This is a genomic window from Flavobacterium aquidurense, from assembly GCF_031458035.1.
In the GTDB taxonomy this organism is placed as follows: domain Bacteria; phylum Bacteroidota; class Bacteroidia; order Flavobacteriales; family Flavobacteriaceae; genus Flavobacterium; species Flavobacterium aquidurense_C.
Map to the genome: position 1 here is coordinate 1 of NZ_JAVDXR010000005.1, position 57671 is coordinate 57671.

55 protein-coding genes and 1 tRNA gene are annotated in these 57671 nt (G+C 34.3%); 27 read left to right on the forward strand and 29 right to left on the reverse strand.

Features of this window, described 5'->3' with window-relative positions; genetic code table 11:
* Nucleotides 1-228: 228 nt before the first annotated feature.
* Entirely contained in the window at nucleotides 229-1866 is a 1638-nt protein-coding gene (pafA, locus tag J2X17_RS09250) for an alkaline phosphatase PafA (RefSeq protein ID WP_310296794.1), read from the forward strand.
* Between the two features lie 143 nt (nucleotides 1867-2009).
* On the opposite strand, the gene ald is transcribed toward pafA, so the two are convergent.
* Nucleotides 2010-3128 carry an alanine dehydrogenase gene (ald, locus tag J2X17_RS09255; RefSeq protein WP_310296795.1) on the reverse strand — a complete coding sequence of 373 codons (1119 nt, stop codon included), beginning with the start codon at nucleotides 3126-3128 and terminating at the stop codon, nucleotides 2010-2012.
* A 199-nt stretch (nucleotides 3129-3327) separates the two neighbouring features.
* On the opposite strand from ald, the gene J2X17_RS09260 reads away from it, so the two are divergent.
* Nucleotides 3328-3786, forward strand: a complete 459-nt coding sequence (locus J2X17_RS09260) for an Lrp/AsnC family transcriptional regulator (protein WP_041516998.1) — start codon at nucleotides 3328-3330, stop codon at nucleotides 3784-3786.
* Nucleotides 3787-3847: 61 nt separating this feature from the next.
* Here the strand turns inward: J2X17_RS09260 and J2X17_RS09265 are convergent, their stop codons facing one another.
* On the reverse strand, nucleotides 3848-5296 hold the full coding sequence (locus tag J2X17_RS09265; RefSeq protein ID WP_310296799.1) for a glyceraldehyde-3-phosphate dehydrogenase: 1449 nt from the start codon (nucleotides 5294-5296) through the stop codon (nucleotides 3848-3850).
* A 230-nt stretch (nucleotides 5297-5526) separates the two neighbouring features.
* Nucleotides 5527-6927, reverse strand: a complete 1401-nt coding sequence (locus J2X17_RS09270; protein ID WP_310296800.1) for a S1C family serine protease — start codon at nucleotides 6925-6927, stop codon at nucleotides 5527-5529.
* 139 nt (nucleotides 6928-7066) lie between these two features.
* Here J2X17_RS09270 and dapF point away from each other — a divergent pair, with 139 nt between their 5' ends.
* The 4 genes from dapF to J2X17_RS09290 all read left to right on the forward strand — a co-directional run bounded on the left by dapF (nucleotide 7067) and on the right by J2X17_RS09290 (nucleotide 10663).
* A complete protein-coding gene (gene dapF, locus J2X17_RS09275) occupies nucleotides 7067-7849 on the forward strand; it encodes a diaminopimelate epimerase (protein WP_310296802.1) in 783 nt (260 codons plus the stop codon).
* A gap of 100 nt (nucleotides 7850-7949) precedes the next feature.
* Nucleotides 7950-8483 carry a GNAT family N-acetyltransferase gene (locus J2X17_RS09280; protein WP_310296804.1) on the forward strand — a complete coding sequence of 178 codons (534 nt, stop codon included), beginning with the start codon at nucleotides 7950-7952 and terminating at the stop codon, nucleotides 8481-8483.
* Between the two features lie 10 nt (nucleotides 8484-8493).
* Nucleotides 8494-9534: an endolytic transglycosylase MltG gene (gene mltG, locus J2X17_RS09285; protein WP_310296807.1), complete on the forward strand. Its 1041-nt coding sequence runs from the start codon at nucleotides 8494-8496 to the stop codon at nucleotides 9532-9534.
* Nucleotides 9535-10015: 481 nt separating this feature from the next.
* Nucleotides 10016-10663, forward strand: coding sequence for a peptidoglycan-binding protein LysM (locus tag J2X17_RS09290; RefSeq protein ID WP_310296809.1), 648 nt, complete (start codon nucleotides 10016-10018; stop codon nucleotides 10661-10663).
* Nucleotides 10664-10719: 56 nt separating this feature from the next.
* On the opposite strand, the gene scpA is transcribed toward J2X17_RS09290, so the two are convergent.
* The 11 genes from scpA to dnaA all read right to left on the reverse strand — a co-directional run bounded on the left by scpA (nucleotide 10720) and on the right by dnaA (nucleotide 21436).
* Nucleotides 10720-12852: a methylmalonyl-CoA mutase gene (gene scpA / locus J2X17_RS09295; RefSeq protein WP_310296811.1), complete on the reverse strand. Its 2133-nt coding sequence runs from the start codon at nucleotides 12850-12852 to the stop codon at nucleotides 10720-10722.
* 296 nt (nucleotides 12853-13148) lie between these two features.
* Nucleotides 13149-13385, reverse strand: a complete 237-nt coding sequence (locus J2X17_RS09300; RefSeq protein ID WP_310296812.1) for a hypothetical protein — start codon at nucleotides 13383-13385, stop codon at nucleotides 13149-13151.
* A 45-nt stretch (nucleotides 13386-13430) separates the two neighbouring features.
* Nucleotides 13431-14795 (reverse strand): methylmalonyl-CoA mutase subunit beta, encoded by a 1365-nt coding sequence (locus tag J2X17_RS09305; RefSeq protein WP_310296814.1) that lies wholly within the window; start codon nucleotides 14793-14795, stop codon nucleotides 13431-13433.
* Between the two features lie 17 nt (nucleotides 14796-14812).
* Nucleotides 14813-15139, reverse strand: coding sequence for an FtsB family cell division protein (locus tag J2X17_RS09310; RefSeq protein ID WP_310296815.1), 327 nt, complete (start codon nucleotides 15137-15139; stop codon nucleotides 14813-14815).
* Between the two features lie 158 nt (nucleotides 15140-15297).
* Nucleotides 15298-15906 (reverse strand): uridine kinase, encoded by a 609-nt coding sequence (udk, locus tag J2X17_RS09315; RefSeq protein ID WP_310296817.1) that lies wholly within the window; start codon nucleotides 15904-15906, stop codon nucleotides 15298-15300.
* 254 nt (nucleotides 15907-16160) lie between these two features.
* Nucleotides 16161-17042: an SDR family oxidoreductase gene (locus J2X17_RS09320; RefSeq protein ID WP_310296819.1), complete on the reverse strand. Its 882-nt coding sequence runs from the start codon at nucleotides 17040-17042 to the stop codon at nucleotides 16161-16163.
* A gap of 74 nt (nucleotides 17043-17116) precedes the next feature.
* Nucleotides 17117-18244, reverse strand: coding sequence for a methionine aminotransferase (locus J2X17_RS09325; protein ID WP_310296821.1), 1128 nt, complete (start codon nucleotides 18242-18244; stop codon nucleotides 17117-17119).
* A gap of 51 nt (nucleotides 18245-18295) precedes the next feature.
* Nucleotides 18296-18700 (reverse strand): energy transducer TonB, encoded by a 405-nt coding sequence (locus J2X17_RS09330; protein ID WP_310296822.1) that lies wholly within the window; start codon nucleotides 18698-18700, stop codon nucleotides 18296-18298.
* A gap of 21 nt (nucleotides 18701-18721) precedes the next feature.
* Nucleotides 18722-19435, reverse strand: a complete 714-nt coding sequence (locus tag J2X17_RS09335) for an SAM-dependent methyltransferase (RefSeq protein ID WP_072973224.1) — start codon at nucleotides 19433-19435, stop codon at nucleotides 18722-18724.
* A gap of 96 nt (nucleotides 19436-19531) precedes the next feature.
* Entirely contained in the window at nucleotides 19532-19999 is a 468-nt protein-coding gene (locus J2X17_RS09340) for a low molecular weight protein-tyrosine-phosphatase (RefSeq protein WP_310296825.1), read from the reverse strand.
* A gap of 9 nt (nucleotides 20000-20008) precedes the next feature.
* Complete coding sequence (gene dnaA, locus J2X17_RS09345) at nucleotides 20009-21436, reverse strand: chromosomal replication initiator protein DnaA (protein ID WP_072973220.1); 1428 nt, start codon at nucleotides 21434-21436, stop codon at nucleotides 20009-20011.
* 186 nt (nucleotides 21437-21622) lie between these two features.
* Between dnaA and J2X17_RS09350 the strand changes: the two genes are divergently transcribed.
* Complete coding sequence (locus J2X17_RS09350; protein WP_310296827.1) at nucleotides 21623-22027, forward strand: acyl-CoA thioesterase; 405 nt, start codon at nucleotides 21623-21625, stop codon at nucleotides 22025-22027.
* A gap of 31 nt (nucleotides 22028-22058) precedes the next feature.
* On the opposite strand, the gene J2X17_RS09355 is transcribed toward J2X17_RS09350, so the two are convergent.
* The 3 genes from J2X17_RS09355 to ribD form a co-directional block, all read right to left on the reverse strand.
* The gene (locus J2X17_RS09355) at nucleotides 22059-22691 is read right to left on the reverse strand and encodes an IMPACT family protein (RefSeq protein ID WP_310296829.1); all 633 of its coding nucleotides are present in this window, start codon (nucleotides 22689-22691) and stop codon (nucleotides 22059-22061) included.
* Between the two features lie 203 nt (nucleotides 22692-22894).
* Nucleotides 22895-23497: an HAD family hydrolase gene (locus tag J2X17_RS09360; RefSeq protein ID WP_310296831.1), complete on the reverse strand. Its 603-nt coding sequence runs from the start codon at nucleotides 23495-23497 to the stop codon at nucleotides 22895-22897.
* A complete protein-coding gene (gene ribD / locus J2X17_RS09365; RefSeq protein WP_310296832.1) occupies nucleotides 23490-24539 on the reverse strand; it encodes a bifunctional diaminohydroxyphosphoribosylaminopyrimidine deaminase/5-amino-6-(5-phosphoribosylamino)uracil reductase RibD in 1050 nt (349 codons plus the stop codon). Before ribD ends, J2X17_RS09360 begins: the two co-directional genes overlap by 8 nt.
* A 108-nt stretch (nucleotides 24540-24647) precedes the next feature.
* On the opposite strand from ribD, the gene J2X17_RS09370 reads away from it, so the two are divergent.
* Entirely contained in the window at nucleotides 24648-25133 is a 486-nt protein-coding gene (locus J2X17_RS09370; protein WP_310296834.1) for a GNAT family N-acetyltransferase, read from the forward strand.
* Nucleotides 25134-25222: 89 nt separating this feature from the next.
* Nucleotides 25223-26077: a peptide chain release factor N(5)-glutamine methyltransferase gene (prmC, locus tag J2X17_RS09375; RefSeq protein ID WP_310296836.1), complete on the forward strand. Its 855-nt coding sequence runs from the start codon at nucleotides 25223-25225 to the stop codon at nucleotides 26075-26077.
* A gap of 124 nt (nucleotides 26078-26201) precedes the next feature.
* On the opposite strand, the gene J2X17_RS09380 is transcribed toward prmC, so the two are convergent.
* Entirely contained in the window at nucleotides 26202-27446 is a 1245-nt protein-coding gene (locus tag J2X17_RS09380) for an ABC transporter permease (RefSeq protein WP_310296839.1), read from the reverse strand.
* 239 nt (nucleotides 27447-27685) lie between these two features.
* Here J2X17_RS09380 and hisS point away from each other — a divergent pair, with 239 nt between their 5' ends.
* The 11 genes from hisS (at nucleotide 27686) to J2X17_RS09435 (ending at nucleotide 38183) form a co-directional block, all read left to right on the forward strand.
* Nucleotides 27686-29113: a histidine--tRNA ligase gene (gene hisS / locus J2X17_RS09385; protein ID WP_310296841.1), complete on the forward strand. Its 1428-nt coding sequence runs from the start codon at nucleotides 27686-27688 to the stop codon at nucleotides 29111-29113.
* A 288-nt stretch (nucleotides 29114-29401) separates the two neighbouring features.
* Nucleotides 29402-29472 (forward strand) — tRNA-Trp (locus tag J2X17_RS09390).
* Nucleotides 29473-29941: 469 nt separating this feature from the next.
* Nucleotides 29942-30520: a nucleotide exchange factor GrpE gene (locus tag J2X17_RS09395; RefSeq protein ID WP_310296843.1), complete on the forward strand. Its 579-nt coding sequence runs from the start codon at nucleotides 29942-29944 to the stop codon at nucleotides 30518-30520.
* 78 nt (nucleotides 30521-30598) lie between these two features.
* The gene (gene dnaJ, locus J2X17_RS09400; RefSeq protein ID WP_310296845.1) at nucleotides 30599-31708 is read left to right on the forward strand and encodes a molecular chaperone DnaJ; all 1110 of its coding nucleotides are present in this window, start codon (nucleotides 30599-30601) and stop codon (nucleotides 31706-31708) included.
* A gap of 162 nt (nucleotides 31709-31870) precedes the next feature.
* Complete coding sequence (locus J2X17_RS09405) at nucleotides 31871-32800, forward strand: ABC transporter ATP-binding protein (protein WP_310296847.1); 930 nt, start codon at nucleotides 31871-31873, stop codon at nucleotides 32798-32800.
* Between the two features lie 78 nt (nucleotides 32801-32878).
* Nucleotides 32879-34195: an ABC transporter permease gene (locus J2X17_RS09410; protein ID WP_310296849.1), complete on the forward strand. Its 1317-nt coding sequence runs from the start codon at nucleotides 32879-32881 to the stop codon at nucleotides 34193-34195.
* A 269-nt stretch (nucleotides 34196-34464) separates the two neighbouring features.
* Nucleotides 34465-35628 carry a sigma-54-dependent transcriptional regulator gene (locus J2X17_RS09415; RefSeq protein ID WP_310296851.1) on the forward strand — a complete coding sequence of 388 codons (1164 nt, stop codon included), beginning with the start codon at nucleotides 34465-34467 and terminating at the stop codon, nucleotides 35626-35628.
* Between the two features lie 155 nt (nucleotides 35629-35783).
* Nucleotides 35784-36446 carry a DEAD/DEAH box helicase gene (locus J2X17_RS09420; RefSeq protein ID WP_310296853.1) on the forward strand — a complete coding sequence of 221 codons (663 nt, stop codon included), beginning with the start codon at nucleotides 35784-35786 and terminating at the stop codon, nucleotides 36444-36446.
* Between the two features lie 97 nt (nucleotides 36447-36543).
* On the forward strand, nucleotides 36544-36762 hold the full coding sequence (locus tag J2X17_RS09425; RefSeq protein ID WP_053474039.1) for a putative signal transducing protein: 219 nt from the start codon (nucleotides 36544-36546) through the stop codon (nucleotides 36760-36762).
* Nucleotides 36763-36844: 82 nt separating this feature from the next.
* A complete protein-coding gene (locus J2X17_RS09430; RefSeq protein WP_310296854.1) occupies nucleotides 36845-37672 on the forward strand; it encodes a Cof-type HAD-IIB family hydrolase in 828 nt (275 codons plus the stop codon).
* On the forward strand, nucleotides 37656-38183 hold the full coding sequence (locus tag J2X17_RS09435) for a GNAT family N-acetyltransferase (RefSeq protein WP_310296856.1): 528 nt from the start codon (nucleotides 37656-37658) through the stop codon (nucleotides 38181-38183). Before J2X17_RS09430 ends, J2X17_RS09435 begins: the two co-directional genes overlap by 17 nt.
* A 106-nt stretch (nucleotides 38184-38289) precedes the next feature.
* Here J2X17_RS09435 and J2X17_RS09440 read toward each other — a convergent pair whose 3' ends face one another.
* On the reverse strand, nucleotides 38290-38808 hold the full coding sequence (locus tag J2X17_RS09440; protein WP_310296858.1) for a hypothetical protein: 519 nt from the start codon (nucleotides 38806-38808) through the stop codon (nucleotides 38290-38292).
* A 490-nt stretch (nucleotides 38809-39298) separates the two neighbouring features.
* Here J2X17_RS09440 and mtaB point away from each other — a divergent pair, with 490 nt between their 5' ends.
* Nucleotides 39299-40633 carry a tRNA (N(6)-L-threonylcarbamoyladenosine(37)-C(2))-methylthiotransferase MtaB gene (gene mtaB / locus J2X17_RS09445; RefSeq protein WP_310296860.1) on the forward strand — a complete coding sequence of 445 codons (1335 nt, stop codon included), beginning with the start codon at nucleotides 39299-39301 and terminating at the stop codon, nucleotides 40631-40633.
* A 103-nt stretch (nucleotides 40634-40736) separates the two neighbouring features.
* Here mtaB and J2X17_RS09450 read toward each other — a convergent pair whose 3' ends face one another.
* From J2X17_RS09450 to J2X17_RS09475, 6 genes are all read right to left on the reverse strand, one after another.
* Nucleotides 40737-41246, reverse strand: coding sequence for a hypothetical protein (locus tag J2X17_RS09450; RefSeq protein WP_310297589.1), 510 nt, complete (start codon nucleotides 41244-41246; stop codon nucleotides 40737-40739).
* A gap of 106 nt (nucleotides 41247-41352) precedes the next feature.
* Nucleotides 41353-42069, reverse strand: a complete 717-nt coding sequence (locus tag J2X17_RS09455; protein WP_310296862.1) for a 3-ketoacyl-ACP reductase — start codon at nucleotides 42067-42069, stop codon at nucleotides 41353-41355.
* Between the two features lie 129 nt (nucleotides 42070-42198).
* The gene (locus tag J2X17_RS09460) at nucleotides 42199-42579 is read right to left on the reverse strand and encodes a TonB-dependent receptor (protein ID WP_310296864.1); all 381 of its coding nucleotides are present in this window, start codon (nucleotides 42577-42579) and stop codon (nucleotides 42199-42201) included.
* Between the two features lie 78 nt (nucleotides 42580-42657).
* Nucleotides 42658-43614: a hypothetical protein gene (locus J2X17_RS09465; RefSeq protein WP_310296865.1), complete on the reverse strand. Its 957-nt coding sequence runs from the start codon at nucleotides 43612-43614 to the stop codon at nucleotides 42658-42660.
* A 2-nt stretch (nucleotides 43615-43616) separates the two neighbouring features.
* The gene (locus J2X17_RS09470; protein WP_310296867.1) at nucleotides 43617-44117 is read right to left on the reverse strand and encodes an RNA polymerase sigma factor; all 501 of its coding nucleotides are present in this window, start codon (nucleotides 44115-44117) and stop codon (nucleotides 43617-43619) included.
* 351 nt (nucleotides 44118-44468) lie between these two features.
* Nucleotides 44469-45305, reverse strand: coding sequence for a DUF6929 family protein (locus J2X17_RS09475; protein WP_310296869.1), 837 nt, complete (start codon nucleotides 45303-45305; stop codon nucleotides 44469-44471).
* A gap of 238 nt (nucleotides 45306-45543) precedes the next feature.
* Here J2X17_RS09475 and J2X17_RS09480 point away from each other — a divergent pair, with 238 nt between their 5' ends.
* The 3 genes from J2X17_RS09480 to J2X17_RS09490 all read left to right on the forward strand — a co-directional run bounded on the left by J2X17_RS09480 (nucleotide 45544) and on the right by J2X17_RS09490 (nucleotide 49940).
* Entirely contained in the window at nucleotides 45544-46425 is an 882-nt protein-coding gene (locus J2X17_RS09480; protein ID WP_310296871.1) for a PPK2 family polyphosphate kinase, read from the forward strand.
* Between the two features lie 195 nt (nucleotides 46426-46620).
* Nucleotides 46621-48072 carry a PhoX family protein gene (locus tag J2X17_RS09485; RefSeq protein ID WP_310296873.1) on the forward strand — a complete coding sequence of 484 codons (1452 nt, stop codon included), beginning with the start codon at nucleotides 46621-46623 and terminating at the stop codon, nucleotides 48070-48072.
* A gap of 95 nt (nucleotides 48073-48167) precedes the next feature.
* Nucleotides 48168-49940: a cytochrome-c peroxidase gene (locus J2X17_RS09490; protein ID WP_310296875.1), complete on the forward strand. Its 1773-nt coding sequence runs from the start codon at nucleotides 48168-48170 to the stop codon at nucleotides 49938-49940.
* Between the two features lie 157 nt (nucleotides 49941-50097).
* On the opposite strand, the gene J2X17_RS09495 is transcribed toward J2X17_RS09490, so the two are convergent.
* A complete protein-coding gene (locus J2X17_RS09495; RefSeq protein WP_310296877.1) occupies nucleotides 50098-50643 on the reverse strand; it encodes a hypothetical protein in 546 nt (181 codons plus the stop codon).
* 260 nt (nucleotides 50644-50903) lie between these two features.
* On the opposite strand from J2X17_RS09495, the gene J2X17_RS09500 reads away from it, so the two are divergent.
* From J2X17_RS09500 to J2X17_RS09510, 3 genes are all read left to right on the forward strand, one after another.
* Complete coding sequence (locus tag J2X17_RS09500) at nucleotides 50904-52289, forward strand: MATE family efflux transporter (protein ID WP_310297591.1); 1386 nt, start codon at nucleotides 50904-50906, stop codon at nucleotides 52287-52289.
* A 115-nt stretch (nucleotides 52290-52404) separates the two neighbouring features.
* Entirely contained in the window at nucleotides 52405-52632 is a 228-nt protein-coding gene (locus J2X17_RS09505) for a hypothetical protein (protein WP_072973177.1), read from the forward strand.
* A 67-nt stretch (nucleotides 52633-52699) separates the two neighbouring features.
* Nucleotides 52700-54637, forward strand: coding sequence for an LTA synthase family protein (locus J2X17_RS09510; RefSeq protein WP_310296879.1), 1938 nt, complete (start codon nucleotides 52700-52702; stop codon nucleotides 54635-54637).
* Nucleotides 54638-55298: 661 nt separating this feature from the next.
* Here the strand turns inward: J2X17_RS09510 and meaB are convergent.
* The 3 genes from meaB to J2X17_RS09525 all read right to left on the reverse strand — a co-directional run bounded on the left by meaB (nucleotide 55299) and on the right by J2X17_RS09525 (nucleotide 57658).
* Entirely contained in the window at nucleotides 55299-56396 is a 1098-nt protein-coding gene (gene meaB, locus J2X17_RS09515; RefSeq protein ID WP_310296881.1) for a methylmalonyl Co-A mutase-associated GTPase MeaB, read from the reverse strand.
* A gap of 155 nt (nucleotides 56397-56551) precedes the next feature.
* The gene (locus tag J2X17_RS09520) at nucleotides 56552-57193 is read right to left on the reverse strand and encodes an NAD(P)-dependent oxidoreductase (protein WP_310296883.1); all 642 of its coding nucleotides are present in this window, start codon (nucleotides 57191-57193) and stop codon (nucleotides 56552-56554) included.
* A gap of 57 nt (nucleotides 57194-57250) precedes the next feature.
* Nucleotides 57251-57658: an Rrf2 family transcriptional regulator gene (locus tag J2X17_RS09525; protein WP_310296886.1), complete on the reverse strand. Its 408-nt coding sequence runs from the start codon at nucleotides 57656-57658 to the stop codon at nucleotides 57251-57253.
* Nucleotides 57659-57671: the final 13 nt, after the last annotated feature.

A 57671-nucleotide genomic window follows, 5' to 3' on the forward strand; every position in this document is an offset into this window, starting at 1 on the left:
GGCATCCTTTTGCGATACCTAAAAACCTTCATTTAAACTCAAAACCACAATCGCAAAAGATATAGCGGACAGCCCGGCCCGGAGGGAAACGCCCAGATTATATGTATTCTATCAACAATATATCATCTTGTTTTTGTTAAATAAAAATCAATTTTGGGTTTTAATTTAGCCTTGGTTAGCCATTTTAAATGCGAATCAGTATTTTTGTGTAAATATTATAATTTAAGTATGAAAAAAAGTATTGTATTGTTGACATTGTTTGTTATCTCAAATTTAAGTGCTCAACAACGCCCTAAGTTGGTTGTAGGTATTGTAGTGGATCAAATGAAAATGGAATATTTGTATCGATTTTCAGATGATTTTTCTCCGAATGGTTTTAAGAGATTAATGAATAATGGATATACTTTTCAAAATATGCATTATAATTATATGCCAACTTACACTGCTCCGGGGCATGCTTCAATTTATACCGGTACGACTCCAGCAACACACGGAATTGTTGGTAATGAGTGGTATAGTAGAACAGCTGGTAAAGAAATGTATTGTACAGATGATGCAGGTGTGAAAACTGTTGGTGATGGTACACCTGAAGAAGGTGCAATGTCTCCTAAAAATCTTCAAAGTACTACTATTACCGATGAAGTAAGAATGGCTACCAACTTTGAAGGTAAAGTTATCGGAATTAGTCTTAAAGACCGTGGTGCAATTTTGCCTGCGGGTCATTTTGCAAATTGGGCATTTTGGTACAGTAAAACAGGCTCTTTTATTTCTAGTACTTTTTATGGTGAAAAATTACCGGAATGGGTGACTCAGTTTAATAATGAGAAGCATTATATGTCGTATATTAATAAAGGTTGGGATTTGTATAAACCAGCTTCGACTTATAATGAAAGTTTGCCAGACAATAATCCTTATGAGGGTAAACTATATGGTAGTGCCGCACCTGTTTTTCCGTATGATTTGAAAACTATGTACGAAAAAAATGATGCAGGAATTCTAAGAGCTACTCCTTTTGGAAATGATTTACTGGCAGAATTTGCAAAGAAAGCTATTGAAAAAGAGGATTTAGGAAAAGATAATATTACTGACTTTTTAACGGTTAGTTTCTCATCTACAGATTATGTTGGACATTTACTTGGGCCACGTTCAATGGAACTTCAAGACACTTATTTAAGATTGGATGAAACTATAGCTGACTTCTTGGCTTATTTGGATAAAACAGTTGGGAAAGGAAATTACTTGCTTTTCTTAACTGCCGATCATGCTGGTGCTGAAAATGTTATCTATCTAAAAGATCGTAAATATAATGTAGACAATTATCCATCCAAAGATGTTAAAAAAAGTTTACAAGATTTTTCAGTTAAGACTTTCGGTGTGGACTTAATTCTGAATTACTCTAATTTTAATATTTTCTTCAATAAGCAAGTTATGAAAGATAAAGGTTTGGAATTAGCGAATGTAAAAAAAGCATTTAAAGAATTTTTGATTTCACAGCCTCAAGTTAAAAGAGTTTATACTGAAGAAGAAATTCTGGCTAATTCCGGAAATGATTATTATTTAAACTTTGTAGCAAAAGGATATGATGTTACTCAGGATGGTGATATGGTTGTCATTGATAAACCTGGTGATATTGAATATTCGGCTACAGGAACTTCACATGGTACACCTTACAGTTATGATACTCATGTGCCGGCTATATTTTACGGATGGCATATTAAAAAGGGAGAATCATACGATAAAAAAGCTATCACAGAAATTGCTCCAACTATAGCGCAAAAGATTAAGGTTGCTTTTCCTAATGGAACTGAGGCAAAAGTACTGCAGGAAGTTTTAGATGAGAAAATCGAGAAGGGTGAGAAAAAATAAGAAAAAATAATTTTTTCTATTTCTACATAAAGTTAAACCTGTCATTATTTTATGACAGGTTTTTTTATGCTCAAAAAAAAGGCTTTTCAATTAAGAAAAACCTTTTAATAGTGTTTTAGTAAGCACTTATTATGATGTTAGCACTATGCGTTTGCTAACACTAATTCTTCGTTGTAAGGAAGATTCCAAGCTTCAGCAACTCCTTTGTAAAGGATTTTTCCATTAGCAATGTTTAGTCCTTTTTTCAATTCTTCGTTTTCGTTACAAGCTTTTTCCCATCCTTTATTTGCTAATTGAACAGCGTAAGGTAAAGTAGCATTTGTTAAAGCTAAAGTTGATGTGTAAGGAACAGCTCCTGGCATATTAGCTACGCAGTAGTGAACAATATCATCAATGATAAAAGTTGGGTTTTCGTGAGTTGTTGGTGTACAAGTTTCGATGCAACCTCCCTGGTCAACAGCAACGTCAACTACAACAGTTCCCGGACGCATTAATTTAAGCATGTCACGAGTAATTAAGTGAGGTGCTTTTGCACCTGGAATTAAAACCGCGCCAACAATTAAATCGGCATCAGCAATTGCTCTTGTAATGTTATAATGGTTAGACATTTCTGTATTTACGTTTGCCGGCATGATATCGTCAAGTTGACGTAAACGTGGCAAACTTAAATCCATAATAGTTACTTGTGCTCCTAAACCAGCAGCCATTTTTGCAGCCTGAGTTCCTACGATTCCTCCACCTAAAACTAATACTTTAGCTGGCGGTACACCTGGAACACCACCTAAAAGGATTCCTCTTCCTTTTAATGGTTTTTCAAGATATTTTGCTCCTTGCTGAATAGCCATACGACCAGCAACTTCAGACATTGGCACTAATAATGGTAAACTACGATCTGCTTTTTCAACTGTTTCGTAAGCTAAACATACAGCACCTTTTTCAAGCATTGCATGAGTTAATGGTTCTGATGAAGCAAAGTGAAAGTAAGTGAAAAGTAACTGATCTTTTTTGATTAAAGGATATTCAGAAGCAATAGGCTCTTTTACTTTAATGATCATTTCAGCAATAGCATATACCTCTTCAATAGTTCCTAAAACTACAGCGCCGGCACTTGCATATTCATCATCGCTAAATCCACTTCCTAAACCTGCAGTCGCTTGAACATAAACTGTATGCCCATGTTTTTTCATTTCAGAAACTCCAGCTGGAGTTAATGCTACACGATTTTCGTTGTTTTTTATTTCTTTTGGAACACCTATTATCATATCGTTATATTTTTAAATTTTATTGAATTTATTTTACAAAGCTACAGATAGAGAATATATTAATGATATTGGTCTTATAAATAAGAAAATATTATTTTATTTTATACTTTTACAGAAAAATATTCTTTTTGAATCGATTTTAGATTCTCAAAAAAGAAAAAATGACTAAATTTTACTAATTAAAGAAAACGTTTTCGTTATGGCTTTAGATGAAATTGACAAAAAAATCTTACGACTTTTGCAGGAAAATGCCCATTATACTTTAAAGGACATTGCAAATAAAATAAATCTGTCCCTTACACCGGTTCATGATAGGGTTAAACGTCTTGAGAAAGAGGGGGTTATAGAGAAATATGTTTCAATTTTAAACAAGAAAAAACTCGGAAATAACCTTACTGTTTATTGTCAGGTTACCTTAACAAAACAGACTTATGATACTTCTGAAGGATTTAATCAATCGATTTTGAATTTACCAGAAGTAGTGGAATGCAATTATGTGTCCGGAAATTTTGATTATATGCTTAAAATTATCATTCCGGATATGGAAAGTTATCACCATTTTCATCAAAAGAAACTATCAATTTTACCAGAAGTTTCTCTTATTAATACGGTTTTTGTAATCTCTGAAGTTAAAAGTACAACGGTTTTGCCGATTTAATTCAAACAAAAAACCATCAAGAAACTTGATGGTTTTAAGCAATAGTGGTTTTGGTTTTATATTAATAGTAGGTAAAACGTCTTACTTTGGCAATATATTTTGCTAAACGAATTACTTGATGACTATAGCCATATTCGTTGTCATACCAAATATAAAGCACAATATTTTTTCCATCTTTAGATACAATTGTTGCATTGCTATCATAGATTGATGGAGCAGAAGTTCCTACTATATCAGAAGAAACCAATTCATTATTCAAAGAGTATTTAATTTGCTCTACAAGCTCACCTTCCAGAGCATATTTTTTCATGATTTTATTAATAGCGGGAATTGACGTTGCTTTTTTAACTTCTAAATTTAGAACTACCAAAGAACCGTTTGGAACCGGAACACGAATAGCATTTGAAGTCAGTTTTCCTTCAAGCGAAGGTATTGCTTTTGCCACTGCACTTCCTGCGCCAGTTTCGGTAATAACCATATTTAGCGCTGCTGCTCTGCCGCGTCGGTATTTTTTATGCATATTATCAACCAGATTCTGGTCATTTGTATACGCATGAATGGTTTCTAAATGACCTTTTGTAACACCTAAAGTATCTTCAATTACTTTTAAAATTGGAGTAATAGCATTTGTTGTGCATGAAGCCGCCGAAAAAATATTTGTATCGTCTGGATTGTATTCATTGTGATTAACACCATGAACGATATTCGGAATTCCTTTTCCTGGTGCTGTCAATAATACTTTGCCAACCCCTTTTGAAATTAAATGCCTTTTTAAAGTTTCTTCTGATGTAAAAGCCCCGGTATTATCAATAACTAAAGCATCATTTATTCCGTATTGTGTATAGTCTATTTCTTCCGGAGTATTGGCACTTATAATGTGAACGGTGGTTCCGTTAATGATTAAAGCATTATTCTTTGGATCAGCAATTACTGAACCCTGAAAATCTCCATGTATTGAATCATATCTTAAAAGAGAAGCTCTTTTCTCTAAAATTGATGCATCATTTTTGTCGCGGGTTACAATTGCTCTCAAACGCAATTGGTTTCCTTTGCCCGTTTTTGACATTAACTCTCTGGCTAACAAACGTCCAATTCTTCCAAAGCCGTATAAAACAACATCTTTTGGTTGAATTTCTTTGGTTGATTTGGCTTTTTTCAATTTTTCCATTACAAAATATCTTGCATCTGGATATTTATCTTCTTCTAAAAGATATTCGTAGGTAAGTTTTCCTAGATCTAATTTTGCAGGTGGAAAATCTAATGTCAAAATTACTTTTGCAATTTCAACAGAATCAAAAACGCTGATAGGTTTGCCTACGAATTCGCCTGCATATTGATGCAAATTGATTATGTCACTGACATTTTTATCCAACAATTGGTTTTTAAATAAAACCATTTCAATGGATTTGTCATACCATAAATCACTTATGACTTTTATTAATTCGACTCCAGCTCTTCTTCGGTCGACTTGTAACGATACCTCTTTTTGGTACAAAGATTTTTTACTCATAATTGATTAAATTGAAAAAAATAAAATGCTCACTATTTTAAAATTTGGCGCAAAAGTATCCATTTCAATCGATTTCGTAAACTATTTTGTGATTTATTTTTAAAAATAAAAAAGCCACCTTATTTCTTCAGGTGACTTTTTATGATAGGGTTTTTAACTAGTTTTCGGTCTCAGTCCCAGTATTCATTCTTTAGGAAACTGAAAACTGTGACTGAAAACTGCGACTATAATTAAATAATTATTCTGAAGATTTCTCCATTTTTATTTATCATTTCGATTCGAACACTTTGTCCTTCATCTTTTTTGCTTAAAAGTTTCGAAACGGTTTCAACATTTGTTGCTTTTACATTGTCGATGCTCAAAATGATATTGCCTTGCAGTTCATTTTGATATTGCATTAAATTGTCATTGGTTATGTTTTTAATTTTTACACCATAATCAATTCTGAATTTCTTCTTATCAGCGGCATCAATATTTTCTAATTCAATACCTTTAAACTCGGTGCTGAAAAATTCATTTTTACTTAAAGTTACCGGAACTGTTTTCGTTTGTCCATCTTTCATATAAGTAACTTTGACAACATCGTTTGGTCGTTTCGTGTTAATATAACCTGAAAGATCAGCATAAGTTGCGATGTTTTGATCATCTAATTTTACGATAATATCTCCTTTTGAAAGGCCAGCTTTTTCGGCTCCGGAATTTTTAGAAACTTTACTAATATAAAATCCTTGTGTTTGAGAAACTCCTAATTCTTTTGATGCAGTACTATTTAATTCACCACCTTCAACACCTAAAATACCTCTTTGAACATTGCCGAATTCCATAATGTCTTCGATAATTTTTCTGGCGATATTAGACGGGACTGCAAATGAATATCCAACATAAGAGCCCGTCATCGATGAAATCATAGTGTTGATTCCAATTAATTCTCCTCTTGTATTTACTAACGCTCCACCGCTATTTCCAGGATTTACAGCGGCATCAGTCTGAATGAATGACTGAATTCCGCTAGTATCTAAGTTTCTGGCTTTCGCCGAAACAATTCCGGCAGTTACGGTTGAAGTTAAGTTGTAAGGATTGCCAACTGCCAAAACCCATTCGCCAATTTTTACATTGTCAGAATTTGCAAAAGCAGTATATGGGAGTTTTTCATCGGCATTGATTTTTAATAGAGCGATGTCCATTTTTGAGTCGGTACCAATCAATTTCGCCGTGTATGATTTTTTGTTGTTTAAGGTAATTTCAATTTCAGAAGCATCTTTAATTACGTGATTGTTGGTCACAATGTATCCATCTTCAGAAATAATAACACCAGAACCAGTTCCTACTTGTTCCTGTTGTTGTTGACCGCCATATCCGTAGAAAAATTCCATCATCGGATTGCTGACTGTTCTTCTCGAAACATTTTTTACGTGAACTACAGTATGAATTGTCTTGTCTGCGGCTGCAGTAAAATCTACCGTTTCAGCAGATAGCGCTACATTCCTGCCGAATGAATTTGGGGCGAGAGTAACAACAGAATTTTCTCTTCCAAAAAAAGAATTGTTGCCATCAAATAATAATTTGTAAGCACCAAGTGTAGTAGCACCACTCAGTAATGACACTAAAAATAAGGTTGAAAATCTTTTCATAATTACAATTTATGTTTAAGTTACTAACGTAAAATTAAAGCAAAAAATTATTTGATAAAACGGTTTAACGCTCTTTAACAATCATTAACATTTCATTAATTAATAGTTCGTACTTTTGTAGTTATTTAATAGACTAAAAATGCAACTAGAATTTTATAAATATCAGGGTACCGGGAACGATTTTGTGATGATAGACAATCGTGCAAATTTCTTTCCAAAAGAAGATATTCAACTGATTGAACGTTTATGCGACCGAAGATTTGGTATTGGCGCAGACGGACTTATTTTACTGGAAAATGATTCGGATACAGATTTCAGAATGGTGTATTACAATTCTGACGGAAACGAAAGTTCGATGTGTGGTAATGGTGGTCGTTGTTTAGTAGCTTTTGCTAATCAATTAGGCGTTATCAACAGTCAGGCAATTTTTATGGCAACCGATGGTTTGCATCACGCTTCTGTTGGAGATGATGCCATTGTTTCGCTGCAAATGATTGATGTTGATGAAATACAAAAGAAAGATTCTTATACTTTTTTGAATACTGGTTCACCACATCACGTGCAGATTGTTGAAGATTTGAAAAATTATAATGTAAAAGATAACGGAGCATCGATTCGCTACGGTGAACTATATGGCGAAAAAGGAAGCAATGTTAATTTTGTGAAGAAAATTGATGAGGATACTTTTTCAGTTCGTACTTATGAAAGAGGTGTTGAAGATGAAACTTTAGCCTGTGGAACAGGAGTAACTGCGGTTGCAATTGCAATGAATGCAATTGGAGAAACGGATAAAACATCTATCAATTTAAATGTTGAAGGTGGAAAATTGGTTGTTTCTTTTGATAAAATTGGAGATCATTTTTCAAATGTTTTCTTAACTGGACCAGCAAAATTTGTTTTTAAAGGAACAATAGAGATATAAATTCCAATTTTTTAAATTTCAAATTCCAATTCCAAAGTTTGCAATCTAGAATCTGCATTCTACATTCTAAAATTTAAAATCTAAAATCTAAAATATTGAAATGATAACACTCAAAGGCAAAACTATTTATCTTCGTGCATTAGAACCAAATGATTTGGAGTTTGTGTATGCCATGGAAAATGATCAGAGCATTTGGGAAGTTAGTAATACCTATACACCTTATAGCCGTTTTTTAGTTCGTCAATATCTGGAAAATGCACAGCAGGACATTTATGAGGCTAAACAATTGCGATTGGCTATTTGTCAGGATGAAGATTTTCCTGCGATTGGATTAATAGATTTATTTGAATTTGATCCTAAAAATAATAGGGCGGGTGTGGGTATTGTGATACAAAATATAGAAAACAGAAACCAAAATATTGGTTCTGAAGCATTAGAGTTGCTGATTAACTATTCCTTTTATAATTTAAATCTGCATCAGCTTTATGCAAATATTAGTGTAGAAAATGCAGCAAGTATAGCTCTTTTTACTAAATTTGGTTTTGAGAAAATTGGAATAAAAAAAGATTGGATTTTGCTGAATAACCACTATCAAGACGAAGCAATTTTTCAGTTAATTAACAAACAAATTTAAAATATAAACTTTGAGCTTAAAAAAAATTATTACGATAACTGCCGTAGCCGTAATTTCGGTTTTAATGGTTTACGGATTCATTTTAATCAGCAGAATTTTTAGTTCCAACACTAAATTCGAAGAAAAAGAACTTTACGTTTATGTTCCTACCGGAGCAAATTATACTGACGTAAAAAAGATATTAGAACCTTACATCAAAAATTTCGACAATTTCGAAATGGTAGCCAATAAAAGAAACTATCCTGACAATGTAAAATCGGGTCGTTTTTTACTTAAAAAAGATATGAATAATATCGATTTGGTTCGTGCAATGCGTGCAAATGTTCCGGTAAAATTAGCTTTTAACAATCAGGAACGTTTAGAGAATTTTGCGGGAAGAGTTGGTTCTGAAATCGAGGCTGACAGTTTATCTTTAATGAAAGCTATTAAAGATTCAACTTTCATGGCAGCTAACGGTTTTAATGAAGACAATGTATTCGCCATGTTTATTCCAAATACTTACGAGGTTTATTGGAATACTTCTGCTGAGAAATTCCGTGATAAAATGATCAAAGAATATCACAATTTCTGGACGGATAAAAGAATTGCTGAAGCAAAAGCACAAGGCTTAACCCCGGTTCAGGCTACTATTTTGGCTTCAATTGTTCATAAAGAATCAGTTAAAAAAGACGAAAGACCAAGAATTGCCGGTGTTTATTTAAACCGTTTGCGTTTAGCAATGCCGCTGCAAGCAGATCCGACAGTAATTTATGCTTTAAAATTAAGAGATAATAATTTTGATCAGGTTATCAAAAGAGTGTTTTACAATGACTTAGTTATGAAATCTCCATATAACACTTACGTGAACATTGGACTTCCTCCGGGACCAATCGCAATGCCGGATATTACGGCTCTTGAAGCAGTTTTAAATCCGGAAAAAAACGACTACATCTATTTTTGTGCTAGTGTAGAACGTTTTGGATACCACGAATTTGCGGCAACTTTAGCAGAACACAACGTAAATGCAAAAAAATATTCAGACTGGATCGCAAGTCAGGGAGTAACCAGATAGTTTATTCTCTATTGATTCACTATAAACCGAAGCTTAAAAACTTCGGTTTTTTTGTGTTTACAATCGGCTAAAAAAAGATCTAGATTTATTGGCTTCGCATTCTATGAGTCAATTTTAAAAATTATAATCAAAAATAAGGAACGAATTATTCTTTTTTTTGAAATAAAAGTAAAAAATGAAGTTAAATCACACTGAATTAACCATAAAAAAAGTGTAAATATTGTAAGTTTAATAGTGTTATTTTAACAAATTTGCTAAAAAATTGGTAAAAATGACATTTTTCAAATTTATTTTCAGGTGGTTTTAGCGGGTGATAAATAGTTTGCATTAATCCTCGTAAACTGTATCAATAAAGGGATTACAGTATAATTTTAAATTGGTTGAAATGGTTAAGTTGTTGATTAACAGTATTATTTGTTTTTACTTATCTTTGCACCGTAGAAATTTCAGAGGGTGACAGCGTCTTGAAGAAAAACAATTTATGATAAAGAAATGGTATTTTTATGCGAGTTTAATCGTTATTATTACATTTTTAACTTTGGGGTTTAAACCCTTTAATATAGAAACAAAACCTTGGTTTCTAATAGAAAAAACAGATGGATCAGAATACATATTTCCATCGCAAGACAAGGATGACTATCCTGAATCAAACAATCTAAACGTTCCTTACACCGGAAATCATCTCGTAGGTTTTAAAGAAGCAGTTGCTTTTAAAGAGTCGCAGGGAAAATACCGAAAAGTAAATTCTCTTGGTTACATGGGAAAATACCAGTTTGGTTCTGAAGCCTTAAGAGCTATCGGTGTTCGCAATGACAAAGCCTTTTTAAAGAATCCCGCATTACAGGAAAAAGCATTTATTGCGTTATTATCCAAAAACAAATGGATTTTGCGTAATGAAATCGAAAAGTATGAAGGAAAGATTATTAATGGCGTTGCAATTACCGAATCCGGAATTTTAGCTGCAGCACATTTAGGCGGAGCAGGATCAGTTAAAAGTTTCTTCAAAAATCGAGGAACGAGGTATTTTAGAGATGCCTACGGAACTTCGTTAAGAAGCTACATGAAAGCCTTTGGTGGTTATGATTTATCTCATATTGAAGCAGATAGTAATGCTACAATAAACGATTAAAAGAATTAAAAAGCATAAAAAATCCCGAATTATCGGGATTTTTTTATGCTCTAAATTTAGTCAATTAATATTTCTAATATTTTGATCGCCGCTTCACTAATTTTAGTTCCTGGTCCAAAAATGGCAACAGCGCCGGCATCAAATAAGTATTGATAGTCCTGCACCGGAATTACTCCTCCAACAATAACCATAATATCTTCACGTCCATATTTTTTAAGTTCGTCAATAACTTGCGGAACCAATGTTTTATGTCCGGCTGCTAATGATGAAACACCTAAAATATGTACGTCGTTTTCGATAGCTTGTTTGGCAGCTTCAGCAGGAGTTTGAAATAGTGGACCTATGTCAACATCAAAACCTACATCGGCATAACCTGTGGCGACAACTTTTGCACCGCGATCATGTCCATCTTGTCCCATTTTTGCAATCATAATTCTGGGACGTCTTCCTTCTTGTTTGGCAAAGGCATCTGCTAATTGTTTTGCCTTTTCAAAATTCTCGTCGTTTTTTATTGCTGCACTATACACACCGCTAAAAGATTTGATTTGCGCTTTGAATCTACCAAAAACACTTTCCAGAGCATCGCTGATTTCACCCAAAGTTGCTCTTTCACGGGCAGCCTCAGTCGCAATTTCTAATAAGTTTCCTTGGCCGGTTTTGGCACAATGAATTAATTTTTCCAGTGATTGATTTACTTTTTCAGTATTTCTTTTTGCTTTTATTTCGTCAAGACGTTCAATTTGCTGCTTGCGAACCATTTGATTGTCTACATCCAAAATATGCAACGGATCTTCTTTTTCTAATCTAAATTGATTTACGCCCACAATAATATCTTCTCCGCTGTCAATTTTTGCTTGTTTTCTGGCGGCGGCTTCCTCAATTCGAAGTTTCGGAATTCCGGCTTCAATGGCTTTTGTCATTCCGCCTAATGCTTCTACCTCTTCAATTAATTTCCATGTCGCTTCTGCAACTTCATTCGTTAGGCTTTCAACATAATAACTTCCTGCCCAAGGATCAACAGTTTTGGTAATTTTAGTTTCTTCCTGTAAAAAAATCTGTGTATTACGGGCAATTCTCGCCGAAAAATCAGTTGGCAAAGCAATTGCTTCGTCAAGCGCATTCGTATGTAAAGATTGTGTCCCTCCAAAAGCAGCAGCAGTTGCTTCAATACAAGTTCTGGCTACATTATTAAAAGGATCTTGTTCTGTTAAACTCCATCCACTTGTCTGGCAATGGGTTCTTAATGCTAATGATTTATCACTTTTAGGATTAAATTGCTGAATTAATTTTGCCCAAATCATTCGGCCTGCTCTCATCTTGGCAATCTCCATAAAATGATTCATGCCAATGGCCCAAAAGAAAGAAAGGCGAGGAGCAAACTCATCAATTGTCATGCCGGTTGATAATCCCGTTCTGATGTATTCTAAACCATCGGCTAAAGTGTATGCTAATTCAATATCTGCAGTTGCACCGGCTTCCTGCATGTGGTAACCTGAAATTGAGATTGAATTGAATTTGGGCATTTTTTTACTCGTAAATTCAAAAATATCGGCAATGATTTTCATTGAAGGAGTTGGCGGATAAATATAAGTATTACGTACCATGAACTCTTTCAAAATATCATTTTGGATAGTTCCCGAAAGTTTTTCAATCGCGACGCCTTGTTCTTCTGCTGCCACGATATAGAAAGCCATAATGGGTAAAACAGCTCCATTCATCGTCATTGAAACCGACATTTCATCCAAAGGAATCTGATCGAACAATACTTTCATATCTTCAACAGAATCAATTGCGACACCTGCTTTTCCCACATCACCAACCACTCTTTCGTGATCTGAATCGTAACCACGATGTGTTGGCAAATCAAAAGCAATTGAAAGTCCTTTTTGTCCGGCAGCTAAGTTTCTTCTGTAAAAAGCATTACTTTCTTCGGCGGTTGAAAATCCTGCATATTGGCGAATAGTCCACGGGCGTCTCACATACATGGTTGCGTAAGGCCCGCGTAAATTAGGCGCATAACCAGCTCCGAAATCAAGAAATTCTAAATTCTCAATGTCTTTTTCAGAGTAGTTTTTTTTAAGCTCGATTCCTTCTGCCGTTAAAAAGCTGTTCGTCAAATCTTCCGACTTTTGACTTTCTGCTTTTAACTTTTGACTGTTCAGATTAATATGTTTAAGGTCTTTTCTCAATGGTAAAAAATATTATTTAGAATACGTTTAATTCACTATCTCTTGATGTGTGAAAAATGGATTTAATAACGACACAATTTTCATAAATCGAATAATGTATCGCGTAGGGAAAAGTTTTCAAAAATATGATTCGAATATTGTCATATCTTATTTGAATTGACAAGGGATCTTTTTTAAGGATTGCTATACTTTTTTGAAATGAATCATTAAATTTAATGGCTAATTTTGGATGTATGTCTTTATACCAAAGCAAAGATTTTTTATAATCTATTTTAGCTTCTTCAATAATTACTATTTTATAAATCATCTTCAATTTCTTTTAAAAAATCATCAATGTCAGTAACATTCTTAGGATTTTTTAAATAGTTTTCTGTTCGTTCCCTAACTTGATCAATTTGCCATTGCGGAATTTTGTAATGGTCATTTTGTACAGGTAAAATAATTACTTCTACTTCCTCTGCTATAAAATCATCTGGGAGAATAACGGTTACAGAATGATTTTTAACCGATAGTATTTGTCTAAATGCTTCCATAATTATTTTGGTTTATATTGAAATATAACGATTTGAAAATTATTTTTATTCTAGCTCAAGTCTTTCCTGTTCCAGTTTTTCGGCCAATCTTTTTTCTATAATGGGTGTAATTAATGTCTTTCTTGGTTTTATTTTTACAAAAGGAAACAATTCTAAATCGTGTTTCATTTTGTCGTCTTTATTTGGATATTTATTCGTCCCCAATAAAACTTCTTTTCTTGAATCGAATAATTCCTGCTCTTTGGCGGCACTTTCCTGAATTTTCTTTTTGATACTTCCGTCGTTCAGCAATTTTAAAAAACCTCCGTTTGCTTCAATATCTTTAAAAAGTGTCAAAGATTTTTCGGCCAATTGCATCGTTAAACTTTCAATATAATAACTTCCATCTGCGGGATTATCAACTTTATCGAAATAACTTTCGTGTTTTAAAACCAGCAATTGATTTCTGGCAATACGATCGCCAAATTCATTGTCTTTGTGGTATAAAGCGTCATATGGCAAATTTGCAACCGCATCGGCTCCACCTAAAATGGCCGACATACATTCGGTTGTGGTACGAAGCATGTTCACGTTATAATCGTAAATCGTTTTGTTACGTTTGGTTGGTGTAACCAATAAGTGGCAATCTAAATCGGAGTTATATTCATCGGCAATTAATTTGAAAAGCATTCGCAGAGCACGAAGTTTGGCAATTTCAAAGAAATAATTCGTTCCCACCGAAACCTGAAAAACAATTTGTTTTGGAATATTAGTCAGTCGATTTAAATATTCGTTGGCGTGCGCCAGACTATACGCAATTTGCTGGGTTATATTTGCACCGGCATTTTGATACAAACCAAGATCTATACTTACTAAAGAAAGATTTTTGGTGATTTTTGAAATGTTTTCAATCGTTTCAAAATTATTTTTGTCCGTTGTTGCCAGCCAGTTTCCTTCTCTTGCGAAATAACCAATCGGGTCGAGATTACAGTAAAAATGTGCTTTCTTTTGTAAAGAAATAGCGTCCAGTTTTTTTACGAAATCGATTGAAATAAAATTTAAATTGAAGTAAACGTTTCTGTTTTCTAAAGGAAGATTTTCTAACAATTTTTCAATGTCGATTTTTTCGTTGTGAATTGTAAAACGAAGACTTTCGGCACCTCTTTGAATAGTGTCAATGGCTCTTTGAATCGATTTCTCGATATCGTAAACAAATATATTTTGACAGATTTTAAAATCACCTGCTTTTGTTTGTACCGGAGCTGCTTTAGAGAATTCGTCTCTGTGATAAAATGGTTTTACCTGAATGTCTTCGGGAGAGTTCCAAATTACAGTTTGGTTGTAATCTGCTCCATCTAATTCAAACTGAATTTTTTGTTTCCATTGTTTGGATGAAATCGGACTAAAATCGTCGAATAGGGTAGTAGCCATCGGGTGGTTTTTTCTGATTATTCTTTATCTTGAATGGTGTCTCCTTCAAAATGAATGATGTATATGTCTTCGCTGTCTTTTTTCATAAAGTACTTTTCGCGCGCATATTTTTCTATCTGTTCAGGATTTTTAAGTTGTTTTATTTGTTCCTGATCTTTTTTGATTTCCTCTTTATAATAGGCTTTATTATCTTCGAGTTCATTAATTTGATTGTCTAAAAAACGATGATCAAAATAAGAGTAGTTGTCTAAAAATAACATCCAAACGACAAAAAACAGTAACACCCAAACATATTTATTGCCCAGGAATTTGAACCATGATTTGTCTTTGTAAGGGTTTGTCATTTTTATTTTTAATTTAACCGATTGTGTCTTAGAATCTTGAGTGGTTTTCTAGCCCCGATGGAGCCGATATCCTTTTTGTGGCTTTTTCTGCCATAAAAAGATAAAGGCGAGAGCGGGAAATAGCTCCTGATTTTTATGGAATAAATTTACAATAAAAATTATAAAATTCGCTGATTAATTACAGCACGAACTACATCAATTGCAACGGTATTGTATTTGTCATTTGGAATAATGATGTCTGCAAATGCTTTTGATGGTTCGATAAATTGCTCATGCATAGGTTTTAATGTGTTTTGATAACGGTTTAAAACCTCGTCAATATCACGACCACGCTCTGAAATATCTCTTTTTAAACGGCGCACTAATCTTTCGTCAGAATCGGCATGAACGAAAATCTTGATGTCAAAAAGTTCTCTTAATTCCGGATTTGTAAGGATTAAAATACCTTCAACAATCATTACTTTTCTTGGATGTGTAGCTACAGTATCGTCTGTTCTGTTATGCTGAATAAAAGAATAAACGGGCTGATCAATGGTTTCGCCTGCTTTTAAAGCTTTAAGATGCTTAACCAGTAAATCAAAATCAATAGATCGTGGGTGATCAAAATTAATTAATGCTCTTTCGTCAAAAGACAAATTGGTTGTTTCTTTGTAATAAGAATCCTGAGAAATTACACCAACTTCAGTGTCGGGTAATTCGGTCATGATTTGATGTACTACTGTTGTTTTTCCACTTCCTGTTCCTCCTGCAAGTCCAATAATGAGCATAAAATTGATGTTATATATTTGTTTGACAAAAATAATAATTTATGTGAATTGTTTAAGCATATTACTGATTTAAACCATATAAGTAATGTTAGTAAATTTAAACAAACGAATCTTTACATAAAGTCATACTTAATTGAACTTATATCACTTATATGGTGAAAATGATAAAAAAAATCCCGACAGCAATGCCATCGGGATTTAGTGCAATCAGTATAGTTTTAATAAAATATTCTGAATTTAGTAAGCACGTAAAATTATTTATTCTTTTTAGCTTTTATCATCATTTCAAGCTGATCCCAAAGTTCTTCTGGAATTGCTTCTAATAAATTGAATTGTCCGGCTCCTTTTAACCATTCGCCACCATCAATTGTAATAACGTCACCATTTACATAAGCTGAAAAATCAGACACTAAATAAGCGGCCAGATTTGCCAATTCCTGATGATCACCAACACGTTTCAAAGGCACTTTTTTGGCCATATCAAATTTTTCAGCAAGATCTCCTGGCAATAATCTGTCCCAGGCACCTTTCGTAGGGAATGGTCCTGGAGCAATGGCGTTAGAACGAATTCCGTATTTTGCCCATTCTACGGCAAGACTTCTCGTCATTGCCAAAACTCCTGCTTTTGCAGTGGCGCTTGGAACCACATACGCTGAACCTGTCCAGGCGTAAGTAGTAACAATATTTAAAATTGTAGCTGATGTTTGTTTACTGTCAATCCAGTGTTTTCCAAAAGCCAGTGTACAGTTTTTAGAACCTTTAAGTACGATATCTATAACAGTGTCAAATGCATTTGCAGATAAACGTTCTGTTGGCGAAATGAAATTTCCGGCAGCGTTGTTCAAAAGAACATCTACTTTTCCGAAAGCTTTTAAAACTTCCTGAAGCATATTTTCTACTTCTTCGTAATGACGAACGTCACATTGAAGTGGTAAACATTTTCCTCCGGTTTCAGTTTCAAGTTCGGCAGCAGTATTTTTTAGCTTTTCTAAATCTCTAGAAGTAATTGCTACCTGAGCTCCTAATTCTAAGAAATATTTAGTCATGGCTTTTCCTAAACCGCTTCCGCCACCTGTAACTACAATGACTTTTCCTTTTAAGGCGTCATCGCGCAACATTTTATCTGTATAGCTCATACTTTTCTTTTTTTACAATATTAATTAAAATAATAGGATGCATGCATAATAATGTTATAAAATTTTGATAAATTTTATATATCACATAGTTTTATTGCTGCAGACTCAAGTGTAAAGTCATCTTTGGCAAAGCAAAAGCGAATTAATTTTTGATCTTTATGATCGGAATAAAAGGTTGAAATAGGGATTGCTGCAACGCCATGATCTGTGATTAATTTTTTGCAGAAAGTTACATCATCGTCTTGCGAAATATTGGCATAAGAAGCAACTTGGAAATAAGTTCCTTCGCAAGGTTTTAATTCGAATCGGCTATTTTGAAGTAATTTTTGAAAATAATCACGTTTTTCCTGATAGAATTTCCCAAGCAGATTTACATCAACAATATCTAAATACTGACTAATTGCAACCTGACAAATGCTGTTCACGCTAAAAACCAAAAACTGATGCACTTTTTTGATTTCTTTCATTAAATATTCCGGTGCAATGGTGTAGCCAATTTTCCAGCCTGTAATATGAAATGATTTTCCGAAAGAGGAAACCATAATACAGCGATTTAAAAGAAAATTTTTGGTATGAGCAGAAATGTGTTTTTCTTCAAAAGTGATATATTCATAAACTTCATCAGACAAAACTAAAAGATCAGGATATTTTGAAAGTAATTTTTCAAGTTCTAAAAAATCATTTTCGTTTAAGATTTTCCCGGTTGGATTATGCGGATTATTTATGATAATCATCTTGCTTTTTGAATTACAAGCTTTTTCTATTGTTTCCCAATTTGGCGTGTAATCATCGTTTAACGCAACACGAACAGGTTTTGCGTTACATAATAAAACTGGAGATTCATAAGAATCGTAACTCGGATCAAGAATAATAACTTCGTCGTCAGTTTTAACTAAAGCTAAAATAGTCGTAAAAATTCCCTGAGTTGCTCCGGCGGTAACCAAAAGCTCTAAGTCAGGATTAATTGTTCTGTTGTATGAACTCTGAATTAATTTTGCAATCTGATTCATCAACGGCGGATATCCTGCCATGGGTGTATATTGATGAACATTTTCCTTTGATAATTTTGTAATTATATCTGTCAGTCTTTCATCAACAGGAAAATTTGGAAATCCCTGAGAAAGATTAATCGCATTATATTCGGCTGCCATTTTTGACATGACCGTAAAAATGCTGGTAGTTATATTTGGAAGTTTACTCATAATAAAGTTTGATTTGGGGAAAACTTTTGTGAGAAAGTACTAGAAAAGATTTTAATTTAAGACTATAGGTACAGAAAATAGAACTCGTACAACTTTATTGTTCTGTTTTCCAGGAGCCCATTTTGGAGATAAGTTTAAAACTCTAATAGCTTCATTTCCTGTCCCAAAACCAAGATCTCTTATGATTTTTATATCTTTCAGGGAGCCATCTTTTTCAACAACAAAAGTAGCATAGATTTTTCCTTTCAGGTTAGGTTTTTCTTTTGGCGTGGTGTAATTTTCGTCAATAAATTTGTGAAATTTATCTACTCCTCCTGGAAATTCAGGTTGAATGTCTAAAACATTAGCACTATAAATCTTATTATCATCTATAGAAATTGTAGTTTCAGTATTCCCAGATTGAGCAAATGTATTTTGTACAAAACAAATAAAAATAAGCAATAGAAACTTTTTCATATAGGTGGTTTTAAGGTTAGTTTACATTTTATGAATGATAAAAATTGTTGGTCTGTTATGTAAATCGACTTTTAATTTTTTCCAGTCAGAAACACGCATTGTTTTGATAAATTCTGTTGGCAACGTAATGTCTGTCGCAATGCAAAGATGCGTCGAAGGATTTACAATCTGTAAAATATCTTCCACTAATTTATTGTTTCTATAAGGCGTTTCAATAAAAATTTGAGATTGATTTTTATCCTGAGATAATTTCTCAAAATGTTTTAATGCCGATTTTTTCTCGTCTTTATCAATTGGTAAATAACCATTGAAGGTAAAGCTTTGTCCGTTCATTCCAGAAGCCATCATGGCTAATAAAATTGAAGATGGTCCAACTAAAGGCACAACCTGAATGCCTTTTTCGTGAGCTAATTTTACAATTACGGCGCCTGGATCAGCAACACCAGGACATCCTGCTTCGCTCATCAAACCGACATTTTTTCCTTCTAATAAGGGTTTTATAAAATCTAAATGTTCGCTTGGTTCAGTGCGCTTGTTCAGGGTGAAAAGTATCAGTTCTGATTGTTTTTTTTCCGGTGAAACTGCCTTTATTGATTTTCTGGCAGTTTTTTCATTTTCTACAATATAATGATCTATAAAATCGATGCTTCTTTTTACGGTTTGAGGCAAAACATCCATCGGATCGCTTTCGCCCATTGTAGTTGGAATTAAATATAGTTTTCCTAGAAGTTTCATGTTCGTTTTTTTAAATTGGTAAAACGGATTTTATAGCAAGTGAAGTTTCTTTTCAAGATTTTTTTTAAAGGAGAAAAAAAATGAAAAGTATGTAAATTAAGAATGTGCTTTGATTAATTTTTCGGCAATGATTTCGGCAACTTCGTCTAACATTTGATAAACATTGTCAAAACCATTAACGGCCCCAAAGTAAGGATCTGGTACATCTACATTTTCATCCGGAAATAATTCGTTTAAAATGAGGTGAACTTTATTTTTATGTTCAGGGGTTTTAGCAAGATGAATGACATCGCGGTAATTCGAATTATCCATAACATAGATATAATCGAATTCGTCAAAATCGGAAGTCTTAAATTGTCTTCCTTTTTGACTGTCAATAGATAATCCGTTTTTTTTTGCCACCGCTATCGAACGTTTGTCGGGAGCGTGACCTACATGCCATGATCCTGTTCCGGCTGAATCTACTATGAAATTTTCTTTTGGTAATTTTGATGCTAAAATACCTTCAGCTAAAGGTGATCTGCAAATATTTCCCAAACAAACCATTAAAATTTTTACCGGCATGATTCGCGTTTATAGCGTTAATTTTTTGTTGATGTCTTCGACAAACTTTTTGAATTGTTTGTCTGTAGAAACTAAGTTGTCAACTGTTTTACAAGCATGTAATACGGTAGCGTGATCGCGATCTCCAATTTGCGAGCCAATGTTTGCCAAAGAAGCTTTTGTGAATTTCTTTGCAAAAAACATAGCCAATTGTCTCGCCTGAACAACGTGCCTTTTCCTCGTTTTAGATTGAAGTGTTTCAATATCCAACTGGAAATAATCAGACACAATTTTTTGAATATAATCGATAGAGATTTCTCTCTTTACATTTTTAACAAATTTCTCTACAACGCTTTTCGCTAACTCGATCGTTACCTCTTTTTTATTGAAAGAAGATTGAGCAATTAATGAAATAATTGCACCTTCAAGCTCACGAACATTCGTTTTGATATTACGGGCAACATATTCAATAATATCTTCCGGCATCTCAACACCATCACGATATAGAATGTTTTTCAGAATCGAAATACGTGTTTCGTAATCCGGCTGATGTAATTCAGCAGATAATCCCCATTTAAAACGGGATAATAAACGTTGCTCGATATCCTGCATGTCAACAGGCGCTTTGTCCGAAGTTAAAATTACCTGCTTTCCGTTTTGGTGCAGATAATTAAAAATATGGAAGAACACGTCCTGAGTTCCTGATTTTCCAGATAAAAACTGAACATCATCAATAATCAAAACATCGATTAACTGATAAAAGTGAATGAAATCATTACGATTATTCTTTTTTACCGAATCAATATATTGTTGCGTGAAAATTTCGGCAGAAATATATAAAACCGTTTTTTCAGGATATTTGTCTTTTACTTCAACACCAATAGCATGTGCTAAGTGCGTTTTTCCTAAACCAACTCCACCAAAAATCAATAAAGGATTAAATGATGTTCCTCCAGGTTTATTGGCAACAGCCATACCTGCAGAACGGGCTAAACGGTTTGAATCTCCTTCAAGGAAATTATCAAAACTGTAATTCGCGTTTAATTGCGACTCAATTTTTAAATTTCTAATTCCGGGAATTACGAAAGGATTTTTAAGTTCAGGATTTAAGTTTTTAAACGGAGCATCAACCTCTTGCGGTTTCATTGGCACTCTGTTAGCACTTGGCAACTGTTCGGTAAACGGTTGTTTATTGCCATAAGTGTTCTCCATTTTAATTTTATAGAGTAACTTTGCGTTTTTTCCTAGTTCTTTGGTAAGCGCAACTTTCAATAATTTAACGTAGTGTTCTTCTAACCATTCGTAGAAAAATTTACTTGGTACCTGAATATATAATGCGTTGTCGGTTAGCTCAACTGATTTGATTGGTTCGAACCAAGTTTTGTATGCTTGATCTTGAATATTGTCTTTTATAAAGGACAAACAGTTTTCCCATACCGATTGAGCAGTTTTAGTCATAGATTCAGATAAATTTTTTATTATTGATAAAGATTTTCCTAGTAAAAAAGGAGCAAAATTTTTCCGTATTTCAGGATAACAAATATGTGAACAAATTTCTGTAAAAAAAAATATTTTGGGGTCTAATTTTATAAAAAAATGTTGTAAGTGAACTTTAGGAAGCTAATTTTTTTTAATCAATAAATAATGAAAAATCATCAAACGCAAGTGCGTGTTCGTTACTCTGAAACAGATCAAATGGGTGTTGTTTATCACGGAAATTATGTTCCCTATTTTGAGATAGGACGCGTGGAATGGCTTAGAAACAAAGGGATTTCGTATAAAAGTATGGAAGAAAGCGGAATCGGATTACCGATTGTTTCGATGCAAATAAATTATAAAAAATCGGCGCGATACGACGAGCTTCTTACTATTCATACGGCTTTCAAAAGTCAATCTTCTGTCAAGATTGAATTCGACTGCGCTATCTATAATGAGGCAAATGAGTTATTAACAACTGCGGTGTTTATTTTAGTATTTATTTCGTTAAAATCAGGTCGTCCAACTGCCCCTCCTGATTATATTTTAGAATTATTTAAAACACTTGTGTAATTGTTAAAATGAGATATGTTTTTATATTAATTTATATAATTTTGATGTCAATTTCGAACATTAAATCAAAAATGCCGAATACCATTTCGGCATTTTTTTTTCGGGTTTTTGTGATTATTTTTCCAATTGGCAGTCCGGAATCTGCATCGATTTCCATTTCCTGAGAAACAATTTCGAGTTTTTTTTCTTTGATCACGCGCATTACTTTATTCATGTTTTTGTAATCAAAAGAGATTAAAAAATGTTCGTCGATTGTTTTTTCGACAATTTCACAAACATCAAGCGTCATTTGTGCTGTAGTTTTATAAGCTGCTATTAATCCACCAACACCTAATTTGACTCCGCCAAAAATTCGGACGACAACTATCAAAACATTGGTTAGTCCAAATGATTGTATTTGTCCATAAATTGGCGCACCGGCAGTATTACTTGGTTCGCCATCATCATTGGCACGATACGAGATTTTTGGCGCTGTACCTAATTGATAGGCATAACAATAGTGCACCGCATGCGGATGAAGTTTTTTTAAGTTTTCAATGATGGGTTTTACTGCTTCTTCATTTTCTATAGGAAAAGCATATCCGAAGAATTTGCTTCCTTTTTCCTTAAAAAGAATTTCTTCAGACTCAAAAGCAATGGTTTGATACGTGTCGTTATATTCCAAAAGTAAATTTCTAATTATGGTTATTGTTTTTTAGCCACAGATTAAAGATTATTTAACCGTAACTAAATTTTTTACGCAGATTTAAAAAGATTTAAGCTGATCTACGCTGATTATAATTAAAATTAAAATCAGCTCAAATCTGCAGAATCTGCGAGAAAAAAATCATTTTAAACTGTGCAATCTGTGGCAAAAAGTTGCAGGGACTAAATTATTTTCTTCTCAAATAAGTCGACGACATCTTCCTGACCCACTTGTAAATTCCATACATGGAAACCTAAAACTGCAGCTGAATCAGTGTTTTCCTTTTTGTCATCGATAAATAAAGTGCGTTTTGGCGACAACTCATGTTTCTTGATTAAGTATTGAAAAACATCGGCGTTTGGTTTTCGCATTCCGATTTCAAATGAAAAATAAACTTTTTCAAAACATTGGTAAAAATCACTGTAAAATGAAATCCCGCTTTTGTTTTCGAAGGTTTCAATATGAATAGAGTCGGTATTACTCAATAAAAATAATCGGTATTTTTTTGAAAGCATTTGCAAAAATTCCAGACGATACAAAGGGAAATCTGCCAAAATAGCATTCCAGGCTTCCAGAATTTCTTCTGTTGTAGCATTTGGCAATTCTTTTTGGAAGCCTCCTATAAATTCTTCGTGACTTATATCGCCGGTTTCAAACAAAAGATTAAGGCGGTCTAATTCTGAACTCCATTCCGTCATGCCTAATTTTTGCAATCCCGAAATGGTAGCTTGTTTATCTAAATTGATAAAAATATCTCCAAAGTCAAAAATTATAGTATCAATCATGATTTCTAATGTATATTAATTCATCGTTTTTGATGGAAGTCTTAGTTGTGTTTTTCTTTACTAAACTTGGTGCTCTTGTACCTTTTTCAAAAGAAGTTTCTCCGACAAAAATACGAGCTTCGTCCCAAATGTTTAAATCTATAAAAGATTGTAAAGTTTGTAATCCGCCTTCGATAATAATAGACTGTATTTGTTTTTGGTGCAAAACAGTCAGAATTTGTGGTATTGTATTTTGATTAAAATCGATTACTTCAAAGGTAGTGTTTTCTGTCGAAATGTTATTTTCAGATTTTGTAAATACAATTGTTTTAACGCTGTCATCAAAAATAAAACTGTCTTTCGAAATTCTGTTATTCTGATCTAAAACAACTCTCACAGGATTATTTCCGGACCAGTCACGGGCATTTAATTTCGGATTGTCATCTATTACGGTTTGTGTTCCTACGAGTATTGCCTGTTCTTCAGTTCGCCATTTATGAACCAATTGCCTTGAATATTGATTGGTAATCCAAACTGGTTTTCTTTCCTGATTAATCTCTTTTACAGGAGCTAAAAATCCGTCCTGACTTTCGGCCCACTTTAATATAATATAAGGTCTCGTTTTATTGTGAAAAGTAAAAAAGCGTTTATTCAGTTCGTAACATTCATCTTCTAAAACACCAATTGTAACATTTGCTCCGGCTTCAATCAGTTTTTTAATTCCTTTTCCGGCCACTTTTTCGTTAGGATCTACAGTTCCAACCACGACATTCGGAATTTCATTTGCAATAATCAAATCACAGCAGGGCGGCGTTTTGCCAAAATGACTGCAAGGTTCTAAACTCACATAAATAGTCGCTTTTTTTAATAATGATTTGTCTTTTACAGATCGAATTGCATTGACCTCGGCATGTGGTTCTCCAGCTTTTTTGTGCCAGCCTTCGCCAATAATTTGTCCATTATAAACAATTACGCTGCCAACCATTGGATTTGGATATGTGGTTCCAAAGCCATTTTGAGCCAGTTCAATGCAGCGTTTTATGTATTTCTCATGTATATTCACACTGCAAAAGTAGTTATTTTTGAGTTTCGTCCTGATAGTTATTAGGATTGTTGGGAACTATCGAAAAAGTATTTTTACTTTTGTAGTAAAAAATAAGATTTACAGAATATGGAAAATTGGCTTATCCGAAAGATCAAAAAAGAAGATAATGAGGCGGTTGCGAAATTAATTCGATCGGTTTTTGATGAAATGAATATTCCGAAAGTTGGAACTGCTTATGAAGATCCATATTTAGATTTGATGTTTGAAGAATATAACAAACCAAAATCTGTGTATTTCGTAGTTGAAAATGAAGGCAATATTGTTGGCAGTTGCGGAATTGCGCCTTTAGAAAATGGCGATCCGGCGATTTGTGAATTGCAAAAGATGTACTTCCTGCCTGAAACCCGTGGTTTAGGAATTGGCAGTAAAATGATGGAAGAATGTTTGCAACAAGCCAGAGAATTTGGTTTCGAAAAATGTTATATTGAAACAATGCCTTTTATGCACGCAGCTCAAAAATTGTATAAAAAATCAGGTTTCGAATATTTAGATGCTCCAATGGGGTGCACTGGTCATAGTTCATGCCCTGTTTGGATGTTGAAAGTTTTATAGACCTAATTGATTTGCAATAAAATATATTTTTCAATATTTATTTGGAAGAAAATTGGCTTTCGCCGAAAAATAATACTCAAAGACCCGAAATGAAAATCAAACAATACCGCACACAGTTTATAAAAGAATTATCGCCTTTTTACGATGCGTACGAAGCGGAAAGTTTTTTCTATTTAATTTTAGAAGACAAGCATAAACTTCGACAAATTGATTTGGCTTTGAATCATGAATTGAATTTTTCGGAAAATGATTTTATTGTGTGGGAATCATTGTTGAGCCAATTAAAAAAGGAAATTCCGATTCAGTATTTACTTGGGAAAACAAGCTTTTACGGTTTGGATTTTGAAGTAAATGAAAATGTTTTGATTCCAAGACCAGAAACAGAAGAATTGGTTGAATGGATTGTAAATGAAAATGGAAAAGCTGATAAAACAAAAAAAATAAAGATTTTAGATATCGGAACGGGAAGTGGATGCATTGCAATTTCGTTGGCCAAAAATCTTCCAAATGCTGAAGTCTTTGCTATAGACGTCTCTAAAAAAGCAATTGAAACGGCAAAAAGAAACGCTATAAATAATAATGTTGATGTTGCTTTTGTCTTGTTGGATATTTTAAAAACCGAAGAATTGCAATGTAATTTTGATATTATTGTTTCGAATCCGCCTTATGTTCGCAATTTAGAGAAAGAAGAAATCAAGAAGAATGTTTTGGAGTATGAACCTCATTTAGCACTTTTTGTGGAGGATAATGATGCTCTGATTTTTTATAGAAAAATTGCAGCACTGGCACAAAAAAATCTATTGGGAAACGGACAATTGTTTTTTGAAATCAATCAGTATTTAGGTCGGGAAACTAAAGATTTATTATTGAAAATGAATTTTAAAAACGTCGAATTACGAAAAGACATTTACGATAACGACAGAATGATGAAAGGGAATGTTTAGTTTACAGTCTCGGTCTCAGTCTTTAAGTACTAGACTACTCTTTGCCAGAGTTTTAATCTTTGTTAAAAATTTCCCTTAGTTTTTCACAATACAGTGACTGTAAACTGCGACTGTAAACTGAAAACTATTCGTAACGTAAAGCCTCAATAGGATCTAATTGTGATGCCTTTATGGCAGGATATAATCCTGAAACAATGGCAACCATAAAACTGGTTGCAAAAGCTGCAAAAATAGCCATCCACGGAATAACAAACGCAAAGCTCATTGCGGCGGCAAATGCAAAACCAATCAAAATCCCTAATACAATACCGACCATACCTCCAATTTGTCCAATCAATAAAGTTTCGATAAAAAACTGAACTGATATGGTGATTTTTGTTGCGCCCAATGCTTTACGTACACCAATTTCGCGGGTACGCTCTGTAACCGAAACAATCATAATGTTCATTAACGCAATTGATGAACCAAGAATCGTAATAATACTTATAATCCAGGATGCCCAGCCTAAATACTTCGTAATTCCAAGAATTCGGTTGATCAGATCGTCACTTCGGCCAATACCAAAATTATTATCACGAACCGGGCTCAATTTACGAACGCGTCGCATGGTGCTTGTGGCGTTGTCAACAGCTTCGTCTAAAAGTTCTTTTTTGGAAACCATTACACTCATCGTATAATTAATGTTTGGAGCAGTAAATAAAGAACGTGCTACCTGAATCGGAATCAAAACACGTAAATCCTGACTGTTTCCAAACGTTGATCCTTTTTCTTTTAAAACACCAATAATTTTAAAACGGGCACCACGAATCGAGATTATTTTATCAATTGGATTGATGTCTTTTAGTAAACCTTTTTCAAAATCAGAACCTACAATACAAGAATAGGTGTTGTTGTCAATGTCAAATTGATTGAAAGAACGGCCTAAATTTATTTCTAAACCTGAGTTGCCTATAAAATGTTCGTCTACGCCAAGAACTTTAATTTCCGGATCTGTTTTTTGGTCTAAATATTTAACTTCTGCAGATGATGTTGCTGTAAAGGATAGTGAAGTTTCAGTAAATGGGTATTTGTATTTGTTTTTGAAGGCAACAGCTTCAGGATAGGAAATAATAGGATTTATGATTTCGCGTTCATTTCCGCCACGGTTCTTAACGTTATTCTCGTATTGGTTGATGTTGAAAGTGTTAGCTCCCATAGAAGCAAAATTGGTCGAAACTGTATTTTCGAGTGCAGTAACGACTGTAAGGATTCCAACAAGTGCCGTAATCCCGATTGCGATGATTAATACGGTAAGAATGGTTCGCAATAATTGTGTTTTGATAGAACCAAAAGCAATTCGGATATTTTCTTTAAATAATTTTAGCATCATGACCAATTTGTCACGAAAATACGTTTTTTGTTACAAGTTTGTTTTCGAACTGCCAATATTTATTTTAAAAAATAAGATATTTGCAGACTTATTTAAGTCGAAAGTTGGAAAGTCATAAAGTCGAAAGTCCAAAGAGCGAACAATCTAAAAGAAAATCTAGAAATAAATTAATTTTAAAGTTTTTAGATTTTAGGTCTCAAAGAAATCTAAAATCTAAAATCTAAAATACCTAAAAAAAGATGGCTTCAAAACCAAGTATACCACAAGGAACAAGAGATTTTTCGCCTGCAGAGGTGTCAAAACGTCAATATATTATTCAGACGATAAAAAATAATTTTGAGAAATTTGGTTTTCAGCCGATTGAAACTCCGTCGTTTGAAAATTCAGATACCTTAATGGGGAAATACGGAGAAGAAGGCGATCGTTTGATTTTTAAAATATTAAACTCAGGTAATTTTTTCTTCAATAAAAATAAAATTGAACTACCGGAATCTATAGAATCATTGCAAGTTAATTCGGCAGAAACAATTGATTTGAATCAAAGAATTGAGCTGAATAAATTTACCGGAAAAATTTCAGAAAAAGCACTTCGTTACGATTTGACAGTTCCGTTCGCAAGATATGTTGTACAGCACCAAAACGAAATTGAATTTCCGTTTAAAAGATACCAGATTCAACCGGTTTGGAGAGCTGACAGACCGCAAAGAGGGCGTTACAGAGAATTTTATCAATGTGATGCCGATGTTGTTGGTTCAAAATCATTGTGGCAGGAAGTAGAATTGGTTCAATTGTACGATACTGTTTTTACTTCTTTAGGTTTAGAAGGTGTTACTGTCAAAATCAACAACAGAAAAATATTATCCGGAATTGCTGAAGTAATTGGTGCTTCGGATAAGTTAATTGATTTTACGGTTGCTCTTGACAAACTGGATAAAATTGGCGAAGACGGCGTTAAAAAAGAAATGATCGAAAAAGGAATTTCTGAAGAAGCTTTGGTTAAAGTACAGCCGCTTTTTAGTTTCACAGGAACTTTTTCAGATAAAATCAGTCAGCTTTCAGGTTTATTGGCTTCTTCCGAAGAAGGAATGAAAGGAGTCGAGGAGCTGAAATTTATATGTGACAATGTGGCAACTTTAGGATTGTCGACAGCAACATTAGATTTGGATGTGACTTTGGCTCGTGGATTAAATTATTACACAGGGGCTATTTTTGAAGTTGCGGCCCCAAAAACAGTTTCGATGGGTTCTATCGGAGGCGGAGGAAGATACGATGATTTGACTGGAATTTTTGGTTTGAAAAACATGAGCGGTGTTGGAATTTCTTTTGGACTTGACCGAATTTATTTGGTTTTGGAAGAATTACAATTGTTCCCTGAAACAGTAGCGGCAACATCAAAAGCGTTGTTTATTAATTACGGAGATGCGGAGGCTTTGTACGCTTCGCAGGCAATTCAGAAATTGAGAAAAGAAAACATAAAAGTGGAATTGTATCCGGACAATGTAAAAGTTGGGAAACAGTTTCAGTATGCAGATAAACGTTTGATTCCGTTTGCAGTAATTGCAGGCGATCAGGAAATTGCTTCGAATTCTTACTCACTTAAAAATTTAGTGACAGGAGAACAGGTTTCAGTTGATTTCGAAGGATTAAAAAATGCTTTGTTGTCATAATTGAATGGTAAAGTGTTTTGTCACAGATTAAAAGGATTATTTAGATTTTTGTTTCACGCAGATCTTGCAGATTCAAGCAGATTTAATTTGATTGTTATGTAAATAAATCTGCATTAATCTGCCTAAATCTTTTTTAAAATCTGCGTGAAATAAAAAATTATAGGTTAACTGTTTGAAGCAAAGGTTTTTGCTTCGGATCGCTCAGATTTAAAGGATTTCCTTTTAAAATCTCTGCTTGAAATAGTTGCTGGAGAAGAAAAAAAACTTTTAATTTGCCCACCTTAAGTTACGGGCGTAGTTCAAGGGTAGAATAGCGGTCTCCAAAACCGTTGATGGGGGTTCGAATCCCTCCGCCCGTGCAATCTATCAATTTTTTTACCGCAAAGACGCAAAAGATTTTATCTAAGAATACTTTAAAAAGCGTAAGTTCGCAAAGCTAAATCGATACAAAGCTTTGCGAACTTTGCCTTTTTATAAAAGTTACAAGAAAAAAAACTTAGCGAACTTTGCGGTAAATTTTTTCTCAAAAAGCATAAAAAAAAGCTTCGCCTAAATTGCAGACGAAGCTTTTTTTAATATAAGGTAAACTTGAATTAATAATTATTTATAAAGCCGAGGCTAACCCTTAAATTCAATTTTGATAGGTAATAATTTAGTTTCCAATTTGGATTCCAAATATACTATAAACTATAACGTAATAGTCTTAAAATTATACTAAATTTTATTGTGTGATTTTAATTTTTTAAAAGTCTCATTTTTAATAAAGTGACAATTTGACATTTTAAAAGATTTGGCAGTACTTTTGCAATCCAACAGAAAGAATAAAAAATGAAGTTTAAAGATATTTTTAAAAATAAAAGTAATATGACTACGGAAAATACAGAGTTCGATCAGGAATTAGATGATGTAACGTTAGAAAACAACGCCAACGGTGAGCAATTAATTGTTGAAGAATTAAGTGTTGAAGAGCAATTGGCTCAAGACTTGGCAAAAGAAAAAGATAAATTTTTAAGATTATTTGCCGAATTTGAAAATTACAAAAAAAGAACTTCAAAAGAACGTATCGATTTGTTTAAAACGGCAAATCAAGAAGTGTTGTTAGCAATGCTTCCTGTTTTGGATGATTTTGACAGAGCGACTTTAGAGATCAACAAGTCTGAAGATGAGAATTTGAAAAAAGGAGTTGAATTGATTCACGAAAAACTGAAAAGCACTTTGGTAGCTAAAGGTTTAGAGCAAGTTGAAGTTAGAGCAGGTGATGCTTTTAACGCTGACTTTGCTGAAGCAATTACTCAAATTCCTGCGCCTTCTGACAAATTGAAAGGTAAAATTGTTGACGTTATTGAAAAAGGATACAAATTAGGAGACAAAATTATTCGTTTCCCTAAAGTGGTTATTGGAAACTAAAAAATGCAAATAAAATTCTAAGTACCAATTTTTAAGTTTTGGAATTTGGGATTTGTAGTTTGGAATTTAAACCTAATTATGAAAAAAGATTTTTACGAAATACTAGGCATTTCAAAAAATGCTGATGCTGCCGAAATAAAAAAAGCTTACCGAAAAAGTGCGTTGAAATATCACCCGGATAAAAATCCAGGCGACAAAGAGGCAGAAGAAAACTTTAAACTTGCGGCAGAAGCTTATGAAGTTTTGAGCGATCCGAATAAAAAAGCGAAATACGATCAGTACGGACATCAGGCATTTGATGGTTCTGGCGGATTTGGCGGTGGTCACGGTGGTATGAATATGGATGACATTTTCAGTCAGTTTGGTGACATTTTTGGTGGAGGATTTGGCGGTTTCGGTGGAGGCGGAGGCGGTCCTCGTCGCGCTAAAGGAAGCAATCTTCGAATTAAAGTGAAACTGACTTTAGAAGAAATTGCAAATGGAGTTGAGAAAAAAGTAAAAGTAAAACGCAAAGTTCAGGCAAAAGGCGTAACGTACAAAACGTGTTCGACTTGTAATGGTCAGGGGCAGGTAATGCGTGTAACCAACACTATTTTAGGAAGAATGCAATCTGCATCAACTTGTCCTACTTGTGGTGGTTCTGGACAAATTTTAGATAAAAGACCTTCTGAAGCAGATGCTCAGGGTATGATTCTGGAAGATGAAACTGTTTCTATCAAAATTCCTGCGGGAGTTGTTGACGGAATGCAGTTAAAAGTTTCTAATAAAGGAAATGATGCTCCAGGAAATAGTGTTCCAGGTGATTTAATTGTTGCCATTGAAGAATTAGAACACGAATTTTTGAAACGTGAAGGTGAAAATATTCACTTTGATTTATACATTAGTTTCCCGGAAGCTGTTTTAGGTGTTTCTAAAGACATCGAAGCAATCAACGGAAAAGTTCGTATTAAGCTGGAAGAAGGAATTCAATCTGGAAAAATCCTAAGATTAAAAGGAAAAGGTATTCCAAGTATTAACGGTTACGGAAGCGGTGATTTATTGGTTCATGTAAACGTTTGGACACCAAAAACATTGAATAAAGAGCAGAAACAATTTTTTGAAAATGCTTTAAACGACGAACATTTTGTTCCGAGTCCGGAAAAATCAGAAAAATCATTTTTTGAGAAAGTAAAAGATATGTTTTCATAAACTAAACTTTTTTAGAAATGTTCAAATAAATATAAAACCCATTCTAACATAAATTTAGGATGGGTTTTTTGTGTATTAGTACTTAGATTCAATGCGAATTATTTACTTTTACAGGCGCAAAGCCACAATAGTCAAATTGACGCTGAAAATCTAAAAAATCGCATGAGCAACTTACTCGAAGTACATAAAGTCGTAAAGCAATACGGTGATTATGTAGCGCTTAACGAAGTTTCATTAAATGTGCCAAAAGGCAGTATTTACGGATTATTAGGTCCGAATGGAGCTGGAAAAACTTCCCTTATCCGTATCATCAATCAAATTACTTTGCCGGACAGCGGTGAGGTTATTTTAGATGGTGAAAAATTACAGCCTAAACATGTGCAGTCTATTGGTTATTTACCGGAAGAAAGAGGATTGTATACTTCAATGAAAGTTGGCGAGCAGTGTTTGTATCTGGCGCAGATGAAAGGACTTTCTAAAGCTGAAGCCAAAGTTCAATTGGAATATTGGTTTGACCGTTTAGGAATTCAGGGTTGGTGGAATAAAAAAGTTCAGGAACTTTCTAAAGGAATGGCACAGAAAATTCAATTTGTCGTTTGTGTACTTCATAAACCGAAATTGCTGATTTTTGATGAGCCTTTTTCTGGATTCGATCCTGTAAATGCAAATGTGATAAAAGACGAAATTTTAGCATTAAAAGAACAAGGTGCAACCATTATTTTTTCGACTCACCGTATGGAAAGTGTGGAAGAACTTTGTGACCATATTGCTTTAATTCATAAATCGAATAAATTAATTGAAGGAAAACTAAGCGATGTAAAACGTCAGTTTAAAACCAATAGTTTTGAGGTTGGAATCCTGACAAGCAATGTTGAAGGTTTGATGTATGACATTACACAGAAGTTTACAGTTTCTCCGGCCAATTTCAAATCATTAAATGATGATCTGAAATTGAACATTCAAATTGGAGATGCTGCTCCAAATGAATTATTACATATTTTAACGCAACGAGGGCAGGTAACGCATTTTGTAGAAAAAATTCCAAGTGTAAACGATATTTTTATTCAAACAGTTACCGAGAACAAAAATTAAAATTCCAAAAATTAAATTCCAAATTCCAATTTTAACGTTTTTAAAATTGGAATTTGGAATTTGAAAATTAAAATATTTATGAGCATCATTTCGCTGATTATAAAAAGAGAATTTATTGCAAAAGTGCGCAATAAGTCTTTTGTTGTCATGACTTTTTTGAGTCCGCTTTTGTTTGTGGCAATTGCTGTTTTTATTGGGTATTTGAGTTCGATGAAAGCAGAAACCAAACGAATTGCGATTCACGACGAAACTGGTTTGTTTGCGGATGATTTTGTAAAACAGAACAAAAAAGAATCAGAATATAAATACCTGAATTTGTCTGAAATCGACACGAAATCTTTGAAAGACAGTATTGCCAAAGAAGATTTTAGTGGTTTAATTGTAATTCCGAAAACTGCTAACTTAAAAGATTTAGAAAGTAAAGTTGAATTTATTTCGAATAATAGTCCGAGTATTTCTTTTATTGAAAACACACAGGATATAATTGCCGGGAAAATCACAAAGCTAAATTTGGAAAAAGCTAAATTAGATACGCTTGCGATTCAGAAAGCTCAGGCGGAAGTTAATATTCATTTGGCGAAAGCTTCCGGAGAAGAAAGTTTAAAAGGACTGAACGAAATAAAAATCGGAATTGGTGGCGCATTTGGTTACTTGATTATGATGTTCATTATCATTTACGGAAATATGGTCATGCGAAGTGTGATCGAAGAAAAAACAAACCGAATTATCGAAATCATTATTTCATCGGTAAAACCATTTCAATTAATGATTGGTAAAATTGTTGGAACCTCGCTTGCAGGAATATTACAATTTATGATTTGGGCGATAATTGGCCTTGGATTAATGTTTGCAGCTTCGGCATTTTTTGGCGTAAATGTAGGGCCAACAGCCAGAATTTCACCTGAATTAATGCAAACGGCACAACATGAAATGTCTGGAACAGCACAAATGTATATCAGTGAATTATGGAATTTACCAATTGCAAGTATTATCATTGGTTTTGTGGTTTATTTCATCGGTGGTTACTTTTTGTACAGTTCATTTTATGCCGCAATTGGAGCAGCAGTCGACAATCAAACCGATTCGCAACAATTTCTTTTACCTATTATTATGCCGCTTATTTTAAGCGTTTACATAGGATTTTTTACCGTAGTAAATGATCCACACGGAACCATTGCGGTTGTATTTTCAATGATTCCCTTAACGTCGCCAATTGTCATGTTAATGCGTATTCCGTTTGGCGTGCCGTGGTGGCAAATAGTAATTTCGGTATCATTATTGTTTGCTACTTTTTTCCTTGTAGTATGGTTCGCCGCAAAAATTTACCGCGTAGGTATTTTGATGTACGGCAAAAAACCAACATGGAAGGAATTGTATAGATGGCTGAAATATTAGTTTGTAATAGCTACAAAGTTTCAGAGGTTCAAAGGTACAAAGGTTTTTTCGAACACACTTTTGTATTTTAGAGCAAAAATTTTAGCAAAAATTAATTAAAAGACGTAGTTTCAAAAGTTTATGGCGACAAAGATTTAAACTTTGTGCCTCTGTCCCTTTGCAACTTTGAACCTCAAAAAATAATAAATAACGTAGTTGCAAAAGTATATGGTAACAAAGATTTTAACCTTTGTACCTTTGAACCTTTGCAACTTTGAACCTCAAAAAGAATGAGTAAAATACTAATTATTGAAGACGAAGCAGCGATCAGACGCGTTTTGGTAAAGATTTTATCAGAAGAAAATGATACCTATCAGGTTGATGAAGCGGAAGATGGTGCTGTGGGTCTTGACAAAATAAAAAACAACGATTACGATTTGGTTTTATGTGATATCAAAATGCCAAAAATGGATGGTGTTGAAGTTTTAGAAGCAGTAAAAAAGATAAAACCGGAGATTCCGATGGTGATGATTTCTGGTCATGGCGATATGGAAACGGCGATTCACACGATGCGTTTGGGAGCTTTTGATTATATCTCAAAACCGCCAGATTTAAATCGTTTATTGAATACGGTTCGTAACGCTTTGGATAAAAAACAACTCGTAGTTGAGAATAAAATCTTAAAGAAAAAAGTCAGTAAAAACTACGAAATGGTAGGGGAGAGCGATGCTATCAGTCATATTAAATTGATGATTGATAAAGTTGCCCAAACTGAGGCACGAGTTTTAATCACTGGTCCAAACGGAACTGGAAAAGAATTAGTAGCACATCAATTACATGAAAAAAGTGAGCGTGCTAATTTTCCTTTAATCGAAGTAAACTGTGCGGCAATTCCGAGTGAATTGATTGAAAGTGAATTGTTTGGTCACGTAAAAGGTGCTTTTACATCGGCAGTGAAAGATCGTGCCGGAAAGTTTGAAGCAGCTGACAAAGGGACTATTTTCTTAGACGAAATTGGTGATATGAGCCTCTCGGCGCAAGCCAAAGTATTACGTGCTTTACAAGAGAGCATGATTACAAGAGTGGGTGCTGAAAAAGATATTAAAGTTGATGTTCGCGTCGTTGCAGCGACCAATAAAGATTTAAAAACAGAAATTGCAGAAGGTCGTTTCCGTGAAGATTTATACCATCGTTTGGCTGTGATTTTAATTAAAGTGCCGCCATTGAATGAAAGACGTGATGATATTCCGGCTTTAATAAGACACTTTGCAGAGAAAATTGCCTCGGAACAGGGAAATGTTGTTAAAGTATTTTCGCAGCCAGCCATAAAATTATTACAGGAATACGATTGGACAGGAAATATCCGTGAACTTCGAAATGTAGTCGAAAGATTAATTATTTTAGGAGGAACAGAAATTTCTGAAACCGATGTGAAAATGTTTGCAAGCAAGTAGGTGCTTCATACGCAATAGGCTTTAGGCAATAAGCTTTAAGCTATTAGCGATGAAGAATTTTTGCCTATAGCTTATTGCTTAAAGCTTATTGCATTTTAAAATACAAATAATTTTTAGCTTATGGCTTACAGCCTAAAGCCTAAAGCATTAAAAAGATGAAACTAAAAAAAATAAACGAAAAGTTACAGGATGCCTTAATCGAGAACGGTTTAACAGAAGCAAATATCTTGCAGATGGAAACTTTTTCGACCATTAAAAGTGGTGCAGATTGTATGATTGTTTCTCCAGCAGGAACCGGAAAATCGACAACAATTGTATTGAATGTGATTCAGCAATTGGCTGGGCAGACAGAAGAATCGCCACGTGCTTTGATTATTGTGGAAGACAAAGAAAAAGTGCTTGCAATGGAAGCTCTTTTCGAGAAATACGGAAAATATACTAATCTTGAAGTTTACGGGGTTCACGACAAAGGTGATATGGACTACGATAAAAACTATATTTCAACCGGAATTGATGTTTTAATTGGTACGCCAAACAAATTAAGCGATATGTTCACCACTGCCGGTTATAACGTCAACCGTTTAAAAATGCTGATTTTGGATGATGCTGATCCTATTTTGAGATTGCGTAATGAAACTAAAATCATGCGAATATCAAATAGTATTGCCAAAACGCAACGTATTATTTTTGCTGAAATATTGACAGAACGTATTGAAATTCTGGCAGATAAATTCTTATTAGAGCCTTATTTCTTTGATATGGATGAAGAAGGTGAAGACGAACTTGACGAAGAGGAAGACCAAATTGAAGAAGAATAGTAAGTTGCAGTTTTCAGTCTCAGTTTACAGATTTGGACTGCAAACAAGCGCTTTATAATTAGTCAATAGAATACAATAAATATAAAAAATAAATGTCATGGGATTAATGAAGGTGTTTTCAGGAAGTGAAGTTTTAGCAATTGCTTTACAGGAAAGATTAGAAGAAGCGGGAGTAGAAACCGTAAAAAAAGATAATATTCAATCCGCTCGTTTGGGAGGTTTTGGCGGAACAGATTTGGCCGTTGAAGTTTTTATTCAGGAAACCGATTTTGCAAAAGCAAATCCTGTAATTGAAGAGTTCAGAATGAGCATTTAGATAAAGTCTTCAGTCGCAGTTTTCAGTCTCAGTGATAAACTATGTCTGCATACTGCGACTGCGACTGCAAACTCAAAAAAATATGCAATACAAAATGCTGGTACTCGACATGGATGACACCTTGTTGACAGACGATCATAAAATTTCGGAATTAAATAAAAAAGTACTTCTTGAAGCTCAGGCGAAAGGTGTTTATGTGGTCTTGGCTTCAGGCCGACCAACATCTGCCATGACAGCTTATGCGAAAGAACTGGAATTAGATTTGAATGATTCTTATATTATTTCCTTTAACGGTGCTATAATTAGTACTGTAAAAGACGATCTTGTTTTATTTGAACAAAAATTGACTGTAGAACAAATTCATGATTTATACGATTATAGTGTGAAAATGAATACGCACATTATAACTTATCTTGACGGTGAAATTATAAGCGAAACCGATTCGGAATATATCGAAATCGAAAAAGAAATCACTGGCTTACCTCACAATAAAGTATCGAGTTTTAAAGAAGCGGTTACAAAACCTGCAGTGAAATGTATTTTATTAGCTGAACCTTCTTATTTAAAAGAAGTTGAAAAAGATTTAAAATTGGCGATGCCTCATTTAAGTATTGCGATGTCTAAACCATTTTTTCTGGAAGCAGCTCAAAACGGAATCGATAAAGCGGCGAGTTTAAAACTTTTGGCAGATAAATTAAACATTCATCAAAGCGAAATTATCGCTGTCGGAAACGCAGGAAACGATTTAACCATGATTGAATATGCCGGTTTAGGAGTTTGGGTTGATAATGTAACGCCAGAGTTGCGTGACAGAGCGGATGTAATTGTAGCTTCAAATAATGATGACGGTGTTGCCGAAGTTGTTCAGCGCTATATTTTAAATAGTTTCGCTCATGAAGAAATCAATTGAAACAGAACGTCTCCTTTTAAGAGAACTCGAACTTTCTGATGCTGAAGGAATGTTCGAATTAGATTCTAATCCAAATGTACACATTTTTGTAGGTAAAAAACCAGTTAAACATATTGACGAAAGTCGCGCTTCTATCGAATATATTCAGCAACAATATAAAGATTTTGGGATTGGACGATGGGCTGTTATTCTGAAAGAAACTAATGAGTTTTTGGGTTGGTCCGGAATAAAATTCATTACTAATGAAATGAATAATCATAAAGATTTTTATGAAATTGGATATCGTTTTATTGAAAAATATTGGGGAAAAGGATATGCAACAGAAGCTGGAAAGGCTTTTGTGAATTATGCTTTTAATGAAATGAATGTTGATGCTCTTTACGCTTCCGCAGATGAAGGAAACGAAAATTCAAGAAAAATTTTGGAAAAACTAGGCATGAATTACGTTAATTCTTTTGAATTTGAAGGGAAATCTGAAGTCTGGTATAAAGTGAAAAATCCAAACTTATAATATTGAATCAGAGAAATGCGTCCCAAATCTTCGTAAACTATTTTGTTAGATTTGCAAAGATTTGGAAAACAACTCGTAGGTTTTTATTCTCTGATATTATTTGGTATTATTTTTTAGCTACAGAAACAAAATATTTATTTCCATCACCCATTGTCAATTTTACACGCTCGTCGCAAAGATCGATTGCAAAATTTGCACTTTCGTAACAGCTGCAGGTTGTGTTTTTGTCTTTAGACATTTCAGTTTTGCAATTGTTATTTTTGAAAGTTGCTAATTGTGGTGTGTATAAGCTTACTAAGTCTGTCGAAGCAGTAACTAGTGAAATAATACTTGCTGAATTATTGTTAGTAATTCTGTAAACAATTCTATCAGTATAATTTACTTCATTCACAGTTACTTTGCGAATATACGTGTAGGCAGTAGAACCTTCGCCTGGCTCTTTTACCTCAAATTTAAACCCAACTGCACGAATAGCAATATCAAATTGTGATTGAGAGTTTAAGCTCGCCCAATTTGTCAAAGTGCTTATCGACGGAAATGGATTCGCTGCCGGAGTATTAGTTTGCGCCTGCGAACTGAAAACGGTTAAGAACATCAAGCAGATTGAGGGTAAAAATGCTTTCATATAGAGTTTTTAATTTATAATTTTTGCCTACTCTTTCTGGTTTTCGGCCTACCCATTTTTATAATAACAAAACAACAACATAACGATTAAAATTCAAAATTGTTATGAATAATTTGTTATAAAATAAATTATCAATTTTTGGAGAAGTGAAAAGTACTTCTAAAAATTCTCTAAACAAAGTTAAATGTAAGAAAATTTGAATTTAAAACTAAAAAAAATGTATTTAATCGATAATATTTGCACTTAATCGATATTTTTGTCATTTTATTCTTATTGAATTTTATTTTCCGATTTTAAAATTACACTATTTTAAAATTTACTTTGAACAATTTATCATTTTTCTGGATAAGTTAAAATACAGGTTTGCTACAAAATGTTGATATATAGTAGATTATTGATTTTATTTTAAAGAATATTGTACGTAAATTTGCAAACTCTTTAAAAGAGATATAACTATATTATCTTACTACTTAAAACGTAGTCTATTCCTATGGAAAATAGAAAAAAAGTTGCCTTTTATACGCTTGGTTGCAAACTGAATTTTTCAGAGACTTCTACAATTGCCCGAAATTTTAATGACGAAGGTTTTGATCGTGTCGATTTTGAAGAAGTTGCAGATATCTATGTTATCAATACCTGTTCCGTTACAGAGAATGCCGATAAGCAATTTAAGCAGGTTGTAAAAAAAGCAATGAAACTCAATGATAAGGCTTTTGTTGCCGCGGTGGGTTGTTATGCACAATTGAAACCGGAAGAATTAGCAGCAGTTGATGGTGTTGATTTGGTTTTGGGTGCTACAGAGAAATTTAAAATTACCGATTATATTCACGATTTGAGCAAAAACGATATGGGTGAAGTTCACTCCTGCGAAATTGCTGAAGCCGATTTTTACGTTGGAAGTTATTCTATTGGTGACAGAACCCGGGCGTTTCTGAAAGTTCAGGATGGCTGCGATTATAAATGTACCTATTGTACAATTCCGTTAGCGAGAGGAATTTCAAGAAGTGATGCTTTAGAAAATGTATTGCAAAATGCAAAAGAAATCTCGGCTCAGAACATCAAAGAAATCGTTTTGACCGGAGTAAATATTGGAGATTACGGAAAAGGGGAATTTGGGAATAAAAAACATGAACATACTTTTCTTGATTTAGTTCAGGCTTTAGATAAAGTTGAGGGAATTGAGCGTTTGCGAATTTCATCTATCGAGCCTAATTTATTGAAAAACGAAACAATTGAATTCGTTTCTAAAAGCCGAACTTTTGTACCGCATTTTCATATCCCGCTGCAATCAGGAAGCAATGATATTTTGAAGTTGATGAAACGTCGTTATTTACGTGAAGTTTATACAGAACGTGTAAACAAGATTCGCGAAGTAATGCCGCACGCTTGTATTGGTGTTGATGTTATTGTTGGTTTCCCTGGGGAAACAGATGAGCACTTTTTAGAAACGTATCATTTCTTAAATGAAATGGATATCTCCTATTTGCACGTATTTACGTATTCAGAAAGAGATAATACCGAAGCTGCAAATATGCCAGGAGTTGTTCCTGCAAATGTGCGCGCAAAACGCAGCAAAATGTTGCGCGGTTTGTCAGTCAAAAAGCGTCGTGCTTTTTATGAAAGCCAATTAGGCACCAACAGAACGGTTCTTTTTGAAAGTGAAAACAAAGAAGGATACATTCACGGTTTTACTGAAAACTACGTAAAAGTAAAAACACCATGGAATCCTGAATTGATTAATACTTTGCAGGAAATTAATTTGACTAAAATCGACGAGGATGGAAGTGTTCGATTGGAGTTTTTGAATAAATTGGCGGAAGTGTAAAATGATAATTGTGAAATGTAAAATGGTTTATATTTCTGAAGATTATAATAAAACAGAAAAGCCCTTTTAAAAAAAGGGCTTTTCTGTTTTTATAAAATAAATTTTATTTCTGATTTTCCGGAATTACCAATTTCAAAGAATTGATATAATCGGTATCAAATTCAATCACTCTGATTTTTTCAGGATTAAAACTTAATTCTCCGCCAAACTGACCTCTGGTGTCCAGAAAATCAATTAAAAGTTCGTCATCATTTAAGGAAAGTAATTTTCCTAAATAAGCAGATTTAGCTGATTTTTTTGCAATTTGAAAAATACCGTATTTATTCGTCAGGAAGTTTACAATCGTAGATAAATCCTTAATTGGGATAATATCTTCAGCATTGGTTTTTAAACCTTTTAAGCGGATCACTTTTTCTGTAAAGGCAAGATCCTGATCTCTGTGAATGGCTTCGATATTTTTGTTTTTCAGAATCACAAAACCGTCCAGGATATAATCAACGGGATTGTTTCTCAAAAGAATCCAATCGTCAGAATAATCAATAAGGAATCCGGTAAAAATTTCTTTTTTATCCGTGAATTCTATTGCAATTAATTGTCTTAAATATTGTTCCATCATATTTTTTTTAAAAATTCCAATCCCGAAGCCTCGGGATAAATTCCAAATTCCAAATTTGACCAGCTATTGGAATTTGGAATTTAAAAAATTGCAATTTATTTTTTTAAGGATTAGTAGACCAAATACTGCTGTTTTTAATAAAAACTCTTCGGTTTAATTTCAATTGCGCAATTAATAATTCGGCTATATCTTCAGACTGCATTACTTTTTCAGGGTTGCCGTCGGTTAAGTTTAAATCTTTCGCCATATCAGTTGCAACGGTGCTTGGTGTCAAAGCTGAAACGCGAATATTGTGTTTTCTCATTTCCTGCATTAGAGAATCGGTTAATCCTAATACTGCAAATTTTGAGGCACTGTAGGCACTTGTCAATGCATTTCCGTTTAATCCGGCTGTTGATGAAATATTGATGATATCTCCTGTTTGTCTTTCAATCATGTTTGGAATAACCGCACGGGTCGTGTAATAAGTTCCCATTAAATTCACCTGAATGATTTTTTCCCAGTCAGCAGGTTCTAATTCCATGAATTTTCCAAAAGAAGCAATTCCGGCACTATTGATTAAAATGTCAATTGTTTTAAATTTTGCCAATGCTTTTTCTACGGCACTGTTTACCGAATTGATATCTGAAACGTCTGCTGCTAAAGCCAAAGATTTCACACCCAAATTCGATGCTTCGTCTGCCAATTGATCAATATCAGTTTGTGTTCTTGAAACTAAAATTACGTTTACGCCTTCTTTGGCTAAAGCAATCGCGATCGCTTTTCCGATTCCTTTTCCGGCTCCCGTAATTAGGGCATTTTTATTTTTTAAATCTGTCATGGTATTGTTTTTAGAAATGCAGAAAGCATCATTTTAGTAACACAAAAATACAGTTTTTGCTTCCTAAAATAATGCTTTAAATGTTTTCTTAATCTAAGTTTAACAACTTTTTGATCTTTTCGAATGTTTTTATTCTTCTTCTTTTGAAGTAATAATAACAACTCCATTTCTGCCATGACTTCCATAAATAGAAGTGGCTTCGACACCTTTAAGCACCTTTATGCTTTCAATATCATTAGGGTTAATTTTGGCGACTTGTTTTGAATTTATTTGAACTCCATCCAAGACATACAAAGGTTCTTTCATGTTAGATCGCGACGGAGCGCATATTACAACTCGGCCATTTGGAGCCGTAGAAGCTGGCTGTACAAAATTTGGAGAAACTTTTACAGGTGAAATCTCAACTTTGGTTGCATTAGCAATTGTATCAGAACTTGTTTTTTCCTGTGCACGAGTTATGACAGAAATAAACATAGCGATGCCCAATGAAATAATTTTTACATTTTTCATGATAATAATTTTAAGATGAATGATAGGAATTAATCTTTGTCAGAATTTCAAACTCTGATAAAGATTTTTAAGTTGAGATTATTTCTTGTCTACTGGTTTTCCGGTTTTTGTAGTAATAATTACAACGCCTTTTTTGCCTTTTTCACCGTATTTTGAAACCGCTTCTGTATCCTGAAGAATCATAATCGTTTTGATTTCCTGCTTGTTTAATGGCGCATACGGACTTGTAGGATTCTCTCCGAACAATTCATTTTCCGAATAATAAACGCCGTCAATAATATATAAAGGTTCATCTAATACAACTAACGATTCTACGTTTTCCGGCTGTAGATTAGAAAGCTCTGCCTGCATCATTTTGTCCCTTTTCTCATCGTTGGTGTGAGACAATGCTCTTCCGTTTAAGATAAGTAAAGGAGCGCTTTTTTTGGCTTGTTGAGATTCTTGTTCTGCTTTTGCTGCAAAAGCTTCTCTTTCCATTTTTTTTGCGTAACCGTAATCCTGAGTTGCTTTGCTTTTTGCAATCGTGCTTTCTTCTTCATCTACAAAACCTGATTGATTGGCAATTGGGGCATTCGCTACTTCGTAAGTCGGTTCCGAAGTTGTATTATAGCCTACAATTTGATTATTTGAATCCTGATCCTCGTTTGTCGCTACACTTTGTTTTTCAATTTGATTGTTTAAAATTTTAACAGCTTCGGTTTTCGGAATTAATTTTGAATCTGCTTCGACAGCATTGTCTTTTTCTGGTGCAGCATCCTGAATCGTTTCTTTTTCAGGTTCGCTTACCACAACTTTTTGATTTTGAATGGTTGTTGTTTTATCTGATTTTAGAAACTGGGCTCCCAAAGAAATTAGTAATAAAAGAGAAGCTGCAATGGCAATTTTTTTCCACAGTGAAATCGCTTTTTTGTCTTCTTTTTTGTCGAGTTTTTCCTCCACGCGTGACCAGATTTTATCCATTCCCGGAAAATCTTTTTGCTCCGAGTTGTGCGCGGCTTCCTTAAATTTATCGAATATTTTATCTTGATTGTCCATGACTACTTTGCTTTTTGATAATACAATTTGTTTACTAATTCCTTCAGTTTGGTTTTAGAAGCATTCAATTGCGATTTTGAAGTGCCTTCAGAAATGTTCAGCATGGTAGCGATTTCTTTGTGCCCGTAACCCTCAATAACAAAAAGGTTAAAAACAGTTTTGCAGCCATCGGGAATGTGGTTTAGTAAATTGAGTAAATCTTCTTCTTCCAAAGAGTTGATTTCATCTGTAAAAGGCTGCGAAAGCAGTTTGACATCATCAAGATACATATTGAAATTGGTGTTTTTCTTGATGGTTGCCAAACAATGATTGACCGTTATTTTTCGCGCCCAGGCCTCAAAAGCCAGAACTTCTTTCAGCTGATCCAGTTTTGTGAAAATAGTATAGAAAGCGTCAGCCATGGCCTCTTCAATTTCCTCTTCCTTTTTTAAGTATCGTTTGCAAACGCGATACAGTTTTGGAGCCATATGCTCATACACCTGACGCTGGGCATCGCGGTGCATTTTTTTGCAGTTCAATATGATGGTTTCGTTTATCACAAATGTTGTCTTTATACTAAAGAGAGCTGAAAAGATAAAAAGGTTGGGAAGGCGATGAATTTTTTTTTAAAAGGTTCAAAGTTGCATAGGTTCAAAGTTACAAAGTTTTTATTGTAGAGGCGCACAGCAGTGCGTCTTAGATTTTGTGTTTACGTTGCGTGAGACGCACTGCTGTGCGCCTCTACGATTATCATGAGAATAATTTGATCTAATCCTTTGCGTTTCTCTGTGATTTCTTTGTGAATCTCTGTGGTAAAGCTATTATACAAAGATTCACAAAGGGTTCGCAAAATTACACAGAGTAAAAAGTGCTAATTATTTAACCGGCAAACTCAACTTAAAAATCTTGGTTTCCAACAATTCCGTGTCATTATCCTCGCAAAGCAAAAACTCGATTTTATCATTTGATTTTTTATAAAAAGTCAAACCTTCGAATTTATTGGTTGAAGTTATTTTCTGAGTAAAATCAATTTTCATGGTTTTAAGATCGATTCGGCCAATGAAACTTCCGAGGATTTCGCCATCATCATAAGTTGATTTAGTGTCTTCTGCGGTGGAGAGGAAATAGATTTTGTCGTCGACTAAAATTGCGTCGGTGAAACTGGAACGAACGCCTTTTATTTTTGGCAGTTTGTAATTGGTTGCCACCAAAGCAAATTCTTCGCCCAGACTTTTGGCGTGAATGGTGAAGATGGTGTTTTTGTTGGATATTCCGTTACCGCGATTGAATAAATACCAGTTTTCGCCGTCGAAAATAGCACCTTCGAGATTGAAATCTTCCGGTTTTATTTCGCCGAAACTTTGCATTAAACTATATAAATCGACCAGATTGTTTTTTTGTAAAATGGTTTTGCTTTTCAGGTCGAAAGCAATCATTTTATTTCGGTTTTCGGTAGAGCCTGAACCAAAAACATATAAGGTATCGTTGTGATGTGTGATCGATTCAAAATCGGGTTTTAGATTTTTTGGGATGTTTTGCGACGGATTATCAATTAAAGCGTGTTGGTTTAATTGCTGACTCTGCATGTTGTATTCGTATAAAAATCCGCTGTTATCGCCAATGATATAAAGTGAATTGTTATTGAAAAATAATCCTGATGCTGATCCGATTCCGATGATTTGAAATAATATTTCTAATGTGAATTTTTCCATGAATGTTGTTTTGAAAACTAAAACCTAGTCCTGATAGTCCCGAAACTTCGGGAGAAAATGCTTTGAAAAGAAATTGTATTTTTTACTGACAGAACAAAGCGACTCCCGAAGGATCGGGATAAGCTCTTGTTATGGCTTGTAAAAAAACAATTTATTGAAAAAGTATGCAATGAGCAGTCCCAATAGCTATCGGGATTCGTAAAATTAGTATATTTATAATTATAAAAATGAAAGATATATGAAATCTATAGATCCGAATGATTTTAAAGTTGTAAAAAAAATTAAGCTTTCAAAGATTCCGACTTTGCTTGATATTGATGCGGATGAGGAGACAAAAGAAAAAAAGCTGGATAAAGTTCAGGCCAAACTGAGCGATTTGCAGGATGTAATGTATTCGCACAATAGATATGGTGTTTTGATTTGCCTGCAGGGAATGGATACCTCTGGAAAGGATAGTTTAATCAGGGAAGTTTTTAAGGAATTTAATCCGCGTGGGGTTGTGGTACACAGTTTTAAAACGCCAAATTCGAGCGAACTGGAACATGATTATTTGTGGCGTCATTATCTTGCACTTCCTGAAAAAGGGAAGTTTGCGATTTTTAATCGTACGCATTACGAGAATGTTTTGGTGACGCGTGTGCATCCGGAATATATTTTGGGTGAGAATTTGCCGGGAATTAATTCGGTAGACGATATTACGCCTCAATTTTGGGAAAACAGAATTGAACAAATTAATAATTTTGAAAAGCATATTTCGCAAAACGGAACTATCGTAATGAAATTCTATTTGCATTTGAGCAAAGAGGAGCAAAGAGAACGTTTGTTGCGCCGCTTGGAGGAAGAAAAACACCATTGGAAGTTTTCGCCCGGAGATTTGAAAGAGCGCGAACACTGGAAAGAATATCAGAAATATTATGAAGAAGCGATTAATAAAACTTCGACAGATTATGCGCCCTGGTATATTGTTCCGGCCGATGATAAAGAAATGGCGCGTTATATAGTTGCCAAGATTATTTGGGAAGAAATGCAAAAACATACTGATATAAAAGAACCGGACTTGGATGATAAAATAAAAGCGAACATAGAAATGTATAAACAGCAATTGAAAAAAGAGTCTTAAAGTAAGACTCTTTTTTTTATGCTTATGTTATTGCTACTTTATGAATGTTTGGCAGTACTAATTTAATGTTAAGTTTTTTGTGGTGAAATTCTTATTTTAATCTAAACTCTTCTTTTTTTGATAATATGAAAGTCATTTTTAGTTAAAGTGTATGGGGTTACTTTGTAAAAAACACAAAAACAAACATTTAGCCACATGAAAAGAATTATTTTACCTTTAATTATGATCGGTTCGCTGCTTACGTCTTGTAACAACGATTCTAAAGATCAGGAAGAAACAACCAGTGTTATATTAAAAGACCAATCTGTTACGCCAAGTTTACTGAAAGCTAAAGCAGGTTTTGAAAATCTTAAAATCTATTCTCTTTTTAGTTCGGATGACGTTTTTGCGGATAGTCCAAATTTTGTTTTTGGCGGTTCTGCTGACGGTTCCGGATTATTAAAAAACACTGACGGAACTTTTACTTTTTTAGTAAACAACGAAGATAATTTTGCGGTTTCGAGAATTACGCTTGACAAAACATTCAAACCTACAAAAGGGGAGTATTTGTTGAATTCTAGCGGAGGAACATGGAGATTATGCGGGGCTACAATGGCAACCCAGGCTGAAAATGGTTTTGGACCTGTTTATTTAACTTGCGGAGAGTCTGGAGAAGAATCTCGTACGCATGCTTTAGATCCTTACGGAAATGTGGGTTCGGCATCGGTTTCTAAAGAATTGGCGGGATTTGGCCGTTTGAGTGCTGAGAATGCTTTGCCATTACGCGCAACTGCTTACAAAGGAAAAACGGTAGTTGTAATTGGCGATGATGATTCTGGAACTTATGGAGGTCAGGTTTTTATGTATGTATCAAATTCTGTTGGCGATTTAAGCGGCGGTTCTTTGTATATGCTAAAACGCAACGACGATAATCAAAGAGAAAAAGACATGGAAGTTAGTAAAACGTATCCTGTTTCTTTTGTGAAAATTGACAATCATACCACTTTGACAGGTGCTCAGATTAATGCTTCGGTAAATACTTTGAAAGCGATCAAATTTGGACGCGTTGAGGATTTGGATTATCGCAAAGGCGGAAATACTGCTGACCGCGAATTGTATTTTAATGTTACCGGTCAAGACGTGACAGGAACAAATGCTGATGCTTCGAGAACAAAATATGGTAGAGTTTACAGATTAAATCTTGATGCTGCCGATCCGTTAAAAGGAACTTTAGAGGTGATTCTCGATGGTGATAACCGTTCTGGAATTGCAGGTAAATTTCAAAATCCTGATAATATCTGTGTGACTAAAAACTATGTTTACGTTCAGGAAGATGCTAACGGATATGGAGATGAGACGCACGATGCTTATATCTATCAATACAATATTACTACCAAAGATTTGAAAGTTGTGGTAGAATTAGATCACCGTCGTACTGAAACTGATGCAGCTAAATATAACGTAGGAAAGATTTCAAAATTTGGAGATTGGGAATACGGAGCTTTAATTGATGTTTCTGATCAAGTTGGTATTGCTGACACTTTTATGTTGAGCGTACAGCCACATACCTGGACTGGTGCAAAATACAAAGGAGTGGACGGAGGTGCAAATCGTCCTAATGAGCAACAGGCGAGTCAAATCGTAATTCTGAAAGGATTGGCGAGATAAAATATTAAGTCATTATAAAACAGATATCCACTATTTCTATTTGAGGTAGTGGTTTCTGTTTTTCTGAATATTCCTCTTTTAATTATTCCTAGAACATGAAAAAAATATATTGTTTGCTGTTTTTGGTAACGCTAGTTTCTTGCCAGAAAAAAAGCAAACATCAGCAAATAAACGAATTGTATCAGGCAGATATCAATGTACTGATTGAAAAAGTGGCCAAGCTTAGGTATTCGGTACAATGGGATTCGACCGAAGCACAAATTCAAAGACAGTTTCTTGAAGCGCATCAAAGTTATAAAAAGGTAGAACTGCTTAGCGAATATTATGCGCCGGCAGTTTCTAAAGCCATCAACGGGCCGGCAATAAGTGAGTTTGAAGAAAATGATAAAATAACAGTTCCGCCAGAAGGTTTTCAGGTGATTGAAGAATTGGTTTTTCCGAAATATGATACCAAAAGCAAAAAAGAACTCGTTCAGGAATTGGGTATTTTGTCTGCGAATTTAATTCGGTTAGAAAAAGTTTCAGGTTCGAACGAATTAACCGATGCTCATGTTTTTGATGCGATGCGCTTAGAAGTGTACCGAATTATTACTTTGGGAATTACAGGTTTTGATTCGCCTGTGATTTTAAATTCGCTGCCCGAAGCAGGATCAGCTTTAGAAAGTATTGAAAAATATTATCGTGTATATCTCGAAAATGAATCGGTTTCGAATTCTGAGCAACTGCTTCAGATTTTAGAAAAAGGCGAAAAATATCTGAAAACGAATACAAATTTCAATGCTTTCGACCGCGCTTTTTTTATTAGAGAAATTGCAAATCCGTTGAGTAAAGGTCTTTATCAGACACAAACTGAATTGGGAATTCCGTTTATGAAAGAATCCAGAGGTTTACAATCAACGGCTCGAACACTGTTCGACAATGATGCTTTTGATACAGAAGCATTTTCTGGTTTTCCAGATTATAAAACTACACCGGAAAAAATTGCCTTAGGCAAAAAACTATTCAATGATCCTGTTCTGTCCGGTGATAATTCGCGTTCCTGCGCTTCCTGTCATCATGCGGAGAAAGCATTTACAGATGGTTTGGAAAGAGCCGTTTCATTAGACGGAAAATCGATGATTCAGCGCAATACACCAACATTAAATAACATCGCCTTTCAACGTGTCTTTTTTGCAGATTCTAAAGTGAGTTATCTCGAAGATCAGGCGATTGCCGTAATCAGTAATGAAAATGAAATGCACGGATCTGTGGAGAAATCGGCAAAGAAACTTCAGAAAAATAAAATTTATGCCGCAGAATTTAAAAAGGCATTTCCGAAAAGTGAAATCAATGCTTTTGCAATCAAAAACGCTTTGGCATCCTACATTCGTTCGTTAAGCCATTATGATTCCAAATTTGATGATTATATGCAAAATAAAACCGCATTTACAGCCGATGAAAAAGCCGGATTTAATCTTTTTGCAGGAAAAGCCAAATGTGCGACTTGCCATTTTATTCCGCTGACCAATGGAACTGTGCCTCCAAATTTTGACAGGTCTGAAAGTGAAATATTAGGAGTACCTGATAAAAATAAAAAACTCGACGGCGATTTGGGCAAGTTTGTAATTACGCAGGCTGCGATTCATAAAAATTCCTTTAAAACACCAACGATAAGAAATATAGAAATGACAGCGCCTTATATGCACAACGGTGTTTATAAAACTCTGGAAGAAGTTATAGCTTTTTATAATGAAGGCGGAGGAGTAGGTTTGGGATTAGAAGTTCCGAATCAAACTTTACCAGAAGACAAATTGAATTTATCCGACAAAGAAAAACAGCAACTCATCGCTTTTATGAGAACATTGACGGATAAAAAGTATGTGAAATAATTAGAAGATAAACGTTGTTTAAACCCGACTTTTTTTATCCCGAAGTTTCGGGACTGTCGGGTTTGTGGTTACGATACTTTATAAAACAACAAAACCCGACAGACTATGAGGATCTGTCGGGTTCATACCAAAAACAAAAGAATAAATGAACGTGTTATTATAAATCAAAACCGTAGGCTAGACGTAAAGCCACCTGATTGGTATTGAATTTGTCGTAATCTTCATATCGAACACTGATGTCGATATATTTGTTAGCGTAGCCAATTCCTGGCGCCCATAAAAAAGTGGTATCGTTGTATCCGTTTGTAACGGCAAAACCCGCTCCAACTTCACCCATAACATAAAATTGATCTTCCCAAATGAAGGCTTTAAAACCTGCTTTTGCAGGAATAAATCCAAGATCTTTTTGATCAACTCCATTATCATCTTTTCCCATAAATAGGTTTGTAAAACCTGTGGTCAAAGTCAATGACGTTCTTTTAGACAAATCGTATTGTAAGCGAACATCTCCTCCAAGAGACCAATCATAAGCATTGTCAGTTGGCAAACCTCCGTTTAAACCAAATCCCAATCTGAAACCCTGATCGTAATTTTTAATTTCGCCTTCCGTTTTTGCAGTTGCAGTTTCTTGAGCGAAAGTTGTGTTGGCAGATAATAAAGCTATTGTAGCTAGGCAGATAAATTTTAGATTTCTTAAGATCATAAGGACATTTTTTTTGAATTATTAATAATGTAAAAGTAGCAGTGAGGTGTTTTGGGATTGTTATATAATTTTCCGGAATTGTTATATAATTTTTAAATGTTCATTTTTTTGTAGTTGGAATTTGGAATTTAAAGTTTGGAATTTGTTCCATCCCGAAGTTTCGGGATCGGGATTGGAATTTTTAAAATTTGCTTAAAATTTCAATAATGCCGGAGAATCCAAAGCTTCTGATTATCTTTGCCGACTTAAAAAGAATAGAATTGAATTTAGCACAGTATACAAAGGAGTTCTCGTATAATTTAAGATTAGCATATCCTATTATTTTAGGAATGGTCGGCCATACATTAATAGGTATTGTCGACAATATAATGGTAGGGAAATTAGGAAGTACCGAACTTGCTGCGGTTTCATTAGGAAACAGCATGATTTTTATAGCAATGTCACTAGGAATTGGTTTCTCTACAGCCATTACCCCAATTGTCGCCGAAGGTGATGCTGAAAAAAATGATTCCAAAATTCGTTCTGCTTTTCATCATGGCTTGTTTCTATGTGTCATTTTAGGATTGGTACTTTTTGGCGTTATTGTTTTGGCAAAGCCAATAATGGAGTTACTAAAACAGCCTGCAGATGTTATTGCACTTGCAAAACCCTATCTGGATTGGGTTGCTTTTTCGTTAATTCCGCTGATTATGTATCAGGGCTACAAACAATTTGCTGACGGAATGTCGTTGACAAAATATTCGATGTACGCGATGATTATGGCCAATGTTCTTCACGTGGGTTTAAATTACGTTTTGATTTACGGTGTATGGATTTTTCCAAAAATGGGAATTATTGGAGCTGCATTGGGAACCGTAATTTCAAGAATATTTTTAGTAATGTTCATGCATATTATGCTGTCAAGAAGAGAAGACTTGAAGCGTTATTTTAAAAATTTCAGCTTTGAAGAAATCAAAAAAGAAACAATAAAAAAGATAATCTCAATCGGATTTCCGTCAGCAATGCAAATGCTTTTTGAAGTAGTATTGTTTACAGCATCAATCTGGCTTTGCGGAAATATTGGCAAAACGAGTCAGGCAGCCAACCAAATTGCGTTGAGTCTGGCTTCGATGACTTTTATGTTTGCCATGGGATTAAGTGTAACTTCGATGATTCGTGTCAGCAATCAAAGAGGTTTAAAGGATTATAAAAACTTAATTATTGTTGCCCGTTCTATTTTTTTACTGGCAATTATAATTGAAACCGTTTTTGCCATCCTATTTGTTGCCTTACATGATTTCTTGCCGCATATCTTTTTGAATATGGAAAACGGCGGACAGCTTCTCGATAATACTGAGGTAATAACAATTGCTTCAAAATTACTTTTGATTGCAGCTATCTTTCAAATTTCTGACGGAATTCAAGTGGTGGTTTTAGGCGCTTTACGCGGATTACAGGATGTGAAAATCCCGATGTATATTACGTTTGTTGCGTATTGGGTAATTGGTTTCCCGATTTCCTATTATTTGGCAGAATATACGCCATGGAAAGCTGAAGGCGTTTGGATCGGACTTTTGGCAGGATTAACTTCTGCAGCCATATTCCTGTACATTCGTTTTCATTACTTAACCAAAAAATTAATCAATAATTCAGTTTCAAACACTTAAATTTGAAAAATAAAAATATAGCCACAGATTAACGGATTCTCACAGATTATTTTCAAATCTTTTTAATCCCTTAATCTGTGGCAAAAAAACAACTAAATACATAAAATATATAAAAATGGAATTACCTAAATTTTTACTCGGAGACAATACTGATTTTCCAGATGATATTTTCATCATTCACCTTGATTATCCAAGATTTATCATCAATTTAAAAGATGATGAGGTTGAGTTTTTAGAAGAAGCTGAAGATCTTGACGAGGCAGAATTAAACGCTGAAATGGAAGGTTTAATTGAGAAAGCTAACGAATTTTACGATAGAGAAATAAATCGTTACGAAGAGTAGTAGAGACGCACTGCAGTGTGTCTTAATGGATGTCCGTCAATACCAAAAAAATATTTAGATCTTTCTAATGAAAAAATTAAGTTATTTAAAACCCATTTTCAATTTCATAGCAACCGGATTGCTAATTACTACCTTAAGCCGAATCTTTTTATTTTTTCTTTTTAAAGACAGAGTAGTTGAAACGCCAAATTTCTGGTATATTTTCCCAATCGGTCTTCGAATGGATTTGATTTTACTGTGCTATTTGTCATTTCTTCCGGCCGTTTTAATTACTTTCCTTCCGAATAAATGGTTGAAGTTTACCAATAAATTCCTTGTAATTTATAGCTTTTTATTCCTGTTTCTGATTCTGTTCGTCGAATTGGCTTCGCCAGATTTTGTAAAACAATACGACACACGTCCGAATAAAATTTTCCTGGATTATCTTATTTATCCAAAAGAAGTTGTTGGAATGCTTTTAAAAAGTTATCTGACTTCGATCATTGTTACGTTTCTAATTTTAGGAGTTGTATTGTACTTTGCTTTCAAAAAAGGAAAAAAATATTTTTATACTTCACTTGCTGATCATAAGTTCAAATTAATGGTTTTTCCATTAGTAGCTTTCTTATTATTTTTTGGAGCACGTTCAAGTCTTACTTCAAAGCGACCTATAAATGCCAGTAATGCTGTTTTTTCGACAGATCAATTGACAAATACTTTAGGTTTAAATTCATTTTACACTGTTGCTTTTGCAGCGTATTCTATCAAAAATGAAGGAAATACCAAAATGTACGGAAAAATGGATGAAGCCGAAGCAATCGCCCGTGTAAAAAAATACATGATTGCCGGTCCAAATGATTTTACCGATGCTGAAATTCCGTTTCTTCATGTACAACAACCAGATTCAGCAATTAAAAAGCCATACAATTTGGTGATTTTTCTACAGGAAAGTCTGGGTGCCGAATATGTTGGAATTTTAGGTGGAAAACCTCTGACACCAGAATTTGATAAATTGTCAAAAGAAGGTTTATTGTTTACCAATTTATATTGTACAGGAACAAGAAGTGTTCGCGGAATTGAAGCGGTTGTTACCGGATTTTTACCATCACCGTCAGAAAGTGTTGTAAAACTTGGAAACTCACAACAAGGATTTTTCACACTTGCCGATGCCTTAAAACAAAAAGGATATGATACCAGTTTTATTTATGGCGGAATGGCGAATTTTGATAATATGGCTTCGTTTTTCAACGGAAATGGTTTTCAGGATATCGTAGATCAGGAAGATTTCGAATCTGACGGAAATAAATATGCTTTCAAAGGAACATGGGGTTATTCAGATGAAGATTTGGTTACTAAGGCGAATAATTATTTCAAAGCAAAAGGCGATAAACCTTTCTTCTCATTAATGTTTTCGACTTCAAATCATGAACCTTTTGAATATCCGGAAGGCAGAATCAAACCTTATGACAAGAAACCGGCAACAGTAAATAATGCCATGAAATATGCCGATTTCTCGATTGGGAAATTCTTCGATATGGCTAAAAAAGAAGCGTATTTTAAAAATACCATTTTCATCGTAATTGCCGATCATAATACAAGAACTTACGGTAAAAACTTAGTGCCAATAAACAAATTTCATATTCCGGCTTTAATAATGGGGCCAGGAGTAAAGAAAGGTACAGTTTACAGTAATTTGGCAAGTCAGATTGATATTCCGCCAACATTGTTAGGCTATTTAGGAATTCCTTTTGAAACGCCAATGGTTGGTCGAAACTTAAATAAGCTGGATGCCAAAACACAAGGAAGATCCATTATGCAATTTAATGACATCAACGCATTCAGAGTTGAAAATCAGGTTGTAATTATGCAGCCCAATTTGAAACCACTGCAATTTGAAATCAAAAATGACACAACTTTAATTCCGGTGAAATTAAATGAAGAATTAGCAAAAGATGCTTTGGCGCATGTAATTACAGCAGGAAATTTATATAAAGAGAATAAGTATAAATTGAGAGGAACTAAATAGGTGCAAAGGAACAAAGGTTCAAAGCGACAAAGGTTTTTCCTCTCTTTGAACCTTTATTTAAATATATAAACTCTGAGCAGCTGCAAACGGTGAAATTTTATCGTTTGGTATTGCTTTTTATTTAGAAATAGGTGCAAAGGAACAAAGGTTCAAAGCGACAAAGGTTTTTCCTCTGTACCTTTGAACCTTTGCTACTTTGAACCTTTATAAAAATATAATTTTAATAAACTCTGAGCAGCTACAAAACGTGAAATTTTATCGTTTGGTATTGCTTTTTATTTAGATATAGGTGCAAAGTAGCAAAGGTTCAAAGCGACAAAGGTTTTTCCTCTCTTTGAACCTTTGCTACTTTGAACCTTTATAAAAATATAATTTTAATAAAATCTGGGCAGCCGCAAAAGGTGAAATTTTATCGTTTGGTATTGCTTTTTATTTAGAAATAGGTGCAAAGGAACAAAGGTTTACAGCGACAAAGGTTTTTCCTCTGTACCTTTGAACCTTTGCTACTTTGAACCTTTATAAAAATATAATTTTAATAAAATCTGAGCAGCCGCAAAAGGTGAAATTTTATCGTTTGGTATTGCTTTTTATTTAGAAATAGGTGCAAAGGAACAAAGGTTTACAGCGACAAAAGTTTTTCCTCTGTACCTTTGAACCTTTGCTACTTTGAACCTTTATTAAAATATAATTTTAATAAATTCTGAGCAGCTGCAAAAGGTGAAATTTCATCATTTTGCACTGCTTTTTTGTTTTGTTCCAATTGCGAAATAATTTCCGGTTGATTATAAAAGTTTAGTTTCAGTTGTTCGTTGATGGTTTCCATCATCCAAAAATGATTCTGATCTTTTCGTTTTTTCTGAAAAAAACCAGTTTCATTGGTCATTTCGAAGTAAGTTGAAATAGTATCCCAAATGTCCGAAATTCCATCCTTGATAATAGCACTGCAAGTGGTAACTTTTGGCTGCCAGTTTGATTTTTTTGGAGGAAATAAATGCAAAGCTCTATTGAATTCCAGTTTCGCCTGATTGGCTTTTTTGATATTGTCGCCATCCGCTTTGTTGATGACAATCGCATCGGCCATTTCCATTATACCGCGCTTAATGCCCTGAAGCTCATCGCCGGCACCGGAAATTTTGAGTAATAGAAAAAAGTCAACCATGCTATGAACGGCAGTTTCACTTTGTCCAACACCAACTGTTTCAATGATGATAGTGTCGTAACCTGCGGCTTCGCACAAAATAATTGATTCACGTGTTTTTCTTGCTACACCGCCCAAAGTATCTCCGGAAGCACTCGGCCTGATAAAAGCATTTTCATCTTTTACCAATTCTTCCATGCGCGTCTTATCACCTAAAATACTGCCATGCGAAAGCGAACTGCTTGGATCGACAGCCAAGACGGCTACTTTTTTCCCAAGATGCGTCAGGAAAGTTCCAAAAGCTTCGATAAAAGTACTTTTTCCAACGCCGGGAACACCCGTAATTCCAATTCGGATCGATTTATTAGCGAAAGGTAGACATCCTTTAATAACTTCATTTGCTTTTTCAGTATGTTCGGGATTGGTGCTTTCGACCAAAGTAATGGCACGGCTTAAAGCGGTACGGTTTTTATCCAGAATTCCGGCAATTAATTCTTCTGCAGAAGGCTGTTGTCGCCTGTTTTTCTGAATTTCAGTGATAGCCGAAACATTGATAATTTCAGGAGGTGAAATACCAGCTTTTTCATGTAAACTGCTAGATTGTTTATTTGGACTTGACACAATACTTTTTTTGGTATTGTAAAAGTACAGAAAACAAAAACAGTTTCAAAAGGGTTATTTTCTTTTGAAACTGTTGAAATTTATAGCCACGAATTCACGAATGTTTGCGCATAATTTATAAACAAAAATATTCGTGAATTCGTGGCGAAAAAAAATTAGTACGCTGCAGTAAATCTTACTTGGTGATGTTTTGGGGTTTCTGCCTCATCAGCAATAACAACTGCTAAATCTTCTACAGATAAAATACTTCTTTGTTCGTCGTTAAAAACGGGATTTTCTAATCCCAAACGGTATTTTCCCGTTCTTCCGGTTGTAATTCCTGCATGCATTTCGAAAGCCGGACTGAAAAACGCCCAATCCAACTCTTTTTCTTCTTTGATAATGTTTAAATAATCTCTCGCACCCGTTGCAGCAACATAATATTCTTTTGGAAAATCTGTTGTATCTACTGCCTGTAAACCTGGCGCAACAAATAAACTTCCGCCACCGCCAATAACGATAAATCGTTTTACACCTGATTTTTTCACCGCTTCCTGAACTGATTTTGAACCAGCAATAAAATCATCGTAGATATTTGGGTTCGTCCATCCTGCATTATAAGCGCTAATTACGACATCATTTCCTTTTAAAATTTCAGCTAAAGCATCTGAATTAAAAATATCAGCAGCAACCCAATTTACATTTGGCGTTTCTTTTGGCGTTCTGGCGATAGCCGTAATTTCGTGGTTTCTGTTTGTCAATTCGTTTAAAATAGCTGAGCCAACAAATCCTGTTGCTCCAATAATTGCGATTTTCATAATATATAAATTTAATTAGTAATAAAAAATGTTACAGTTTTGTGTAAAAAAATAGTTTTAGAATTGATTTGAAAAATCTTCTAAAGAAATTCCTTCTAATTGTAAACTAACTTTCTGATTCATATCCGCATATAAAGCGGTCAAATTTTGATTGATTTTTTTTCCAACCGGGCAATCCGGATTTGGCTGATTCTTGGCGTATCCCAAATTAATGGTTTCAAAAGTCATTTCAAATATCTGTTTTAAAGTAATATTCGAAGGATCTACGGCCAATTTTGTCCCGCCATTTTTACCTTCCTTACTTTCTACAATATGATGTGCTTTTAAATTGGCAATTTCTTTTCGCACCAAAACTGGATTCAAATTAATACTGCCCGCAATATATTCAGATGACAAATAATCATTTGGATATTTTGTAAGCAAAGTAAGAATGTGAGTCGTTATGGCAAATTTACCTGAAATCATACTGTAATAAAAT

Bases quoted from the DNA above. Each gene is read 5' to 3' on its own strand.
- pafA (WP_310296794.1), top strand. From the start codon at position 229: ATGAAAAAAAGTATTGTATTGTTGACATTGTTTGTTATCTCAAATTTA.
- ald (WP_310296795.1), bottom strand. From the start codon at position 3,128: ATGATAATAGGTGTTCCAAAAGAAATAAAAAACAACGAAAATCGTGTA.
- J2X17_RS09260 (WP_041516998.1), top strand. From the start codon at position 3,328: ATGGCTTTAGATGAAATTGACAAAAAAATCTTACGACTTTTGCAGGAA.
- J2X17_RS09265 (WP_310296799.1), bottom strand. From the start codon at position 5,296: ATGAGTAAAAAATCTTTGTACCAAAAAGAGGTATCGTTACAAGTCGAC.
- J2X17_RS09270 (WP_310296800.1), bottom strand. From the start codon at position 6,927: ATGAAAAGATTTTCAACCTTATTTTTAGTGTCATTACTGAGTGGTGCT.
- dapF (WP_310296802.1), top strand. From the start codon at position 7,067: ATGCAACTAGAATTTTATAAATATCAGGGTACCGGGAACGATTTTGTG.
- J2X17_RS09280 (WP_310296804.1), top strand. From the start codon at position 7,950: ATGATAACACTCAAAGGCAAAACTATTTATCTTCGTGCATTAGAACCA.
- J2X17_RS09290 (WP_310296809.1), top strand. From the start codon at position 10,016: ATGATAAAGAAATGGTATTTTTATGCGAGTTTAATCGTTATTATTACA.
- J2X17_RS09300 (WP_310296812.1), bottom strand. From the start codon at position 13,385: ATGGAAGCATTTAGACAAATACTATCGGTTAAAAATCATTCTGTAACC.
- J2X17_RS09305 (WP_310296814.1), bottom strand. From the start codon at position 14,795: ATGGCTACTACCCTATTCGACGATTTTAGTCCGATTTCATCCAAACAA.
- J2X17_RS09310 (WP_310296815.1), bottom strand. From the start codon at position 15,139: ATGACAAACCCTTACAAAGACAAATCATGGTTCAAATTCCTGGGCAAT.
- udk (WP_310296817.1), bottom strand. From the start codon at position 15,906: ATGCTCATTATTGGACTTGCAGGAGGAACAGGAAGTGGAAAAACAACA.
- J2X17_RS09320 (WP_310296819.1), bottom strand. From the start codon at position 17,042: ATGAGCTATACAGATAAAATGTTGCGCGATGACGCCTTAAAAGGAAAA.
- J2X17_RS09325 (WP_310296821.1), bottom strand. From the start codon at position 18,244: ATGAGTAAACTTCCAAATATAACTACCAGCATTTTTACGGTCATGTCA.
- J2X17_RS09330 (WP_310296822.1), bottom strand. From the start codon at position 18,700: ATGAAAAAGTTTCTATTGCTTATTTTTATTTGTTTTGTACAAAATACA.
- J2X17_RS09335 (WP_072973224.1), bottom strand. From the start codon at position 19,435: ATGAAACTTCTAGGAAAACTATATTTAATTCCAACTACAATGGGCGAA.
- J2X17_RS09340 (WP_310296825.1), bottom strand. From the start codon at position 19,999: ATGCCGGTAAAAATTTTAATGGTTTGTTTGGGAAATATTTGCAGATCA.
- dnaA (WP_072973220.1), bottom strand. From the start codon at position 21,436: ATGACTAAAACTGCTCAATCGGTATGGGAAAACTGTTTGTCCTTTATA.
- J2X17_RS09350 (WP_310296827.1), top strand. From the start codon at position 21,623: ATGAAAAATCATCAAACGCAAGTGCGTGTTCGTTACTCTGAAACAGAT.
- J2X17_RS09360 (WP_310296831.1), bottom strand. From the start codon at position 23,497: ATGATTGATACTATAATTTTTGACTTTGGAGATATTTTTATCAATTTA.
- J2X17_RS09370 (WP_310296834.1), top strand. From the start codon at position 24,648: ATGGAAAATTGGCTTATCCGAAAGATCAAAAAAGAAGATAATGAGGCG.
- prmC (WP_310296836.1), top strand. From the start codon at position 25,223: ATGAAAATCAAACAATACCGCACACAGTTTATAAAAGAATTATCGCCT.
- J2X17_RS09380 (WP_310296839.1), bottom strand. From the start codon at position 27,446: ATGATGCTAAAATTATTTAAAGAAAATATCCGAATTGCTTTTGGTTCT.
- hisS (WP_310296841.1), top strand. From the start codon at position 27,686: ATGGCTTCAAAACCAAGTATACCACAAGGAACAAGAGATTTTTCGCCT.
- J2X17_RS09395 (WP_310296843.1), top strand. From the start codon at position 29,942: ATGAAGTTTAAAGATATTTTTAAAAATAAAAGTAATATGACTACGGAA.
- dnaJ (WP_310296845.1), top strand. From the start codon at position 30,599: ATGAAAAAAGATTTTTACGAAATACTAGGCATTTCAAAAAATGCTGAT.
- J2X17_RS09405 (WP_310296847.1), top strand. From the start codon at position 31,871: ATGAGCAACTTACTCGAAGTACATAAAGTCGTAAAGCAATACGGTGAT.
- J2X17_RS09410 (WP_310296849.1), top strand. From the start codon at position 32,879: ATGAGCATCATTTCGCTGATTATAAAAAGAGAATTTATTGCAAAAGTG.
- J2X17_RS09415 (WP_310296851.1), top strand. From the start codon at position 34,465: ATGAGTAAAATACTAATTATTGAAGACGAAGCAGCGATCAGACGCGTT.
- J2X17_RS09420 (WP_310296853.1), top strand. From the start codon at position 35,784: ATGAAACTAAAAAAAATAAACGAAAAGTTACAGGATGCCTTAATCGAG.
- J2X17_RS09425 (WP_053474039.1), top strand. From the start codon at position 36,544: ATGGGATTAATGAAGGTGTTTTCAGGAAGTGAAGTTTTAGCAATTGCT.
- J2X17_RS09430 (WP_310296854.1), top strand. From the start codon at position 36,845: ATGCAATACAAAATGCTGGTACTCGACATGGATGACACCTTGTTGACA.
- J2X17_RS09435 (WP_310296856.1), top strand. From the start codon at position 37,656: ATGAAGAAATCAATTGAAACAGAACGTCTCCTTTTAAGAGAACTCGAA.
- J2X17_RS09440 (WP_310296858.1), bottom strand. From the start codon at position 38,808: ATGAAAGCATTTTTACCCTCAATCTGCTTGATGTTCTTAACCGTTTTC.
- mtaB (WP_310296860.1), top strand. From the start codon at position 39,299: ATGGAAAATAGAAAAAAAGTTGCCTTTTATACGCTTGGTTGCAAACTG.
- J2X17_RS09450 (WP_310297589.1), bottom strand. From the start codon at position 41,246: ATGGAACAATATTTAAGACAATTAATTGCAATAGAATTCACGGATAAA.
- J2X17_RS09455 (WP_310296862.1), bottom strand. From the start codon at position 42,069: ATGACAGATTTAAAAAATAAAAATGCCCTAATTACGGGAGCCGGAAAA.
- J2X17_RS09460 (WP_310296864.1), bottom strand. From the start codon at position 42,579: ATGAAAAATGTAAAAATTATTTCATTGGGCATCGCTATGTTTATTTCT.
- J2X17_RS09465 (WP_310296865.1), bottom strand. From the start codon at position 43,614: ATGGACAATCAAGATAAAATATTCGATAAATTTAAGGAAGCCGCGCAC.
- J2X17_RS09470 (WP_310296867.1), bottom strand. From the start codon at position 44,117: ATGCACCGCGATGCCCAGCGTCAGGTGTATGAGCATATGGCTCCAAAA.
- J2X17_RS09475 (WP_310296869.1), bottom strand. From the start codon at position 45,305: ATGGAAAAATTCACATTAGAAATATTATTTCAAATCATCGGAATCGGA.
- J2X17_RS09480 (WP_310296871.1), top strand. From the start codon at position 45,544: ATGAAATCTATAGATCCGAATGATTTTAAAGTTGTAAAAAAAATTAAG.
- J2X17_RS09485 (WP_310296873.1), top strand. From the start codon at position 46,621: ATGAAAAGAATTATTTTACCTTTAATTATGATCGGTTCGCTGCTTACG.
- J2X17_RS09490 (WP_310296875.1), top strand. From the start codon at position 48,168: ATGAAAAAAATATATTGTTTGCTGTTTTTGGTAACGCTAGTTTCTTGC.
- J2X17_RS09495 (WP_310296877.1), bottom strand. From the start codon at position 50,643: ATGATCTTAAGAAATCTAAAATTTATCTGCCTAGCTACAATAGCTTTA.
- J2X17_RS09505 (WP_072973177.1), top strand. From the start codon at position 52,405: ATGGAATTACCTAAATTTTTACTCGGAGACAATACTGATTTTCCAGAT.
- J2X17_RS09510 (WP_310296879.1), top strand. From the start codon at position 52,700: ATGAAAAAATTAAGTTATTTAAAACCCATTTTCAATTTCATAGCAACC.
- J2X17_RS09520 (WP_310296883.1), bottom strand. From the start codon at position 57,193: ATGAAAATCGCAATTATTGGAGCAACAGGATTTGTTGGCTCAGCTATT.
- J2X17_RS09525 (WP_310296886.1), bottom strand. From the start codon at position 57,658: ATGATTTCAGGTAAATTTGCCATAACGACTCACATTCTTACTTTGCTT.